This is a genomic window from Rhizobium atlanticum, from assembly GCF_030182485.1.
Lineage (GTDB): Bacteria > Pseudomonadota > Alphaproteobacteria > Rhizobiales > Rhizobiaceae > Rhizobium.
The window spans coordinates 56312-113982 of the sequence record NZ_JAQJCJ010000007.1; the positions used below are offsets into that span (position 1 = coordinate 56312).

General features: G+C 61.3%; 47 protein-coding genes and 1 riboswitch (2 of these 48 running past the window's edge). Of the genes, 31 read left to right on the plus strand and 16 right to left on the minus strand.

Annotated elements, in window-relative coordinates:
* From PH551_RS12190 to PH551_RS12200, 3 genes are all read left to right on the plus strand, one after another.
* Positions 1-59, plus strand: partial view of a hypothetical protein gene (locus PH551_RS12190; RefSeq protein WP_020922541.1) — the 3' portion only. The gene continues 106 nt to the left of window position 1, outside the view; the window shows 59 of its 165 coding nt (coding positions 107-165); its start codon lies off the left edge, out of view; its stop codon occupies positions 57-59.
* Between the two features lie 452 nt (positions 60-511).
* Complete coding sequence (locus tag PH551_RS12195) at positions 512-9031, plus strand: glycoside hydrolase family 94 protein (RefSeq protein WP_285193184.1); 8520 nt, start codon at positions 512-514, stop codon at positions 9029-9031.
* 102 nt (positions 9032-9133) lie between these two features.
* Positions 9134-10387 (plus strand): OpgC family protein, encoded by a 1254-nt coding sequence (locus PH551_RS12200; protein WP_285193185.1) that lies wholly within the window; start codon positions 9134-9136, stop codon positions 10385-10387.
* 53 nt (positions 10388-10440) lie between these two features.
* Here PH551_RS12200 and PH551_RS12205 read toward each other — a convergent pair whose 3' ends face one another.
* Both PH551_RS12205 and PH551_RS12210 read right to left on the minus strand, forming a co-directional pair.
* Positions 10441-10794 carry a VOC family protein gene (locus PH551_RS12205; protein WP_285193186.1) on the minus strand — a complete coding sequence of 118 codons (354 nt, stop codon included), beginning with the start codon at positions 10792-10794 and terminating at the stop codon, positions 10441-10443.
* Positions 10795-11038: 244 nt separating this feature from the next.
* Positions 11039-12802 (minus strand): glucan ABC transporter ATP-binding protein/ permease, encoded by a 1764-nt coding sequence (locus PH551_RS12210; RefSeq protein ID WP_085779801.1) that lies wholly within the window; start codon positions 12800-12802, stop codon positions 11039-11041.
* Positions 12803-13184: 382 nt separating this feature from the next.
* On the opposite strand from PH551_RS12210, the gene PH551_RS12215 reads away from it, so the two are divergent.
* The 3 genes from PH551_RS12215 (at position 13185) to PH551_RS12225 (ending at position 18341) form a co-directional block, all read left to right on the plus strand.
* On the plus strand, positions 13185-13940 hold the full coding sequence (locus PH551_RS12215) for a LuxR family transcriptional regulator (protein ID WP_285193187.1): 756 nt from the start codon (positions 13185-13187) through the stop codon (positions 13938-13940).
* 174 nt (positions 13941-14114) lie between these two features.
* Complete coding sequence (gene pyc / locus PH551_RS12220; RefSeq protein ID WP_285193188.1) at positions 14115-17579, plus strand: pyruvate carboxylase; 3465 nt, start codon at positions 14115-14117, stop codon at positions 17577-17579.
* Between the two features lie 189 nt (positions 17580-17768).
* Positions 17769-18341 carry an NADPH-dependent FMN reductase gene (locus PH551_RS12225; protein ID WP_085779804.1) on the plus strand — a complete coding sequence of 191 codons (573 nt, stop codon included), beginning with the start codon at positions 17769-17771 and terminating at the stop codon, positions 18339-18341.
* Positions 18342-18397: 56 nt separating this feature from the next.
* Here the strand turns inward: PH551_RS12225 and PH551_RS12230 are convergent, their stop codons facing one another.
* From PH551_RS12230 to PH551_RS12245, 4 genes are all read right to left on the minus strand, one after another.
* A complete protein-coding gene (locus PH551_RS12230) occupies positions 18398-19159 on the minus strand; it encodes an amino acid ABC transporter ATP-binding protein (protein ID WP_285193189.1) in 762 nt (253 codons plus the stop codon).
* Positions 19156-19836: an amino acid ABC transporter permease gene (locus PH551_RS12235; protein ID WP_285193190.1), complete on the minus strand. Its 681-nt coding sequence runs from the start codon at positions 19834-19836 to the stop codon at positions 19156-19158. The genes PH551_RS12230 and PH551_RS12235 overlap by 4 nt, the downstream gene beginning before the upstream one ends.
* Positions 19837-20044: 208 nt before the next feature.
* Positions 20045-20818 (minus strand): amino acid ABC transporter substrate-binding protein, encoded by a 774-nt coding sequence (locus PH551_RS12240; RefSeq protein ID WP_285193191.1) that lies wholly within the window; start codon positions 20816-20818, stop codon positions 20045-20047.
* Between the two features lie 153 nt (positions 20819-20971).
* Complete coding sequence (locus tag PH551_RS12245) at positions 20972-21919, minus strand: DMT family transporter (RefSeq protein WP_483315417.1); 948 nt, start codon at positions 21917-21919, stop codon at positions 20972-20974.
* A gap of 128 nt (positions 21920-22047) precedes the next feature.
* Between PH551_RS12245 and PH551_RS12250 the strand changes: the two genes are divergently transcribed.
* From PH551_RS12250 to hisC, 4 genes are all read left to right on the plus strand, one after another.
* Positions 22048-22824, plus strand: coding sequence for a DeoR/GlpR family DNA-binding transcription regulator (locus PH551_RS12250; RefSeq protein ID WP_285193193.1), 777 nt, complete (start codon positions 22048-22050; stop codon positions 22822-22824).
* Between the two features lie 64 nt (positions 22825-22888).
* A complete protein-coding gene (locus tag PH551_RS12255; RefSeq protein ID WP_285193194.1) occupies positions 22889-24082 on the plus strand; it encodes an MFS transporter in 1194 nt (397 codons plus the stop codon).
* Between the two features lie 95 nt (positions 24083-24177).
* Entirely contained in the window at positions 24178-25428 is a 1251-nt protein-coding gene (gene ispG / locus PH551_RS12260) for a flavodoxin-dependent (E)-4-hydroxy-3-methylbut-2-enyl-diphosphate synthase (RefSeq protein WP_285193195.1), read from the plus strand.
* A gap of 16 nt (positions 25429-25444) precedes the next feature.
* Positions 25445-26506 (plus strand): histidinol-phosphate transaminase, encoded by a 1062-nt coding sequence (hisC, locus tag PH551_RS12265; RefSeq protein WP_285193196.1) that lies wholly within the window; start codon positions 25445-25447, stop codon positions 26504-26506.
* Between the two features lie 8 nt (positions 26507-26514).
* Here the strand turns inward: hisC and PH551_RS12270 are convergent, their stop codons facing one another.
* A complete protein-coding gene (locus PH551_RS12270; protein ID WP_085779812.1) occupies positions 26515-27429 on the minus strand; it encodes a polyprenyl synthetase family protein in 915 nt (304 codons plus the stop codon).
* Between the two features lie 134 nt (positions 27430-27563).
* On the opposite strand from PH551_RS12270, the gene mtgA reads away from it, so the two are divergent.
* The 5 genes from mtgA to PH551_RS12295 all read left to right on the plus strand — a co-directional run bounded on the left by mtgA (position 27564) and on the right by PH551_RS12295 (position 30671).
* The gene (gene mtgA / locus PH551_RS12275; protein ID WP_183703922.1) at positions 27564-28301 is read left to right on the plus strand and encodes a monofunctional biosynthetic peptidoglycan transglycosylase; all 738 of its coding nucleotides are present in this window, start codon (positions 27564-27566) and stop codon (positions 28299-28301) included.
* Positions 28302-28397: 96 nt separating this feature from the next.
* Positions 28398-29120: a DUF1868 domain-containing protein gene (locus PH551_RS12280; protein ID WP_285193197.1), complete on the plus strand. Its 723-nt coding sequence runs from the start codon at positions 28398-28400 to the stop codon at positions 29118-29120.
* Between the two features lie 13 nt (positions 29121-29133).
* The gene (locus PH551_RS12285) at positions 29134-29781 is read left to right on the plus strand and encodes a glutathione S-transferase family protein (RefSeq protein ID WP_285193199.1); all 648 of its coding nucleotides are present in this window, start codon (positions 29134-29136) and stop codon (positions 29779-29781) included.
* 156 nt (positions 29782-29937) lie between these two features.
* Positions 29938-30123 carry a 50S ribosomal protein L32 gene (gene rpmF, locus PH551_RS12290; RefSeq protein ID WP_085779815.1) on the plus strand — a complete coding sequence of 62 codons (186 nt, stop codon included), beginning with the start codon at positions 29938-29940 and terminating at the stop codon, positions 30121-30123.
* Positions 30124-30263: 140 nt separating this feature from the next.
* Positions 30264-30671 (plus strand): hypothetical protein, encoded by a 408-nt coding sequence (locus PH551_RS12295; protein ID WP_085779816.1) that lies wholly within the window; start codon positions 30264-30266, stop codon positions 30669-30671.
* Here PH551_RS12295 and phaR read toward each other — a convergent pair.
* Positions 30666-31241, minus strand: coding sequence for a polyhydroxyalkanoate synthesis repressor PhaR (phaR, locus tag PH551_RS12300; protein ID WP_085779817.1), 576 nt, complete (start codon positions 31239-31241; stop codon positions 30666-30668). The two genes, PH551_RS12295 and phaR, sit on opposite strands and share 6 nt — an antisense overlap.
* A 237-nt stretch (positions 31242-31478) precedes the next feature.
* Here phaR and PH551_RS12305 point away from each other — a divergent pair, with 237 nt between their 5' ends.
* Together PH551_RS12305 and phbB are read left to right on the plus strand one after the other, a co-directional pair.
* Positions 31479-32660, plus strand: a complete 1182-nt coding sequence (locus tag PH551_RS12305) for an acetyl-CoA C-acetyltransferase (protein WP_285193200.1) — start codon at positions 31479-31481, stop codon at positions 32658-32660.
* 67 nt (positions 32661-32727) lie between these two features.
* Positions 32728-33453: a beta-ketoacyl-ACP reductase gene (phbB, locus tag PH551_RS12310; protein ID WP_064805631.1), complete on the plus strand. Its 726-nt coding sequence runs from the start codon at positions 32728-32730 to the stop codon at positions 33451-33453.
* Positions 33454-33521: 68 nt separating this feature from the next.
* Here phbB and PH551_RS12315 read toward each other — a convergent pair whose 3' ends face one another.
* The 3 genes from PH551_RS12315 to PH551_RS12325 all read right to left on the minus strand — a co-directional run bounded on the left by PH551_RS12315 (position 33522) and on the right by PH551_RS12325 (position 34309).
* Entirely contained in the window at positions 33522-33680 is a 159-nt protein-coding gene (locus PH551_RS12315; RefSeq protein ID WP_285193202.1) for a hypothetical protein, read from the minus strand.
* A gap of 187 nt (positions 33681-33867) precedes the next feature.
* Positions 33868-34128, minus strand: coding sequence for a YMGG-like glycine zipper-containing protein (locus PH551_RS12320; protein WP_009991900.1), 261 nt, complete (start codon positions 34126-34128; stop codon positions 33868-33870).
* 25 nt (positions 34129-34153) lie between these two features.
* Positions 34154-34309 (minus strand): DUF3309 family protein, encoded by a 156-nt coding sequence (locus PH551_RS12325; RefSeq protein ID WP_003543790.1) that lies wholly within the window; start codon positions 34307-34309, stop codon positions 34154-34156.
* Between the two features lie 798 nt (positions 34310-35107).
* On the opposite strand from PH551_RS12325, the gene PH551_RS12330 reads away from it, so the two are divergent.
* The 5 genes from PH551_RS12330 to PH551_RS12350 all read left to right on the plus strand — a co-directional run bounded on the left by PH551_RS12330 (position 35108) and on the right by PH551_RS12350 (position 41434).
* The gene (locus PH551_RS12330) at positions 35108-38290 is read left to right on the plus strand and encodes a helicase-related protein (RefSeq protein WP_285193204.1); all 3183 of its coding nucleotides are present in this window, start codon (positions 35108-35110) and stop codon (positions 38288-38290) included.
* A 2-nt stretch (positions 38291-38292) separates the two neighbouring features.
* Positions 38293-38697, plus strand: a complete 405-nt coding sequence (locus tag PH551_RS12335; RefSeq protein WP_285193205.1) for an RNA-binding S4 domain-containing protein — start codon at positions 38293-38295, stop codon at positions 38695-38697.
* A gap of 193 nt (positions 38698-38890) precedes the next feature.
* The gene (gene fdxA, locus PH551_RS12340) at positions 38891-39229 is read left to right on the plus strand and encodes a ferredoxin FdxA (protein ID WP_011427210.1); all 339 of its coding nucleotides are present in this window, start codon (positions 38891-38893) and stop codon (positions 39227-39229) included.
* 393 nt (positions 39230-39622) lie between these two features.
* A complete protein-coding gene (locus PH551_RS12345; protein ID WP_011427211.1) occupies positions 39623-40195 on the plus strand; it encodes a CarD family transcriptional regulator in 573 nt (190 codons plus the stop codon).
* Positions 40196-40570: 375 nt separating this feature from the next.
* The gene (locus PH551_RS12350) at positions 40571-41434 is read left to right on the plus strand and encodes an RNA polymerase factor sigma-32 (protein WP_011427212.1); all 864 of its coding nucleotides are present in this window, start codon (positions 40571-40573) and stop codon (positions 41432-41434) included.
* Between the two features lie 51 nt (positions 41435-41485).
* Here PH551_RS12350 and PH551_RS12355 read toward each other — a convergent pair whose 3' ends face one another.
* Together PH551_RS12355 and PH551_RS12360 are read right to left on the minus strand one after the other, a co-directional pair.
* The gene (locus PH551_RS12355) at positions 41486-43030 is read right to left on the minus strand and encodes a M48 family metalloprotease (RefSeq protein ID WP_285193206.1); all 1545 of its coding nucleotides are present in this window, start codon (positions 43028-43030) and stop codon (positions 41486-41488) included.
* A gap of 383 nt (positions 43031-43413) precedes the next feature.
* Positions 43414-44952 (minus strand): MDR family MFS transporter, encoded by a 1539-nt coding sequence (locus tag PH551_RS12360; RefSeq protein WP_285193207.1) that lies wholly within the window; start codon positions 44950-44952, stop codon positions 43414-43416.
* Between the two features lie 115 nt (positions 44953-45067).
* Between PH551_RS12360 and PH551_RS12365 the strand changes: the two genes are divergently transcribed.
* The 3 genes from PH551_RS12365 to PH551_RS12375 all read left to right on the plus strand — a co-directional run bounded on the left by PH551_RS12365 (position 45068) and on the right by PH551_RS12375 (position 48134).
* Positions 45068-45595 carry a MarR family winged helix-turn-helix transcriptional regulator gene (locus tag PH551_RS12365; RefSeq protein WP_085779823.1) on the plus strand — a complete coding sequence of 176 codons (528 nt, stop codon included), beginning with the start codon at positions 45068-45070 and terminating at the stop codon, positions 45593-45595.
* 65 nt (positions 45596-45660) lie between these two features.
* Positions 45661-46311, plus strand: a complete 651-nt coding sequence (locus PH551_RS12370) for a thiamine diphosphokinase (protein WP_285193208.1) — start codon at positions 45661-45663, stop codon at positions 46309-46311.
* 2 nt (positions 46312-46313) lie between these two features.
* Positions 46314-48134 (plus strand): ABC-F family ATP-binding cassette domain-containing protein, encoded by a 1821-nt coding sequence (locus tag PH551_RS12375; RefSeq protein ID WP_285193209.1) that lies wholly within the window; start codon positions 46314-46316, stop codon positions 48132-48134.
* Positions 48135-48195: 61 nt separating this feature from the next.
* Here PH551_RS12375 and PH551_RS12380 read toward each other — a convergent pair whose 3' ends face one another.
* Positions 48196-50055 carry an ABC transporter ATP-binding protein/permease gene (locus tag PH551_RS12380; protein ID WP_097598265.1) on the minus strand — a complete coding sequence of 620 codons (1860 nt, stop codon included), beginning with the start codon at positions 50053-50055 and terminating at the stop codon, positions 48196-48198.
* 151 nt (positions 50056-50206) lie between these two features.
* Positions 50207-50284, plus strand: a riboswitch (SAM riboswitch).
* 49 nt (positions 50285-50333) lie between these two features.
* Here PH551_RS12380 and metA point away from each other — a divergent pair.
* The 6 genes from metA (at position 50334) to PH551_RS12410 (ending at position 56226) form a co-directional block, all read left to right on the plus strand.
* Positions 50334-51257, plus strand: a complete 924-nt coding sequence (gene metA / locus PH551_RS12385) for a homoserine O-acetyltransferase MetA (RefSeq protein WP_085779827.1) — start codon at positions 50334-50336, stop codon at positions 51255-51257.
* 118 nt (positions 51258-51375) lie between these two features.
* Positions 51376-52398, plus strand: coding sequence for an aldose epimerase family protein (locus PH551_RS12390; protein ID WP_285193210.1), 1023 nt, complete (start codon positions 51376-51378; stop codon positions 52396-52398).
* Positions 52399-52528: 130 nt separating this feature from the next.
* The gene (locus tag PH551_RS12395) at positions 52529-53305 is read left to right on the plus strand and encodes a GntR family transcriptional regulator (RefSeq protein ID WP_097598267.1); all 777 of its coding nucleotides are present in this window, start codon (positions 52529-52531) and stop codon (positions 53303-53305) included.
* On the plus strand, positions 53298-54329 hold the full coding sequence (locus PH551_RS12400) for an SIS domain-containing protein (RefSeq protein WP_285193211.1): 1032 nt from the start codon (positions 53298-53300) through the stop codon (positions 54327-54329). The genes PH551_RS12395 and PH551_RS12400 overlap by 8 nt, the downstream gene beginning before the upstream one ends.
* The gene (gene nagA / locus PH551_RS12405; protein ID WP_285193212.1) at positions 54329-55480 is read left to right on the plus strand and encodes an N-acetylglucosamine-6-phosphate deacetylase; all 1152 of its coding nucleotides are present in this window, start codon (positions 54329-54331) and stop codon (positions 55478-55480) included. Before PH551_RS12400 ends, nagA begins: the two co-directional genes overlap by 1 nt.
* A gap of 17 nt (positions 55481-55497) precedes the next feature.
* Positions 55498-56226 carry an SIS domain-containing protein gene (locus PH551_RS12410; RefSeq protein WP_285193213.1) on the plus strand — a complete coding sequence of 243 codons (729 nt, stop codon included), beginning with the start codon at positions 55498-55500 and terminating at the stop codon, positions 56224-56226.
* A gap of 49 nt (positions 56227-56275) precedes the next feature.
* Here PH551_RS12410 and PH551_RS12415 read toward each other — a convergent pair whose 3' ends face one another.
* Positions 56276-57472 (minus strand): NAD(P)/FAD-dependent oxidoreductase, encoded by a 1197-nt coding sequence (locus PH551_RS12415; RefSeq protein ID WP_285193214.1) that lies wholly within the window; start codon positions 57470-57472, stop codon positions 56276-56278.
* A 57-nt stretch (positions 57473-57529) separates the two neighbouring features.
* On the minus strand, positions 57530-57671 hold the final stretch of the coding sequence (locus PH551_RS12420; protein ID WP_285193215.1) for an amino acid ABC transporter ATP-binding protein. Its footprint extends 659 nt past the window's final position; only the last 142 of its 801 coding nucleotides appear in the window; the start codon falls outside the window, past its right edge — the gene reads right to left on this strand; its stop codon occupies positions 57530-57532.

The following is a 57671-nucleotide window of genomic DNA, read 5'->3' on the forward strand; positions in this document are numbered from 1 at the left end:
CGATCTTCACCGCGGCATTCCTGTTCGTGGTGGCAATGGTCTGCGGCGTCCTCGGATAGTCGGCAGATGATAGGCCTCGGCACGTGCCGGGGCCGCCTGCGCCTCATGCGGCGCGTTTCCTCGCTCGGGGCAAGCCCGATCAAAGCGCAGCCAGACCATGATCTGGCGAACCATCCTCCTATCGACAAGCCGCGGCCGGGCCGCAAAGGTTGCGACATGCACGGCGCTCTGTTGCGCAGCAAGCGCGCCGGCCCGCTCGGCTCACCATTCTTGACTTGAATTATCGCGATAGTGTCCAACTTTTCGCCATGGTTTTGCGGAGAGGGTATTGATCGACCTTCAGGCCGCGCTGGACCAAGGCTAGGCCCGATTACATCGCTTGCCCAGACGTCATTCACCCGGCTTCATCGATCTTCGAAGAATCGGGCCCCGTTCATGTAGCAGTCATGATAAGCAGTGCAAAAGGCTGAGCAAAACAGCCATAACTTTGTTTGGATCCAGAACCGAACCCATGTCTATTGCCAATCTTTCTCCGAGCCTTCCGCGCGAATCCGATACGAAGCAGATCGATCACAATGATTCGATCCGCTCGACCTATCTTTCCATCGAGGACATCAAGGCGATGGGCGAAGCGGTCGTCGTCAACGGCGTCGACAAGCTGCCGGCTTTCGCACCCTTTGATTTCTTCGCGCGCCACAAGGAAAACGAGAAGGAAATTCTGCGCGTCTACCGCACCACGGCAACCGACGTCGAGGCCGGAGAGACGATCACGCCGGCGGCTGAATGGCTGCTGGACAATCACTACATCGTCGAAGAGGCGATCCAGGAGGTGCGGCGCGACTTTCCCCGCCGCTTCTACCGCGAACTGCCGACGATGCGTGTCGGCGGCGTCGACATTCCGCGCACACTGGTGCTTGCCTGGCTCTACGTCGCCCATACCCACAGCACGATCTCGCAGGAAAGCCTGACGGCGCTGGTCGACGGCTTCCAGAGCAGGGAGACGCTGAGGATCGGCGAACTCTGGGCCCTGCCCTCGCTGGTGCGCTATGTGCTGGTGGAAAACCTTCGCCGCATTTCGAGCCGTGTCGAAGCCAGCCGCCGCCTGCGCCGCCGCGCCAATGAGGCGGCCGACGAATTGGTGCGCCTGACCGATCCGGCCAAGGCGGCCGCCTATCTGAAGACGCTGGAACCGCTTGCCGAAGACAATACCTTCTCGACGCAGTTCCTCTATCGCCTGCGTGACGGCTCACAGACGTCGAGTCTGGCGATCACCTGGCTCGATGAACGCCTGGAAGAGCTCGGTCGCAACACCGAAGAGGCGACGACGGCCGAACACAGCCGTCTCTCTTCCGGCAACGTGACGATGGGCAACATCATCCGTAGCCTGCGCGAGATCGACGATACCGAATGGTCGGTCTGGGTCGAACAGGTCAGCCATGTCGACAAGCTGCTCTGGGAGCATTCGGATTACGGCATCCTCGATTCCGGTTCGCGAAACAAATACCGCAAGCAGATCGAGAAACTGGCCAAGCGCTCGCCGCTGACCGAAATGCAAATCGCCCAACTGGCGCTCGACATGACCGAGGCTGCCAAGGCCTCCGACGAGCCGCAGCCACATGAGCCGAATGTCGGTGGCTTCTTGTCCGGCGCGCAACGGCCGAAGCTCGAGGCGCGGGCGAATTATCGCCCGACGATCACCCAGCACTTCGTGCGCGCCGTGCGCCGCTTCAACTGGCTGTCGATCGCGCTGCCCGTCATGCTGCTGACGATCATCGCCATGGCGATCGTCGGCAGGTTCATGGCAAGTGCCGGAATGGGCGCCATCGAAATCGCAATACTGCTGATCATGTTCTCATTGCCGGCCTCGGAGGGCGCAACGGGTCTCTTTAATACCCTGCTGTCCTTCTTCGTCACCCCGGCCCGCCTCGTCGGCTACGAGTTCAAGGAAGGCATTCCGGAGGATGCGCGCACGCTGCTCGTGGTGCCCTGCCTGATCTCGAACCGCGACAGCGTCGACGATCAGGTGCGCAATCTCGAAGTTCATTATCTCGCCAATCCGCGTGGAGAGATTTATTTCGCGATGCTCAGCGATTGGCCCGACAGCGATGCCGAGGAAACGCCTGCCGATCTCGAGGTTCTTGACTATGCAAGGCGCGAGATCGCTAATCTTTCCGCCCGCTATGCCTATGACGGCAAGACGCGTTTCTACCTGCTGCATCGCCGCCGCCTCTACAATCCCTCGGAAGGTGTGTGGATGGGCTGGGAGCGCAAGCGCGGCAAGCTGCATGAGCTGAACATGCTGCTGCGCGGCGACCGCGATACGACCTATCTGCCCGGCGCCAACACCGTGCCCGCCAATGTGCAATATGTCATGACGCTCGATGCCGACACACGCCTGATGCGCGATGCCGTCACCAAGCTCGTCGGCAAGCTCTATCATCCGATCAACCGACCGGTCATCAATCCGAAGACCGGACGCGTCGAGAGCGGCTATGGCGTGCTGCAGCCGCGTGTGACGCCATCGCTGACCACGGGCAAGGATGCCTCGGTCTTCCAACGCGTCTTCTCGATCAATCGCGGTCTCGACCCCTATGTCTTCACCGTGTCCGACGTCTATCAGGATCTCGCCGGCGAAGGCACGTTCACCGGCAAGGGCCTCTATCACGTCGATGCTTTCGAAGCCTCGCTGAAGGGCCGCATCGAGGAGAACTCGGTGCTCAGCCACGACCTTCTCGAAGGCTCGATGGCGCGCTGTGCGCTCGTCACCGATCTCGAATTGGTCGAGGATTTCCCGATCCGCTACGAGGTGGAGACCTCGCGCCAGCATCGCTGGGCGCGCGGCGACTGGCAGCTCCTGCCCTATATGTTCAATCCTAAATACGGCGTTACGGCCCTTGGCCGCTGGAAGATGTTCGATAATCTTCGCCGTTCGCTAACGCCGATCGCATGGTTCTTCGCCTCCGTGCTCGGCTGGTATTTCATGGGTCCGCTCGGCGCGCTCGTCTGGCAGATTCTCTTGATCTTCTGCCTGTTCGTGGCGCCGACGCTGTCGCTCATCAACGGCATCATCCCGCGCACCAGCGATATCGTCGCCCGCGCCCATCTCTATACGGTCTGGTCGGATATCACCGCCGCCAATGCGCAGGTCGCATTGCGGATCGTCTTCATCGCCGATTCGGCGGCGATGATGGCGGATGCGATCGGCCGGTCGCTCTACCGGCTGTTCGTCAGCCGCAAGCTGATGCTGCAGTGGCGGACCGCCGCCAGCGTCCAGGCAGGCGGCCAAGGCACACTCGCCTCTTATTACAGGCAGATGTGGCATGCGCCGGTACTGGCGCTGCTGGCGCTCGGTTTCGCAGCCCTTCCCGGCGGCAACGCTTTCCTCGTCGGCATCCCCTTCGCGCTTTTATGGATTCTCTCACCTGTCGTCGCCTGGTATGTCAGCCAGTCGGCCGAGACCGAGGACCGGCTCGAGGTCGCCGATTCCGTCTCAAGCGAGCTGCGCAAGATCGCCCGGCGCACCTGGCGTTATTTCGAGACCTTCACCACCCCCGAGCAGAATTATCTGCCGCCGGACAATATCCAGGAAACGCCGCACGTCATCGTGGCGGCGCGCACCTCGCCGACCAATATCGGCGTCTATCTGCTCTCCGTCGTTTCTGGCCGGCATTTCGGCTGGTTCTCCTTTGAGGAGACGCTCGAGCGACTGGAGCAGACGATCGCGACGATCGATAAGATGGAGAAGTTCCGCGGCCACCTGTTTAACTGGTATCACACCGATACGCTGCAGACGCTCGGGCCGCGTTACGTCTCTGCCGTCGACAGCGGCAATCTCGCCGGCCACCTCATTGCGATTTCCTCGGCCTGCCGCAACTGGGCTGAGGCGCCGTCGGCCCACATGCAGGGCAATCTCGACGGCGTCGGCGACACCGCCGGCATCCTCGGCGAAGTGCTGGCGGACCTGCCCGACGACCGCAAGACCGTGCGCCCGCTGCGCCGGCGCCTGGAAGAACGCATCGTCGGCTTCCAGAATGCGCTTGCCGCCGTCAAGCGCGAGCACGAGTTCGCCTCGATCCGCATCATCAACCTCGCCGTTCTCGCACGCGACATCGAAAAGCTCGCCGCCAATCTCGACCATGAGGTCAAGTCGAAGCAGAGCGAAGAGGTCACCCAATGGGCGGCGTCGCTGGTCAAGGTCTGCGAGGCGCATATATCAGACAGCACCTTCGATCTCTCCAAGGTCGATGCCCTCAGGCCGCGCCTGGTGGCGTTGCGCGACAAGGCCCGCGATCTCGCCTTCTCGATGGATTTCGGCTTCCTGTTCCGGCCGGAACGGCGCCTGCTGTCGATCGGCTACCGCGTCGAAAGCGGCGAGCTCGACCAGGCCTGCTATGACCTTCTCGCCTCGGAATGCCGCCTGACCAGCCTCTTCGGCATCGCCAAGGGCGACCTGCCGACAGAACACTGGTATCGTCTGGGCCGCCAGGTCGTGCCGGTGGGTTCACGCGGCGCGCTGGTCTCCTGGTCCGGCTCGATGTTCGAATATCTGATGCCGCCGCTCGTCATGCAGGAGCGTGGCGGGGGTATTCTCAATCAGACGAACAATCTGGTCGTCATCGAGCAGATGAATTATGCCCGCAAGCTCGGTATCCCGTGGGGCATTTCGGAAGCGGCCTTCAATGCCCGCGACCATAACCTCAATTACCAGTACACGAATTTCGGCGTGCCGACGCTCGGTCTCAAGCGCGGCCTCGGCCACAATGCCGTCATCGCCCCCTATGCTTCGCTGCTGGCCAGCCAGTACGACCCGCCGGGCGCGCTCGAAAACCTGCAGAGGCTGCGCAAGGTCGGCGCACTCGGCAAGTTCGGCTTCCACGACGCGGTCGATTTCACGCCGACGCGCGTGCCGGAAGGCAAGAAATGCGCTGTGGTCTACAATTATTATGCCCACCATCACGGCATGTCGATCGCAGCCGTCGCCAACGTTGCCTTCAACGGACATCTGCGCGAACTCTTCCACTCCGACCCGGTGATCGAGGCGGCGGAGCTTCTGCTGCAGGAAAAGGCGCCGCGCGACATTCCCGTCATGAGCGGCAAACATGAATCCGATACGCCGGCCAGCATCCAGGACGATCTCATGCGGCCGGAAATCAGGAAGATCAGCGATCCCCTTTCGCGCGACCGCGAGCTCGTGTTCCTGTCGAACGGCCATTATTCCATGATGCTGACGGCGACGGGCGCCGGTTATTCCCGCTGGAACGGCCTTTCCGTTTCCCGCTGGAAAGCCGATCCGACCGAAGACCGCTGGGGCACCTTCATCTTCCTGCGCGATACCGCCACCAACGAATGGTGGTCGGCGACGGCGGAGCCGAAGGGTGTCGAGGGCGAAAAGATCAAGGTCGAATTCGCCGACGAAAAGGCGCAGTTCACCAAGACGGTCGGCGACCTGACGAGCGAGGTGGAGTGCATCATCGCCACCGAGCACGATGCCGAAGCCCGTCGTGTCACCCTTCTCAACATGGGAACGGAAGATCGTTTCATCGAAGTCACGTCCTATCTCGAACCAGTGATCACCTCGGATGATACCGACAGCGCGCATCCGGCATTCGCCCGCATGTTCGTCAAGACCGAGATCGGCAAGCGCGGCGACGTCATCCGCGCCGAACGCAACAAGCGTGATCCGAACGAGCCGAACATCAGCCTCGCACATCTGATCGTCGACAATGCCGGCGACACCCGTCACACCGAATTCGAAACCGATCGGCGCAAGTTCATCGGTCGCGGCCGCAGCCTCGCTGACGCGGCGGCGTTCGATCCGGGTGCGACACTTTCCGGTAGCGACGGCTTCACGCTTGATCCCGTGATGTCGTTGCGCCGCACCGTGCGGGTGCCCGCCGGCAAGAAGGTCAGCGTGTTCTTCTGGACGATTGCCGCGCCAAGCCGCGACGAGGTCGACAAGGCGGTCAACCGCTATCGTCATCCCGACGCCTTCAACCACGAGCTCGTCCAAGCCTGGACGCGCACGCAAGTGCAGATGCGCCATGTCGGCGTCACCTCGCAGCAGGCGGCAGCGTTCCAGCATCTCGGGCGCTACCTCGTCTATCCCGACATGCAGTTGCGCAAGGATGAGGCGACGGTCGAGGCCGGCCTGCAATCGCAATCGGCCCTCTGGCCGCTGGCGATCTCCGGCGACTTCCCGATCTTCACGTTGCGCGTCGACGACGACATGGATCTCGACATCGCCCGCGAGGCCCTGCTGGCGCAGGAATACCTGCGCTCGCGTGGCGTCACCGCAGATCTCGTCATCATGAACGAACGCGCTTCTTCCTATGCGCAGGACATGCAACACGCGCTCGACGCCATGTGCGAGAACGTACGCCGCATGGGTCAGGCCGACGGCTTGCGCCAGCATATTTTCGCGGTGCGCAAGGACCTGATGGAGGAAAACACCTACAAGGCATTGATCGCGGCTTCCCGCGTCACCCTGCATGCGAAGAACGGCAAGGTGGTCGACCAGATCAACCGCGCTGTCGCCCTCTTTGCGCCGTCAAAGGATGAACTGCAGGAGATGGAGCGCGCCGAGCGCAACAGGGCGCCGGTCAAGCGCATCGCGCCGGTGCCGCCGCCTGTGGTGCCGGCCGTTGCCATCGAGGAGGAAGGTGACCTCGACTTCTGGAATGGCATTGGAGGCTTTGCGCGCGACGGCCGCGAATATGTCGTTCGCCTGCCCGGCGGTCATGCGACGCCGCAGCCTTGGATCAACGTCATTTCCAACGACAGCTTCGGTTTCCACGTGTCGGCTGAAGGCGCAGGTTTCACCTGGAGCGTCAACTCGCGCGATTATCAGCTGACGTCCTGGTCGAACGATGCGGTGATCAACCGGTCGGGCGAGGCCTTCTATCTCGCCGATCTCGAAAGCGGCGCCGTCATGACACCGTTCGCAGCGCTTTCGCGTCGGCCGGATATCCGCTTCGAAGCCCGCCACGGACTCGGCTATTCGGTCTTCTCCACCGTTCAGCACGAGATTGCGCTCGAGCTGACGCAGACGATCGACCGCGAGAAGCCGGTGAAACTGCAGCGCCTGCGCCTGCGCAACACCGGTTCGACCGGCCGCAAGCTGCGTCTCTACGGTTACGTCGAATGGGTTCTTGGCAGCAACCCGGGACGCACTGCGCCCTTCATTCTGTCGAGCCATGACGAGGAGACGGGGGCACTGTTTGCCACCAATCCTTACAGCATCGATTTTTCCAACCGAATCGCCTTCTTCGCAGCGAGCGAGAAGCTTTCAAGCTTCTCGGCAAGCCGGCGCGAATTTATCGGCAAGGCTGGCACGATCCAGATGCCTCAGGCCGTCACCTCCGCAGCCCCGCTTTCGGGCATCACCGAGCTCGATGGCGATCCGGCCGCGGCTCTGGCGATCGACATCGAACTCGGGGCCGGCGACGAGCGCGACGTCACCTTCTTGCTCGGCGATACGCCGACGGAGGAAGAAGCGCGCGCCTTGATCGCCGAGATCCGCAAGTCTTCGTTCGACGATGCGGTCGAGGCAAACCGCGCCTTCTGGCGGGATTTCACCGGCAGGCTGCAGATCTCCACGCCAGATCGCGGGATGAACAATCTCGTCAACACCTGGCTGCCCTATCAGAGCCTCGGCTGCCGCATCATGGCCCGCACCGCCTTTTACCAGGCAAGCGGCGCCTTCGGTTTCCGCGACCAGTTGCAGGATACGCTGGCCTTCCTGATGCACGAACCCTCGATCGCCCGGCGTCAGATTCTGAATGCCGCCTCACGGCAGTTCCGCGAAGGTGATGTTCAGCATTGGTGGCTGCCGGGAACGGGTGCGGGCGTTCGCACCTTGATTTCGGACGACGTCGTCTGGCTGAGCTACGCGATCCACCATTATTGCAGCGTCACCGGCGACAAGACCGTGCTCGACGAGGAGCTTGCCTTTCTGGAAGGACCCGCTCTCCTCGAAGGTCAGCACGACTCGTTCTACAAGCCGGAGATTTCGGAGGACAAGGCGAGCGTCTACGAACATGCGGCCCTGGCGCTCGATCTCGCCATCGCCCGCAAGGGCGCAAACGGTCTGCCGCTGTTCCTCGGCGGCGACTGGAACGACGGCATGAACCGCGTCGGCATCGGCGGGCGCGGCACCAGCGTCTGGCTTGGCTGGTTCCTTGCGGGTGCATTGCGCGCCTTCATTCCCTATGCCGAAGAGCGCGGCGATTCGGCCCGAGTGGAGCGCTGGTCGGCCCATCTCGCCGAATTGAAGAAGGCGCTCGAAACTGCGGCGTGGGACGGCAGCTACTATCGCCGCGGCACATTCGACGACGGCGCGCTGCTCGGCTCCAAGGAGAGCCCGGAATGCCGGATCGACTCGATCGCACAATCCTGGAGCGTTCTGTCCGGCGAAGGCGACCCGGCTCGTGCCGGAAAGGCGATGGATGCCGTGCTCGACCAACTGGTCGATGAGGAGGCGCGCATCATCCGACTCTTCACGCCGCCTTTCGTCAATTCCGCCAGGGATCCCGGTTACATCAAGGCCTATCCGCCGGGCGTGCGTGAAAACGGCGGGCAATATACCCATGCCGCGACCTGGGTGGTGATGGCGCTTGCGGAGCTGAAGCGGGGCGACGACGCGCTGCGCTGCTTCCAGATCCTCAATCCGATCACGCATGCGCTCGACAAGGCTTCGGCCGAACAATACCGGGTCGAACCCTATGTCGTGGCAGCTGACGTCTATGGGCATGAGCCTTATACGTCGCGCGGCGGCTGGACCTGGTATACCGGATCGGCCGGCTGGCTCTACCGAGCCGCCGTCGAGGGCATTCTGGGGATCCGGTTGAAGGACGGCCGGCTCCATGTGCGTCCGTCGCTTCCGTCGGAATGGGACGGTTTTGCGGCGGAGGTGGAGCGGGGCGGCGTCAAATACCGCATTTCGGTCTCAAAAGCGTCCAATGCCAGCGGCTACACTCTGTCGATCAACGGCAGCGAAGTCACCGATCCCGAAGAGGGATATCCGCTCGGATAACAGCGTTCTCCACGCTGAAGAACACGGCGATTCGCGACGGCCAAAAGGGAACCCTTTTGGCCGTCGTCGCGTTTGCAAAACCGGACAACAGGAGAAATCCATATGGCAAGCACGCTGACCGAAGCCATCGGCACCGAGCGCAGTTCCTCATCCGCAGCTGCGACGGGGCGCGATACAAGGCTTGACGTGCTGCGTGGCCTGGCCCTGATCATGATCTTCATCAATCATGTGCCCGGACAGATCTTCGAATATGTGACGACGAAGAATTTTGGTTTTTCCGACGCCGCCGAGGCCTTCGTCCTGATCTCCGGCATCGCCGTCGGTCTCGCCTATGGTTCCCGCTTCAAGCCGGGCGGCCGCATCAAGACGGCGATCAAGGCGGCGCGGCGTGCCTTCACGCTCTACCTTGCGCATATGATCACCACCTTCATGACGCTGGCGCTCTTCATCTGTGGTGCCTGGCTGTTCCACCGGCCGGGGCTGCTGGTCGAGATCAACATCCTGGCGGTTCTGATGAACCTGAAGGAAGGCGTTCCGGCGCTGCTGCTGCTCGGTCACCAGATCGGCTACAACAATATCCTGCCGATGTATGGCGCATTGTTGCTGATGGTGCCGATCATCCTTCTCCTCAACGAGCGAAGCCCGCTTCTGGCGCTCGCGGTTTCCGGCACGGTCTGGCTGCTGGCCGGCATTTACGAAGTGGCGCCGCACAATTTGCTGATAGAGGGCTACTGGTTCCTCAATCCGCTCTCCTGGCAGTTCCTGTTTTCAATTGGCATTGTTTCGATCCTGCATATCAAGCGCGGCGGCACGATCCCGCGGCATCCGTTGTTGTTTGCGGCTGCCGCCGGCTATGTCCTGCTGTCCTTCGTCTGGGTAACCGGCCATCTCTGGATTTTGGGTAATTCGCTGGCAGCGCTTGGCCTGCCCACCGTCATCACCGGTTTCGACAAGACTTTCCTGTCGCTGCCGCGGCTGCTGCATGTGCTGGCGCTAACCTATCTCATCATCAGCATCCCGGCGCTCTCCCGCATCCTGCGGCGCCCCGCCGACCACCCGCTGACGATCCTCGGCCGCCATTCGCTGAACATCTTCGTCGCCGGCACGATCCTCGCCATGATCGGCCAGGTCGTGCTCTATATCACCAACAAGGATCCGCTAGTCGGCCCGTTCTTCGTCATCGCGGGCATCGCGACGCAATTCGCCTATGCCTATTATCTCGAGCACAAGCGCCAGCTGGGCAAAATCAAGCACAAGCTCGTGACGGAGATTGCCGCCGTCCCTGTGCCTGTGCGGGTCGGCGGAGCGGCAAATACCTATCGCCGCACCAATCGGAAATATAGTCCACCGCTCTGATTGAACGGCCGCGGGCTTAGCGGCGTCCCGAAATCGCATTCAATGCCGCCGGCTCAACTTTTATGAACGAGAATATTCACCAGCCGGTCGAAAGGATCGCGCACGTAGAAGCGCCTGACGCCCCAGGGCTCGTCGGCCGGACCGTATTTGATCGGAATGCCGGCGCCAGACATCGCCTCGAAAGCAGCATCGAGATCATCCACCTCGATGGAGAGATCGGGCACCGGAGTCCCGGAACCGCCTTGGCTGGCGACACTGAGCTGAACCTTCATGGAAGTATTCGCGCCGAGCGTGACGATCCAGCCGAGATCCATCATCAGATCGAGCCCGAGAATATCCTGATAGAAGCGTTTGGCGGCCATGAGGTCGGGCGCCTGGATATTGGCAACGATGCGCAGGACTTTCATGCCGCTCTCCTGAGTATCGGGTAAGGACAAGAATTTAGAGGGGATCGGCGGCGCGATCAATCAGTCCCGCCGCCAGACATGTAGTGCCTCTGACGACTCCCCCTGCGCCGCCTTCTGTCTCTACCATTGCCTGGTAGGGGTGGCCGGCGGGATAGAGGGAGCTACGCGGCCTTCCGCTCCCCAAGAAAAACAAAAGGCCGGAAGAGCGCCTGCCCTTCCGGCCTTATCCTGTAACCCGAAGCGCTCAGGCGGCTTCGGTGGTGTGGGCCTTGCGGACTTCCTCGTCCGTCAGGATGCCGCTGGCGCGCAGCAGCGCGGCGAAGCGGCCGTTGCTGTGGCTGAGCTCATCGAAGCCGCCCTGCTCGACGACACGTCCATCATCGAGGAAGAGCACCATATCGGCTTCACGGACCGTCGAGAGGCGGTGGGCGATGATGAAGGTGGTGCGGTTCTGCCGCAGATTGTCGATCGCGGCCTTGACGCGCGCTTCGGTCTCGACGTCGAGCGCCGAGGTCGCTTCATCGAGCACCAGGATCGGCGCATCCTTGAGGATGGCGCGGGCGATCGCAATGCGCTGGCGTTCACCACCGGAGAGCTTGTTGCCGCGTTCGCCGACATGGGTATCGTAACGATCTTCACGGGTCTCGATGAAATCGGCGGCGGCGGCGGCTTCGGCAGCACGGCGCATGTCCTCCTCGCTCGCACCTTCGCGGCCGAGGCGGATATTGTCGCTGATCGAACGATTCAGCAGGCCCGCATCCTGGAAGACGGTAGCGATATGGCGACGGAGCGACTTTCGGGTCACCTTGGTGATATCGGTGCCGTCGACGAGGATCTGGCCGCCCTGCGGGTCGTAGACGCGCTGCAGCAGGTTGACCAGTGTCGTCTTGCCGGCGCCGGTCGGGCCGACGATGGCGACCGTCTGGCCTGCCTTCACCGAGAAGGAGACATTGTGCAGGCCCTGCGAGCTGTTGCCGAAGCCGAAGGAGACGTCGCGGAATTCAACCGCACCCTTGACGTTCTTGATCTCACCATTGCCGGCCGGCTCTTCACGATCGCGCACCGAATCCTCAAGCGTATAGAAATCCTGCAGCTTGGAGCGGGCCTCGAAGATCTGCGTAGCGAACTGACGCATCAGGTCGAGACGGGCAATCAGCAGGTTGGCAAAGCCAATGAAGGCAATGACGTCACCGACGCGCAGCTGGCCGGACTGGACGAGCATCGTGCCGATGATCAGAACCACCATCATTGCGATGGTCGAGGCCATGCGGTTCAGCGCGCTGGCGAGCGCCCACCAGTCGAGCACCGGATATTGCGCTTCGAGCAGGCGGTTGGCGAAGGACTTCAACGCCTTGGTTTCCGCTTCGATGCGGTTGTAGCTATGCAGAACGGAGACGTTGCTGATCGAGTCGCTGACATGCGAGAAGACGGTATGGTAGTGGTTTTCGACCGAAGCCTGGCCATCCTTGGTGCGGCTCATGACCACGCGGCCGATCAGCCAATAGGCGATGCCAAGCACGATCAGCACGGCAGAGAGGCGCAAGTCCATCGATATTGCGGTCGGCACCAGCAGGGCCAGCGCAATAACCGTCGACAGGTGGTTGCGCATGAACTCAAGCCAGAGGCCGAACAGCGTCTCGCAGGCCCGCAGCAGCGTATGCAGCGCGTTGGAGGTGCCGCGCTGATGGTGCCAGGCAAGCGGCATGGAAATGATGCGCCCGAAGGCTTCCGTCAGCAGCGTTGCCCGCCGGCCATGGGCAAGCCGGTCGGCCTCGCGGGATACCAGAACGAAGGCGACAGTATTGAACACGGCGAAACCAGCCCACATGAAGAGGATGGGTTTGACTTCGCCCTTGCCCGATATCGCATCGATGATGCGACCGAACAGGATCGGTTCCGCAATGGTGATGGTCGCCAGAACAATGTTGGCGATAACGACCAGGGATACGCGGAGCTTGTAAGCGCCAAGATAGCGCAGAGCTCTTGCATAGACCTTGAATAGCGACACGTCTAACCTCTTGTGCATCTGCGAAAACGGGAATGGTGGGATGCTACAAAAGGCTACCTGAACCGGCGATTAACGGAGTATTCGGGAATCCGCCCGCCGGGTTGTTAACTTGATCGCGCGATCGCATCTGCGATGAAATTGAAGCTGCCTCAATAGGATAGAACAGAGAGACGTTCTCGGGCTCATAGGATTTTTCGGCAGCGGGGTCTGGCGCCGGAATTCCACCATGATTATATCTCGCAACAATTTGCGCTTGCATTTTAATCAATGTTTAGCGCAGCATTAAATTAGAGACTGCATTTTCTGCAGAAGACCGTTACGCGACCAATCTGAACAGCCGCCAACGGCCTGCGGGCATCTAGTCCGGACAAAGGCGCTATTTGTGAATATTAATTCTTTAATTCAATTGCTTGTAATTCTGGAAGAGTGCCCAGATCCGGACGCCGTCGTCACCGAACTCGAGCAGGCCCTCCACGGTTCCGGTTTCGAATATTACGGTCTGCTGCGACATTTGCAGCAAGGCCCGGCGCAGCAGAATATCGAATTGCGCGCCGCCCCGCTTGCCGGCCGCTGGCCGGAACAATGGCTACAGATATATGCCGCAAAAAAATATGTCCGGATCGATCCGATGGTGCGTTATCTCGCGCATGCGCAACGGCCTTTCCGCTGGCGGGAGAGTATGGCAGCCTTCGACGGTGACGTGCATCAGCGCCGCATGGAGCAGATGATGGTCGATGCCTTCGGCCACGGATTGGAGGACGGCTATCTCTTTCCGATTCACGGGCGCAACGGCATTCTCGGCAGCCTCAGCCTCGGCGGCAAGCCGATCGATCTGTCGCCGGTGGAAATCGCGCTGCTTGAGGCCGTGGCGCGCAAGACCTTCTGGCGATTACTCGACCTGAAAGGCGAGGCCGAGGCGCTGGAAACGGTGCTGCCGACCGAGACGCCGCTGACGCGGCGCGAGATGGAAATCCTCCACTATCTCGCCGAAGGCATGACGTCGATGGAGATCAGCAAAATGCTGAAGATCTCAAACCATACCGTTGACTGGTATATGAACGGTCTGCAGGCCAAGCTGAAGGCAAAGAACAGGCAGCAGGCAGTGGCGCTTGCCTTCCGCCACGGTCTGATAAGCTAGGCTTTTCCTTATCCACTCCGTCGAAATCGCTGCATACTGACGGCCGACATCCGCTGGCATGGCGAGAAAGTGCGTTTCGCAGTCGCAAGAGAAATTGAACTTCCCGTGACAAGAAGTTAAGAATTTTCTTCGCGGGTGCAGCATGCCCGTGTCTGAACGACGGAGGAGACCGTTTTGCCCATATCCAAGATACTCGTTGCCAACCGCTCCGAAATAGCCATTCGCGTGTTCCGCGCGGCCAACGAGCTTGGAATAAAAACGGTGGCGATCTGGGCGGAAGAGGACAAGCTGGCGCTGCACCGCTTCAAGGCGGACGAGAGCTATCAGGTCGGCCGCGGCCCGCATCTTGCCCGCGATCTCGGGCCGATCGAAAGCTATCTGTCGATTGACGAGGTGATCCGCGTCGCCAAGCTTTCCGGTGCCGACGCCATCCATCCGGGCTACGGCCTCTTGTCGGAAAGCCCGGAATTCGTCGATGCCTGCAACAAGGCCGGCATCATCTTCATCGGCCCGAAGGCCGATACGATGCGCCAGCTCGGCAACAAGGTGGCGGCGCGTAATCTGGCGATCTCCGTCGGCGTGCCGGTCGTGCCGGCGACCGAACCGCTGCCGGACGATATGCAGGAAGTCGCCAGAATGGCCGCCGAGATCGGCTATCCCGTCATGCTGAAGGCCTCCTGGGGCGGCGGCGGCCGCGGCATGCGCGTCATACGTTCCGAGGCCGATCTCGCCAAGGAAGTGACGGAAGCCAAGCGCGAGGCAATGGCCGCCTTCGGCAAGGATGAGGTCTATCTGGAAAAGCTCGTCGAGCGCGCTCGCCACGTCGAAAGCCAGGTCCTCGGCGACACCCACGGCAATGTCGTGCATCTCTTCGAGCGCGACTGTTCCGTTCAGCGCCGCAATCAGAAGGTCGTCGAGCGCGCGCCGGCACCCTATCTTTCGGAAGCCCAGCGCCAGGAACTCGCCGCCTATTCGCTGAAGATCGCAGAGGCGACGAACTATATCGGCGCCGGTACCGTCGAATATCTGATGGATGCCGATACCGGCAAATTCTACTTCATCGAAGTCAATCCGCGCATCCAGGTTGAGCACACGGTGACCGAAGTCGTCACCGGCATCGATATCGTCAAGGCGCAAATCCACATCCTCGACGGCTATGCGATCGGCACGCCGCAATCCGGCGTGCCGAAGCAGGAAGAGATCCGTCTCAACGGTCACGCCCTGCAGTGCCGCGTGACGACGGAAGATCCGGAGCATAATTTCATTCCGGATTACGGCCGCATCACCGCCTATCGCTCGGCCTCCGGCTTCGGTATCCGCCTCGACGGCGGTACCTCCTATTCCGGCGCCATCATCACCCGCTATTACGATCCGCTGCTCGTCAAGGTCACAGCCTGGGCGCCGAACCCGCTGGAAGCCATTTCCCGCATGGACCGGGCGCTGCGCGAATTCCGCATCCGAGGTGTGGCCACCAATCTGACCTTCCTCGAAGCGATCATCGGCCATCCGAAATTCCGCGACAACAGCTACACCACCCGCTTCATCGACACGACGCCGGAACTCTTCCAGCAGGTCAAGCGCCAGGACCGCGCGACGAAACTCCTGACCTATCTCGCCGACGTCACCGTCAACGGCCATCCCGAGGCCAAGGACAGGCCGAAGCCGCAGGAAAACGCCGCCAAGCCGGTGGTGCCCTATGCCAATGGCAACGGGGTGAAGGACGGCACGAAGCAGCTTCTCGACACGCTTGGGCCGAAGAAGTTCGGCGAGTGGATGCGCAATGAGAAGCGGGTGCTTCTGACCGACACGACGATGCGCGACGGCCACCAGTCGCTGCTCGCCACCCGCATGCGCACCTATGACATTGCCCGCATTGCCGGCACCTATGCGCATGCGCTGCCGAACCTGCTCTCGCTCGAATGCTGGGGCGGCGCCACCTTCGACGTCTCGATGCGATTCCTCACGGAAGATCCGTGGGAGCGGTTGGCGCTGATCCGCGAGGGGGCGCCGAACCTGCTCCTGCAGATGCTGCTGCGCGGCGCCAACGGTGTGGGCTACACCAACTATCCCGACAATGTCGTCAAATACTTCGTCCGCCAGGCCGCCAAGGGCGGCATCGATCTCTTCCGCGTCTTCGACTGCCTTAACTGGGTGGAGAATATGCGGGTATCGATGGATGCCATTGGCGAGGAGAACAAGCTCTGCGAAGCGGCGATCTGCTATACTGGCGACATCCTGAATTCGGCGCGGCCGAAATACGACCTGAAGTACTATACCGGCCTTGCCGTCGAGCTCGAAAAGGCCGGCGCCCATATCATCGCTGTGAAGGACATGGCGGGCTTGTTGAAGCCTGCGGCTGCGAAGGTTCTGTTCAAGGCGCTGCGCGAGGTGACCGGTCTGCCGATCCACTTCCACACGCATGATACCTCAGGCATTGCGGCGGCGACCGTTCTTGCCGCGGTCGAAGCCGGCGTCGATGCCGTCGATGCGGCGATGGATGCGCTGTCCGGCAATACCTCGCAGCCCTGTCTCGGCTCGATCGTCGAGGCGCTCTCCGGCTCCGAGCGCGACCCCGGTCTCGATCCGGAATGGATTCGCCGCATCTCCTTCTATTGGGAAGCGGTGCGCAACCAATATGCCGCCTTCGAAAGCGATCTCAAAGGGCCAGCCTCCGAAGTCTATCTCCACGAGATGCCGGGCGGCCAGTTCACCAACCTGAAGGAGCAGGCCCGCTCGCTGGGACTGGAAACCCGCTGGCACCAAGTGGCGCAGGCCTATGCCGACGCCAACCAGATGTTCGGCGACATCGTCAAGGTGACGCCCTCCTCGAAGGTGGTCGGCGACATGGCGCTGATGATGGTCTCCCAGGACCTGACCGTTGCCGATGTCGTCAGCCCCGACCGCGAGGTTTCCTTCCCGGAATCGGTGGTGTCGATGCTGAAGGGCGATCTCGGCCAGCCACCGTCTGGATGGCCGGAAGCGCTGCAGAAGAAGGCATTGAAGGGCGAAAAACCCTATACGGTGCGTCCGGGCTCACTGCTGAAGGAAGCCAATCTCGATGCGGAACGCAAGGTCATCGAGAAGAAGCTGGAGCGCGAGGTCAGCGACTTCGAATTCGCTTCCTATCTGATGTATCCGAAGGTCTTCACCGACTTTGCGCTTGCCTCCGATACCTACGGCCCGGTTTCGGTACTGCCGACGCCCGCCTATTTCTACGGGTTGGCGGACGGCGAGGAACTGTTCGCCGATATCGAGAAGGGCAAGACGCTCGTTATCGTCAACCAGGCGATGAGCGCAACCGACAGTCAGGGCATGGTCACCGTCTTCTTCGAGCTCAACGGCCAGCCGCGCCGCATCAAGGTGCCCGATCGGGCCCATGGGGCGACCGGGGCGGCCGTGCGCCGCAAGGCCGAGGTCGGCAACGCCGCCCATGTCGGCGCGCCGATGCCCGGCGTCATTAGCCGCGTCTTCGCCTCGCCGGGCCAGGCCATCAGCGCCGGCGACGTGCTTGTCTCCATCGAGGCGATGAAGATGGAAACCGCGATCCATGCCGAAAAGGACGGCACCATTGCCGAAGTGCTGGTCAAAGCCGGCGACCAGATCGACGCGAAGGATCTGCTGGTGGTTTACGGCGGATGAGCAAACGGCACGAAAGGTTTCGTCCGCCCGTCCTTGCCAAGTCGGGCTGATCACCCGATTGTGTAGAGCCAGGCTGTTAAAAGGCCGGCTTTTTCGAAAAGCGAATGGCCTCCTCGCCTTGCCCGGCGGGGAGGCTTTTTCGTAGACTTGCCTGCCTGCCTCTCCCAAGATCAATCAGGAAACAATTTCATGAGCAAATTGAAGATCGCTGTCATTGTCGGAAGCACTCGTATTGGCCGTTTCGCCGAACATCCAGCAAAATGGATTGCCGGGCTCGTCGGCCAACGCTCCGATCTGGAAGTCGAGGTTCTCGATCTTCTCGACTATCCCATGCATTTCTTCGGCGAAGAGCGCGCCACCACGGCGGAAAGCGACACCGCCGAGCGCTGGAAGAAGAAGCTGCGCGAATTTGACGGCTACATATTCACCGTTGCCGAGTACAATCATGCGCCGACGGCGGTTCTGAAGAACGCCATTGACCTCGGCGAATTCATTCAGAAGCCAGTCGCCTTCGTCGGTTACGGCGGCGTTGGCGGTGCACGCGCCGTCGAGCAGCTTCGGCTGATCTTCGTGGAAATGGGCGCCGCTTCGGTGAAAACGGGCGTGCACATCGCTTTCAGCGAATATCTGAGCGTGCTCAAGGAAGGCAAGAGCCTTGGCGATTACCCGCACCTCAACGAGGCGGCCAAGAACCAGCTCGATCAGCTCGTCTGGTGGGGCAATGCGTTGAAGGCGGCGCGTTCGGTCGTCACCTCGGCCTGAGGCAGGCCGCTTAAATCAAAAGCGTCTCACGTGAATCACGATTCACGTGAGACAGTTCAGATGTCGTATGTATGGGCGGCGTTGATCGTCGAGATGAAGCGCTTGGTGCGCTCGCGCTTAGGCGCGCTGAAAATAGCTTTCGCACTGCCGGTTTCGACCACGCTCCCGTCTTCCAGGAAGACGACGTCGTTGGCGATTTTCGAGGCGAGCCGGAGATCATGGGTGGCCATGACCATCGTCGTGCCTTCGCGGGCAAGCTGGCCCAGCACATCGACCACTTCCGCCGAAAGTTCCGGATCGAGCGCCGAGGTCGGCTCATCGCAGAGAAGCACCCGCGGCGACGGCGCGAGTGCCCGGGCGATTGCCACGCGTTGCTGCTGACCACCCGATAAGGTCGAGGGCCAGGCATCGGTTTTGTGCGCCATGCCGACCTTGGTCAGCAGTTCCATGGCGCGTTCGCGCGATTTCGCCTTCGGCCATTTTAGCACCGTGACCAGACCTTCCATGACGTTTTCGATCGCGGTCTGATGCGGGAAGAGCTGGAAGTTCTGGAAGACCATGCCGGTCTGACGGCGGATTTTCTGGATCGCCTGCCATCCCAAGCGTTTGCCGGGCGCGAAGGAAAGCTCTTCCTCACCAAGGCGGATCGCGCCTGATGTCGGGATTTCGAGCAGGTTGATGCAGCGCAGTAGCGTGCTCTTGCCACCACCGGACGGCCCGACGAGCGCGGTGACGCTGCCCTCGGGAATGCGGATGCTGATATCCTTCAGAATGACGGCATCGCCGAAGCGCTTTTCGATGTTGGAAAGCTCGATCATGCGTTTGCCTCCAGCATGCCGCCATAACGCGCGAAACGGCGTTCCAGCCGCACCTGCAGCTGCGAGAGAACGGAGCTGAGGACGAGATAGATCAGCGCCGCCTCGATATAAAGGATCAGCGGCTCGTAAGTGGTGGCGACGATGCGTTGTGCCGCCTGGAAGAGCTCCGGCACGGTGATGGCGGCGGCAAGCGAGGTATCCTTGACCAGCGAGATGAAGGTGTTCGACAGAGGCGGCACGGCGACGCGGCCTGCCTGCGGCAGGATCGTCCGGCTCATCGCCTGGCGCCAGCTCATGCCGATCGAATAGGCTGCTTCCCACTGGCCCTTCGGCACGGAGGAGATGACCGCGCGGATGATTTCGGAGCTGTAGGCGCCGATATTCAGGGTAAAGCCGATCAGGGCGGCAGGAAAGGCGTCGAGCAGGATGCCGATGCTCGGCAGCCCGTAAAAGATCACGAAGAGCTGGACGAGCAGCGGCGTGCCGCGAATGACCCAGACATAGAAACGGGCAATCGCCGCGACGGGCGTCGGGCCGAAAAGGCGGGCGATCGCCGTGATCAGGCCGAGGATCAGACCAAAGATGAAGGAGAGCAGCGTCAGTGGAATGGTGAAGATCAATCCCGCCCAGAGGAGCGAGGGAAGCGATTCCACCATCAGTTGGAGCCAGTGCGGCAAGGGATATTCCCTCTCGTCGGTTGAGCAGCAATACTTCGAAATACCCCTCCCCAACCGCTTCCCACAAGGGGCAGGGACTTAATCTGCCTCCCACGCTGCATGAAATGACCACCGAGCTGCAAGTCGGGACGTCTATTTTGAGGTGAGGCGGTCTCCCGGCCAAAGCCCCTCCCCCTGTGGGGAGGGAGGGGAGTTTTTTAGACGAAGCTTACTTCGAGACGTCCTGGCCGAAATATTTGTCGGCGATCTTCTTGTAAGTGCCGTCGGCCTTGATATCGGCGAGCGCGTTGTTGATCGCTTCCAGCAGTTCCGGCTCGTTCTTGCGGATGATGATGCCGGAGTAATCGGCATTTTCCTGCTCGGCGGCGATCTTTACCGGCGCGTCCGGCTTGTGCTTCTTGAAGTCGAGGAAGGAGAGGCTGTCGTTGATCGTCGCATCGGCGCGTTTGGTCAGCACAAGCTGGATCGACTGGTCGAAACCATCGGTGCCCACGAGTTCGGCGCCGGATTCGGTAGCGATCTTGCCGAAGTTGCTGGTCAGCGACTGCGCTGATTTCTTGCCCTTCAGGTCGGCGAAGGTCTTGATGCTGTCGTCGCCGTCGCGGACGATCAGCACGGCCTTGGAAGCGATATAGGGCTCGGAGAAATCATATTTCTGCTTGCGAGCTTCGGTGATGCCGACCTGATTGATGACAGTGTCGTAACGCTTGGCGTCGAGGCCGGCGATGAGGCCGTCCCACTTGCCTTCGACGAACTCGGCCTTGACGCCGAGCTTGGCGGCGATGGCTTCGCCGATCTCCACGTCGAAGCCGACGAGCTTGCCGCTTTCGTCATGATAGGTGAAGGGCGCATAGGTGCCCTCGGTGCCGATCTTGAAGACGCCGGCCGATTTGATGGCGGCGAGGTTTTCGCCCGCATGGGCGGGCAGGAGGGCTGCGGCCTGAATAAGGGCAGCGGCGGCGACGGTTTTCAACCAGTTCATTGTTCTATCCATCCTTGGGAGGTTGCGATCGGATGAGCGATACTTTGCAGAAAACTAGGGCGCCGGAAGCGTAGAAAACTGCGAATAAAAGCGGCAACTGCGAATATTTTTCTCAAGCCGTCTTCTGAAGCATCAATTCCATGGAAACGGGCATCACACCGCGGCCCGGCGGCGCAGCCTTTCGCTGACGATGGTGATCAAACCGGCGCCGAGGATCATCGCCGCGCCGCCGACGACATTCGGCGGTGGGATATCGCCCCAGATCAGATAGCCGAGGATGAAGGACCAGACGAGGGACGTATATTCGAACGGCGCAAGCACGGAGACGGGTGCTTGTCGCATTCCCTCGAAGATGGCGAACTGCGCACAGCCTGCGACTACGCCGGTTGCGGTGAGAAGCGCCAACTGCGTCATGTCGGGTGTCTGCCAAGTGTAAAGAGCGGCAATGCCCGTCATGGCGAGGAAAAAGACGTTCGAGACCGCAAGCTGGACGATGGTCTTTTCGTGCAGCGAGGTCTTGCGCAGCAGCACCATGGCCGCCGCCCAGAGGACCGCCGCCTGTAGCGCCAGATACACGGGCCAGGAAACAGTGAGACTGATCGGGTCGCAGGCGATGAGCACGCCGACGAAACCGACGCCAACGGCCAGCCATCGCGCTGGCATGACGTCCTCTTTCAGAACGAAGCATGCAAGCAAGGTGCCGACGACGGGTGCGGCGTAATAAAGCGTGGTGACTTCGGCCAGTTGCAGGCGGCTTGCGGCGGAGTAGTAGGAAAGCCAGGCGCAAAGGAGAAGGATACTGCGGGCAATCATTGGTTTGATGATCGGCGATGTCATTGTCTGACGGATGAGCCTGACGCGACCATAGGCGACACAACCGAGCAGGATCGTAAGGCTGCGAAAAAACAGGATCTGCCAGACGGGAATGCTTGAAGTCAGGATCTTGATGATCGCATCATGGAACGTGAACGCCATATAGGCGAGGCTCGTGAGCAGAATGCCCAGGCTGACGGAATTTTTCATGGGGACGCACCAGGGGGCAGGATTGCCGGCGGGGATCGGGGATAGTGAATCGATAATCCTGCCTTCTGGGCCGGTCAATAGTTAGTTCGCCCGGTGGTGGCGCTTTGTATCACTGCGTCAGAAAACGTGTGATCGCGCATATTGCCTGCACGGTCGTAAACGGTTATGCACGTTTTCCGTACTTCACGCGCAGATTCGGTAGGAACATGCAGGATTTTCTGTTACGAGAGCGCCAAGGCGTCATTTCCGAACGGCTGCGGCTGAATGGCCGCGTGCTGGCGGCGGAACTTGCGCTCGAATTCGGCGTCTCCGAGGATACGGTGCGGCGCGACCTGCGTGAGATGGCGGCGGCGGGCCTCTGCGAGCGGGTCTATGGGGGCGCGCTGCCGGTTTCGCCGGCGTATGGAAGCCTGACGCAGCGCACGGGATTTGCCGCCGACCGCAAGCAGGCCTTGGCGCGGGCTGCCGCGAAGCAGATCACTGCCGGTTCGTGCGTGTTCTTCGATGCCGGCAGCACCAATCTGGCGATTGCCAACGCCCTGCCTGCCGAACTCGCACTGACGGCTGCGACCAATGCGCCGGTGATTGCCGCAGCGCTGATCGACAAGCCCGCCGTCAACGTCATCCTGATCGGCGGCATGGTGGACCGGCAGACAGGTGGAGCGCTCGGCGCCAAGGCCTTGCGGGATATGGAGCAGATTTCGCCCGATCTCTGCATTCTCGGCGCCTGCGGCATCGATCTCGAGGCCGGCATCACCACCTTCGGATTCGAGGATGCGGAATTCAAGCGGTTTGCAACATCGAGAAGCAAAAGGGTTATGGCGGCGGTAACCTCGGAGAAATTCGGCACGGCTGCGCCCCACAGCATCCTTCCGGTTGCGCATTGCGAATGCCTGGTCGTCGAGCACGATGCCGATCCCGCCATTCTTGCGGGTTATCGCGAGCGCGGCTGCCGGACCGTCATCGCCGAAAAAACGAACTGAGCCGTCGTCACGGAGTTTAGAAAAAGCGGGCGCTCCCAAGCCCGATAGCGAGGAAAGACCGAAAATGGACAGTCATGTGAATGCGCCGTCGGGGGTCCGCAGCGGCTTCATTACCAGAAGCAGGGCAGCGGTTTCCCTGCTCTTTCTCATGAACGGCTTTGTCGTCGGCTGCTGGGCACCGAAGATTCCGGATTTTGCCGAGCGTCTCGGGCTAAGCAAGTTCGAGCTTGGGCTGATGATCATCGTCTTCGGTGTCGGCTCGCTGGTCATGATGCCGATCGCCGGCGCGCAGATCGCCAGGCACGGCTCTCGCGTCGTTGTTCGGGCAACCGCCGTCTGCGTGCTGCCGCTGCTCCTGGCGCTGACGCTCGCGCCGAATGTGATTACCGCGGCAATCTCGCTCTTCCTGTTCGGCGGCTTCATCGGCGCCATGGATGTGGCGATGAACGCCAATGCGGTGTCCGTCGAAAAATCCATGCGGCGGGCCATCATGTCGTCCTGCCATGCTTTCTGGAGCCTCGGCGGCTTGATCGGCTCGGGCCTCGGCGGCATCGTGATTGCCAAACTCGGCGTTCTCGGCCATGCCCAGCTCGCGACTGCGCTGGCGGCGATCTTCCTCGCTGTCGCCTGGCCGATGATCCTTGCGGATCCGCCCCATCCCGATGCCAAAAAGGAGAAGACGAGGCTGCCGATGGTGCCGCTGCCGTGGCTGCTCGGCTTGATGGCGCTGTTCTCCATGGTGCCGGAAGGCGCGGTTCTGGATTGGGGTGCGCTCTATCTCCGGCAGGACATGGATGCGTCGGTGGCGCTTTCCGGTCTCGGTTTCGCAGCCTTTTCGGCGACCATGGCGACCATGCGCTTTGCCGGCGACCTGGTGCGCGACCGCCTCGGAGGGGTCAAGACACTGCGCATCTGCACGCTCTTTGCCATCGTCGGCATGTTGCTTGCGAGCCTTGCGCCGGACGCTGAGATCGCCATTCTGGGCTTTGCGCTTTGCGGCATCGGCATTTCAAACATGGTGCCGATCGCTTTCTCGGCCGCGGGCAATATACCCGGTCTCAAACCCGGCATCGGCATCTCGGTGGTTACGACGATGGGCTATTCCGGCATGCTGGTCGCGCCGTCGGTGATCGGCTTCGTTGCCGAACATATCGGCTTTGCCGTCGTCTTCATGGCGCTGCCGGTGCTGCTGCTGTTCGTTCTCATGTTCTCCAAGCTGGCCCATTATGCCGATGGGGTCTCCGGAGGCGGCCACTGAGCGCCTCCAAACAAAAGTGATATAGTCGGCGGTTGACAAGGAGCCGGGCTTGATCCACCTGAAAGGCACTGTTTCTAGGGGTGCAAGAACTCTGCATGTTGTCAGCCGCCGATTTTGATCCGAAACCGCGCCGCGCTTCCGTCGCCGTCAATGTCGGCGGCGTCATCGTCGGCGGTGGTGCGCCGATTGTCGTGCAATCGATGACGAATACGGATACCGCCGATATCGATTCGACCGTTGCGCAAGTCGCAGCCCTGCACCGGGCGGGCTCGGAACTGGTGCGTATCACCGTCGACCGCGACGAGAGTGCCGCCGCCGTGCCGAAGATCCGCGAGCGGCTGTTGCGGCTCGGCATGGACGTGCCGCTGATCGGCGACTTCCACTATATCGGCCACAAGCTGCTTGCCGATCATCCTGCCTGCGCCGAGGCGCTGGCGAAATACCGCATCAATCCCGGCAATGTCGGCTTCAAGGACAAGAAGGACAAACAGTTCGCCGAGATCATCGAGATGGCGATCCGCTACGACAAGCCGGTACGCATCGGCGTCAACTGGGGCTCGCTCGATCAGGACCTGTTGACGGCGCTGATGGATCAGAATGCCGAGGCCGGCTCGCCGCTTTCGGCACGGCAGGTGACGCGCGAGGCGATCGTGCAGTCGGCGCTGCTGTCGGCCGCCCTTGCCGAGGAGATCGGCTTGCCGCGCAACCGCATCATCCTGTCGGCCAAGGTCAGCCAGGTGCAGGACCTGATCGCCGTCAATTCCATGCTCGCCGAACGTTCCGATCACGCGCTGCATCTCGGCCTCACCGAAGCAGGCATGGGCAGCAAGGGCATCGTCGCTTCGTCGGCTGCCATGGGCTTCGTGCTGCAGCACGGCATCGGTGATACGATCCGCGTCTCGCTGACGCCCGAGCCGAACGGCGACCGCACCCGCGAGGTCCAGGTGGCGCAGGAAATCCTGCAGGTCATGGGCTTCCGCCAGTTCGTGCCGGTCGTCGCCGCCTGTCCCGGCTGCGGGCGCACGACCTCGACGGTCTTCCAGGAACTGGCCCAGAACATCCAGAACGACATCCGCAAGAACATGCCGGTTTGGCGCGAAAAATATCCCGGCGTCGAGGCGCTGAACGTCGCCGTCATGGGCTGCATTGTCAACGGACCGGGCGAAAGCAAACATGCCGATATCGGCATCTCGCTTCCCGGTACAGGCGAGATGCCGGCCGCTCCCGTTTTTATCGACGGCAAAAAGGCGCTGACACTGCGCGGCCCCAATATCGCCGCCGACTTCGAGGCGCTTGTCGTCGACTATATCGAGAAGCGCTTCGGCCGGCGGACGGCTGCGGAATGAAGGCCCGCGCGTTCGAATGAGCCGGTATTGGTCTGATATTGTCAGCAAGCTTCGGCCCTACGTCGCGGGGGAGCAGCCGCGTATTCCCGGCCTGGTTAAGCTCAATACCAATGAGAATCCCTATGGGCCGTCCCCAAAGGCGATCGAGGCGATCAGGCAAGCGACAGACGACCGTCTGCGGCTCTATCCCGATCCGGTCGCCACCGAGTTGCGCGAGGCGATCGCCGCCCGTTTGGGGCTGACGAGCGAACAAGTGTTCGTCGGCAACGGCTCCGACGAGGTTCTCGCGCATACGTTCCAGGCGCTGCTGAACCACGATCTGCCGCTTCTCTATCCCGATGTGACTTACAGCTTCTATCCGACCTATAGCCTGCTATATGGCGTCGAGACTATCGAGATACCGCTCGACGATCGCTTCCGGATCCGGCTGTCCGATTACGACAGACCGTGCGGCGCGATCATCATCCCCAATCCGAACGCGCCGACGGGTATCGGCCTGCCGCGGACCGGGATCGAGACGCTTCTTGCTGCTCATCCGGATGCGGTAGTCGTGATCGACGAGGCCTATGTCGATTTCGGCGGCGAAAGCGCAGTGCCGCTCATTTCTCGCTATCCCAACCTTTTGGTCATCCAGACTTTGTCGAAATCTCGTTCGTTCGCAGGCCTGCGCGTTGGCTTCGCACTGGGGCACCGGGACCTGATCGATGCGCTGGTGCGCGTCAAGGACAGCTTCAATTCTTATCCGCTCGATCGCCTGGCACAGGTCGGGGCGACGGCGGCGATCAGAGACGAGGCTTGGTTCGAGACATGCCGGCGGAAAATCATCGCCAGCCGGCAACGCCTCGTCCGGGAGCTTGAGGCGCTGGATTTCGAGGTGCTGCCGTCGCAGGCGAATTTCATTTTTGCGAGGCACGCAAGCCGGCCGGGCGTTGCACTTCTGACCGAGCTGCGGGAGCGTGGCGTCCTCGTCCGGCGTTTCGCCGAGCCGCGCATTTCGGAATTCCTGCGCATCAGCATCGGCACCGACGAGGAATGCGCCCGCCTGGTTTCCGCCCTCAAAGAGATATTGGCGGCCTGACCTTCGCCTCAGCTCTTGCGGTCGGCGATGAAATGCGCAGCGGCGGTGAGGGTGGAGGCGCGCGCCCCGTAGGGGGCGAGCAGGTCCTCGGCATCGCGCACATGGCGGCGGAGCTCGGTCTCGGCCCATTCCATGCCGTGAAGCGCCACCAGCGTTCCCTTGCCGCGGGCCGCATCCTTGCCGGTCGCCTTGCCCATGGTCTCAGCATCCGAGGTCAGGTCGAGGATGTCGTCGGCGAGTTGGAAGGCGAGGCCGATCTTTTCGCCAAAGGCACGCAGGCGGCGGCGATCTTCGGGCGGGCTTGCCGCGATAATGGCGCCCGCCTCGCAGGCGAAGCGGATCAGCGCGCCTGTTTTCATCGCCTGCAGACGGATGATGCCGGCTTCGTCGGGAGCCTGCTTTTCCGCCGCCAGATCGAGCGCCTGGCCGCCGGCCATGCCGCCGAGACCGGCTGCGCGGGCGAGCGCCAGCACTAACGCCGCTTTGCTCGTATCGGGAAGGGCGGTTTCCGGCGCGGCAACGATGTCGAAAGCATAGGTAAGCAGGCTGTCGCCGGCGAGGATCGCGGTGGCTTCATCGAACTTGACGTGCACTGTCGGTTTGCCGCGGCGCAGGTCGTCATCGTCCATGGCCGGCAGGTCGTCATGCACGAGAGAATAGCAGTGAACGCATTCGAGTGCGGCGCCGACCCGAAGGGCCGCCTGCACATCGCCGCCGAGAAGGGCCGCACTTTCGGCCACAAGGAATGGGCGCAATCGCTTGCCGCCATTCAGCACGGCATAATGCATGGCGCTGCGCAGGGTGTCAGGCCTGACGATTTCATCGGAAAGAGGGCTCGGCGAAAGCAATGTATCGAGCAGCGCCTCGATTTCGCGGGCGTTGTCGCTAAGCCTCGTCTCGAAAGTGTTCCGGTTCGCGTCCATGGGCGCTGTTTGGCATGGGGCATCGGGGCTTGCAACGGAATTGTCGATGACTGCCGCAAGATTTCCCTTGTCCTCTGGCATAAGCGGCTCGCAGGCGTTATGAGAACGAAAGGGAGCGAAATGGGCTGGGGACATTGGATATAGCGACGGAGAGAGAGGATATCGCCGACATGCCGGCCCGTCGGCGATGGTTCGAAGATCGGCCTGTGCTGAGACGCGTCGGTCTTGCCGTTCTGGCCGTGCTGATCCTTCCTTACGCGCTGATCTTCCTCTACCTGCTGCCCTTCATCCATCCCGTCTCGACGCTGATGCTGCGCGATCTGGTGCTGCTGCGCGGCTATGACCGCAGATGGGTGTCGCTGGATGAGATCTCTCCGGTCCTGGTGCAATCGGTGATGATGTCGGAAGACGGTCAATATTGCTTCCACGGCGGCGTCGACTGGGCAGAGATGCGGATGCTGGTCGAGGACACGCTGAAAGGTCAGGCGACACGCGGCGGCAGCACGATCCCGATGCAGACGGCCAAGAACCTCTTCCTCTGGAACAGCCGCTCCTTCGTGCGGAAGGCGATGGAGCTTCCCCTCGCCGTCACCACGGATTTCGTCCTGTCGAAACGGCGGCTGATGGAAATCTACCTCAATATCGCCGAATGGGGTCCGGGCATTTACGGTATCGAGGCGGCGGCCCAGCATCATTTCAAGGTGCCAGCTTCGAAGCTGACGCGACGCCAGGCATCGTTGCTTGCCGTCTCGCTGCCGAACCCGATCGACCGCAATGCGGGCAAGCCTGGAAGGGGCCTTCGCCGGCTTGCCGGCGTCATCGAGAGGCGTGCGCAGGGTTCGGGCGACTACATCAAGTGCATCTATGAATAAGATCAGAACTTGTCATTAGAAGCGGTGGCCGTCATCTGACATTCTTGGTTCTGCCGTATGGGCGAATGCAATCCAACCAGAGCCCCCGAGTCGCCCATGACCGCCCCGACCTTTTCTCCCGAACTTCTCCTTTACTCGAAGACGCACAATCAAAACCCACCTGCCCATCTCGGCAGCCGCTATCGCAGGATCGGCGGTTTCCTGCCCGAAGCCGGCAACACCATCGTCTGTCATCCCGAGAAAGGTTCAACGACGCTCACGGCACTGATCGAAGCGCGTGAAAAATATCTGGCGATGCCCGAGGCGTCGCAATTTCTCTTCACGCCGATCTCGAGCCTTCACATGACGCTTTTCGAAGGCGTCATTGAGACCAGGCGCCGGCAGGACTGCTGGCCTGAGGACCTCCCTCTCGACACGCCGGTCGACGACATGACCGCGCTGCTGGCCGCGCGTCTCGACAGTTTTTCGATGGCCGAGCCCTTCAATGTCGGGGTCATCGGTGCTCGTCCCTCGGGTCTGCTTGTCGATGGGGCGACGGAGAAGGACCGCAGGATCATGCGCGCCTGGCGCGACGCCTTTGCCGATCTTCTCGGCTATCGGCAGCCGAACCATGCGGACTACAAGTTCCACGTCACTTTCGCCTATCCTATCGACTGGCTGGAGGACGAAGCCCTGCCGCGCTGGCAGGCGATGCTCGACGACGTGGTCGAGGACGTCAGCCGCAAAGTCCCCGTTTTCGAGCTGACGCCACCGGCATTCTGCGTGTACGAGGACATGAACCATTTTCACGAACTGCTGATCTTCGATTTCGATGCCTGAACGGGAGAGGCCTATGGACAGACCGACGCTCTACATCGCCAACAAGAATTATTCTTCCTGGTCGTTCCGGCCGTGGATGGCGCTGACGAGCGCCGGCGTCGATTTCGAAGAAATCCTGATCCCTTTCGATGATGCGGGCGGCAATCCCAAGATCAAGGCGATATCGCCGAGTGGCCGGGTGCCGGTCCTGCAGCATGGCGCGTTGAAGATCTGGGAATCGCTGGCGATCATCGAATATGCCGCCGAGCTTTATCCGGACGCCGGCCTTTGGCCGCGCGCCCGTGCCGAACGGGCACTCGCCCGTTCTGTTTCGATGGAAATGCTCTCGAGCTTCCGAGCCCTGCGCAATGCCTGCCCGATGAATATTCGCCGGCCGAAGGGGACGATCGCATTGCCTGACGACGTCGACGCCGATGTCAGCCGTATCGAGACGATCTGGCGAGACCTTCTGCAGAAATCCGGCGGGCCGTTTCTCTTTGGGCGCTTCAGTCGCGCGGATGCGATGTTTGCGCCTGTGGTCAACCGGTTCGACATCTATGATCTCGTCAACCGAAAGGATACACTCACCTATATGGAGACGATGAAGGCGCATCCGGCCTGGCGGAAATGGGAAGAGGCCGCCCGGGCCGAGCCTTGGATCGTGGCGGAAGACGAGGTCTGAGGCTCGAATCATCGGCCTCGCAAAAAATACGAATGGGGACTGGTCAAGGCCGCCCCTTGCATGTATAAGCGCGCAAAATTTCCGAAATCGCGACATGTCCGTTTCGGCCGCCAGTCTGGCCGTGGGAATGTTTTGCCCGCAAGTGGAGTAAGAAAAATGGCTGTACCGAAGAGAAAAACGAGCCCGTCCAAGCGCGGCATGCGCCGTTCGGCTGATGCGCTGAAAGCTCCGACCTACGTCGAAGACAAGAATTCCGGCGAACTGCGCCGCCCGCATCATATCGACCTGAAGACCGGCATGTATCGCGGCCGTCAGGTTCTGACGCCGAAGGAAGGCGCGTAATTTCCGACCGGCTCGTCCGATCGCAAGTTTCAAGGCCGGCTTCATGCCGGCCTTTTGCTTTTCGGCAACATAATATTTGCAACGACTTGCAGTAGGACAGCGGTTTGCGGCAGTATTCTTGCTGCGCAAGGAGATTGCCGATGGTAGCCGCAATGCCGCTGATGATTATTCCGTTTATTCTTTACAATCTGGCGATGCTCGGCCTGATGGGCGGCGGCGGCATCGCCGCCTTGCAGCATGACATCATCGTGCTGTCGATGCTCTCGGGCGCGATCTGGAGCATGGCGCTCGGCGATCTCTTCATTGTCGTCGCCCTCGTCGTGTTGTTCTTCGAAATCCTGAAAGCAACGCGAACCGGGCCCGGCAACCTGCTCAATCACATATTGTCGATGCTGGTCTTCATCGCCTTCCTGGTCGAGTTTCTGCTCGTCCAGGACGCTGCGACGCAGGTGTTCTTCATTTTGATGACGATCGCTCTGATCGATGTGATCGGCGGTTTTGCCGTTTCGATCCGGAGCGCCGGGCGGGATGTTTCGATCGGACTATAGGTTGTCGAGTTTATTCTGGAGAGCGCGGAGCTGCTCCTTCAACTCGTCGATGTCCTTGGCCTCGGCCTTGCGGCTTTCCTTGGCCGCTGGCGGCGCCATGAATGGCGAAAACATCTGCATTGCCTGCTGAAACAGCTCGGTATTGCGGCGAACCTGGTCCTCGACCATCTGCATCGGCAATTGCAGGTTCTTGCCGAGCGGTGTCTCGCCAAAGGCGCGGTTTACCTGTTCGCGCATCTGGGCCTGCTGTTCGCTGAAGGCGCGCATCGAATGTTCGAGGAAGCTCGGCACGACCATCTGCATCTGGTCACCGTAATAGGTAATGAGCTGGCGCAGGAAGGAGATCGGAAGCAGCGTATTGCCGGTTTTCGATTCCTGCTCGAAGATGATCTGCGTCAGCACTGAATGGGTGATGTCGTCCCCGCTTTTTGCGTCCTGGACGGTAAAGTCTTCGCCCTTCTTCACCATCTCCGCCAGATCTTCCAGCGTCACATAGGTGCTGGTGCCTGTATTGTACAGGCGGCGATTGGCGTATTTCTTGATGACAATCTGACCCTCATTCTTCGCCATATCAGTCTCCTGAACCCCCGTCTGATTTTGGATGTTCCTCCACTTCAGACTGTAAACGCAAAAGAAGGCCGGTGACAATCTCTTTGTGCGTTGCGGCAAACCTTTAGCAGATCAAACGAATCGGCCTTGACGGCTGCCGCCGAAAAATGGCGGCGACCGGTCTTCCCGTTTGACTTGTGCTCAAAGCTTTGCCAGTTTCCCCTTATGTAAGTAAGACGAAAAACGAGGAGCCACCCCATGAGCAATTCATCCATCGTCATCGCCAGCGCAGGTCGGACAGCAGTCGGCTCGTTCAACGGCGCTTTTGCAACGGTCCCCGCGCATGAACTTGGCGCGGCCGTCATCAAGGGCGCGCTCGCGCGTGCCGGTGTCGATGCCGGCGAGGTGGATGAGGTGATCCTCGGCCAGGTGCTGGCCGCGGGTGAAGGCCAGAACCCGGCCCGCCAGGCGGCGATCAAGGCCGGTATTCCCAAGGAGGCAACGGCCTGGGGCGTCAACCAGCTTTGCGGCTCGGGTCTGCGCGCCGTCGCGCTCGGAATGCAGCAGATTGCCACCGGCGATGCCAGCATCATCGTTGCCGGCGGCCAGGAATCCATGTCGATGGCGCCGCATGCTGCGCATTTGCGCAGCGGCACGAAGATGGGCGACATGAAGATGGTCGACACGATGATCAAGGACGGCCTGACCGACGCTTTTCACGGTTACCATATGGGCATCACCGCCGAGAATATCGCACGGCAGTGGCAGCTGTCGCGCGATGACCAGGATCAGTTCGCCGTCGCCTCGCAGAACAAGGCTGAGGCCGCGCAGAAGGCCGGCCGCTTCACCGACGAGATCATTCCCTACGTTATCCAGACGCGTAAGGGCGACGTGACCGTCGATTCCGACGAATATATCCGCCACGGCGCGACGCTTGAGGCGATGGGCAAGCTTCGTCCGGCCTTCGACAAGGAAGGCACGGTTACCGCCGCCAATGCCTCCGGCCTCAACGACGGCGCTGCCGCCGCCGTGCTGATGAGCGAGGCGGAAGCGGCGCGGCGCGGCATTCAGCCGCTTGCCCGCATCGTTTCCTGGGCAACGGCGGGCGTCGATCCGTCCATCATGGGCACCGGCCCGATCCCGGCGTCGCGCAAGGCGCTCGAAAAGGCCGGCTGGTCTGTGAACGATCTCGATCTCGTCGAGGCCAACGAAGCCTTCGCCGCACAGGCTTGCGCTGTCACTAAGGATCTCGGCTGGGATCCGTCGATCGTCAACGTCAATGGCGGGGCGATTGCGATCGGCCATCCGATCGGCGCCTCCGGCGCGCGCATTCTCAACACCCTGCTGTTCGAGATGAAGCGCCGCGGCGCGAAGAAGGGCCTCGCCACGCTTTGCATCGGCGGCGGCATGGGCGTCGCCATGTGCTTTGAAGCACTTTAGACAGCATACGATCCGTCATTGATTAAATGCCGCCACGAGCAGGCGAAAACACAGAGGGGAGCGGAACATGAGCAGAGTGGCTCTGGTCACCGGAGGTACACGCGGCATCGGCGCAGCGATATCCATGGCGCTGAAAAATGCCGGCTACAGGGTTGCGGCCACTTATGCCGGTAATGACGAGAAGGCTCATGCCTTTCATGACGTCACCGGCGTTGCGGTATTCAAATGGGATGTTTCGGACTACGCTGCCTGCGGTGAAGGGATTACCAAGGTCGAACGCGAGATCGGGCCGGTCGAAATCCTCGTCAACAATGCCGGCATCACCCGCGACGCGATGTTCCACAAGATGACGCCGCAGCAGTGGCACGAGGTGATCAACACCAATCTGACCGGCCTGTTCAACATGACGCATCAGGTCTGGAGCGGCATGCGCGACCGCAGCTTCGGCCGCATCGTCAATATCTCGTCGATCAACGGCCAGAAGGGCCAGATGGGCCAGGCGAACTATTCTGCGGCCAAGGCGGGCGATCTCGGCTTTACCAAGGCGCTTGCTCAGGAAGGGGCGGCGAAAAACATCACCGTCAATGCCATCTGCCCCGGTTATATCGGAACGGAAATGGTGCTTGCCGTGCCGGAGAAGGTACTGAATGAACGCATCATTCCGCAGATCCCGGTCGGCCGGCTCGGCGAGCCCGAAGAAATTGCCCGCTGCGTCACCTTCCTCGTCTCCGACGATGCTGGTTTCATCACCGGTTCGACGCTGACGGCCAATGGTGGGCAATTCTTCGTTTAAGACAGGACGAACGTTTGTTGATTTGCAAAGGCGCGTTGCAGGACGCGCCTTTGCTTTTGTTCGGGAGGTCAGAAGCGCTTGCCGGTGTTCCGGTCTCGCTGAACCCGAATCTTGACAGGCACTCGCTGCGGCGAGCGATCTCCGCTGCGAAGAGCTGAGACCGCGGATCTCAGGAAAGCCGCGGCAACGAGAATGGCGACGGTGGAATTCAGGACAATCTGGTCCATGCAAATATTCCTTTCAGCGCCTCGGGCGATGGTACCTGCCCTGCGCTCACGAAGGAAATATGCGCCAAGCTGGTGGGCGCCAGTAGATTTGACTTTCACGACCGTTCGTCAACGTCACATTGACGAACGCGCCGGCAAAGAAAACGGGCGCCGAAGCGCCCGTTGGGAGTCCGATATGACTTGTCGGTCAGTAGCGGCAACGAGCCTCGTAGCGGCGGCCGTAGCGGTCGCGATAGATGCAGTAACCGCGGCGTTCGACCGACTGGCCGATGAGGGCGCCGGTCAGACCGCCGGCAACCGCGCCGACAGCGGCACCACCCCAGCTGTTGGTGACCGCGCCGCCGATGACCGCACCGGTGCCGGCGCCGATCGCCGTGCCCTGTTCGGTCGCCGTGCAGGATGCGAGAGCGCCCACGAGCGCGCCGATAAGAACAATCTTCTTCATCATGTCGTAACTCCCCAAGTTGTCGGGCTTAAATGCGGCCCATTAGTACAAGGATAATGATAATGACGAGAACTAGCCCCAAACCGCCGGAAGGTCCATAGCCCCAGCCACGGCTATAACCCCAGTTTGGCAGAGCTCCGATCAAGAGCAGAATGAGGATAACGAGAAGTATCGTGCCAAGCATGGTGTTTTTCCTTCATTTCATCCGCAATCTGGATGGACAAGAAACACGCATTGGCGATTTTTGTTCCCGGTTGGGCGCGTAAATTAGCACGCAAGGCGATTCATGGTTTGTGATCCGTCACCCCTCACAAACCGTCCGTATGGTTAAAAAAGCATTTAAATACAATATGTTGCGGTGAACAAAGCAGGAAGGTCTCGATGTCTCCGATTCGTCGGTGATTCGTTCCGTTTTTGATCGACCCCACTGGGCAAGCGGGTCCGGCTTAACGCTGTGTGAATTTGCTCGCCGGAAGATTAACACCGACGTGACGAGACCTCGCCGCCTGCCCCGCATCTAGCGGCAGAACATGGCGACGCCACCAGATATGGCCGTGAACGAAAGGGGAAAGCCGAGCAGTCGGCGATTCGTCGCTGATTTGTTCCGGATTTGATCGAGACGTTAATTTCGACGCATTTTTCACTTGGCAGAAAGCGTATGCCAGACCTCCGGCACGGTCACAAAATACCAACAGGAGAGAGTTCCGCGATTCAGCATTTAGTAGGAAAAAGTGATTCAAAATCAATACTTAGCCGTGAACAAAAGCTGAATCAATAGGAGTCAGCGATTCGTCTCTGATTCGTTCTCACGCTGTTCCGAATTGGAAATACGCACCGTCGAGACGACTCGCAAAGGTCGCAATCCCCGACGCATTTTGAAATCTGCCCTTGCGTTTGCGGCGGTAGCTGTCCATGTGTTCTGTGCCTCCATCGAGATGGCAAAATTTTTCCCGGGGCGCGCCTTGCCTCACTTGCATGGACCATGACTCTGACTTCGCAGCCGATGATTCTGAGCGGGCGCGGTGTGACCGCGGTGCTTGGACCAACCAATACCGGCAAGACCCATTATGCCATCGAGCGCATGGTCGCACACGGGACCGGCGTGATCGGCCTGCCGCTCAGGCTCCTGGCCCGCGAGGTCTATACGCGGGTGGTGGAGAAGGTTGGCTTGCAGAACGTGGCGCTGGTCACCGGCGAAGAAAAGATTTCGCCTCCCAATGCGCGTTTTTCCGTCTGCACTGTCGAGGCGATGCCGCGGGAGACCAAAGCCGCCTTTGTCGCGATCGACGAGGTACAGCTCGCGGGCGATCTCGAGCGTGGCCATATCTTTACCGACCGCATCCTGCATCTTCGCGGCCGCGATGAAACGCTGTTACTGGGTGCAGGGACGATGCGGCCGATCCTACAGCATATCCTGCCGGGTATCACCATCGTCGAGCGGCCGCGGCTTTCGCATCTCCTTTACGCCGGGCAGAAGAAGATCACCCGGCTGCCGCAGCGCTCCGCCATCGTCGCCTTTTCCGCCGACGAGGTCTATGCCATCGCCGAACTAATCCGCCGGCAGCGCGGCGGTGCGGCAGTCGTGCTGGGGGCGCTGAGCCCCCGCACCCGCAATGCGCAGGTCGCGCTCTATCAGGCGGGCGACGTCGAATATCTGGTGGCGACCGATGCGATCGGCATGGGCCTCAACCTCGACGTCGATCACGTCGCCTTCGCCCAGGACCGGAAATTCGACGGCTATCAGTTCCGCAACCTCAATCCGGCCGAACTCGGCCAGATCGCCGGCCGCGCCGGGCGGCACGTGCGGGACGGCACCTTCGGCGTCACGGGACAGGTCTCGCCTTTCGACGAGGAACTGGTGCAGCGCATCGAGGGACATGAATTCGACAACGTCAAGGTTCTGCAGTGGCGCACGACGGAGATGGACTTCTCCTCAATTCAGTCGCTGCGCGCCAGCCTGGAGGCCGGGCCGCGCGTGCCCGGGCTGACGCGGGCGCTGCCGGCGGTCGACCAGCAGGCGCTCGAGCAGCTTTCGCGCTACCCCGAGGTAATGGACCTCGCCGACAGGCCGGCCCGCGTCGAAAAACTCTGGGAGGCTTGCGCGCTGCCCGATTACCGGCGTATCACTCCGGCCCAACATGCCGATCTTATTTCGACCCTCTTTTCCGATCTCGTGCGCTATGGCACGGTGAACGAGCAGTTTCTTGCGGAGCAGGTTCATCGCTCGGATCGAACTGATGGGGAAATTGACACGCTTTCGGCGCGAATCGCGCAGATAAGGACCTGGACCTACGTTTCGAATCGGCCCGGCTGGCTTGCCGATCCGACACATTGGCAGGAAAAGACGCGGGAAATCGAAGATCGATTGTCCGATGCGTTACATGAAAGGTTGACGAAACGCTTTGTTGATCGCAGGACATCTGTGCTCATGAAGCGCCTGAGAGAGAATGCGATGCTGGAAGCTGAAATCAGTGTGAATGGCGATGTCTTCGTTGAAGGACATCATGTAGGGCAGTTGAGCGGATTCCGTTTCACGCCGGTGGCGGGAACGGATGGGCCGGATGCCAAGGCGGTTCAGGCTGCGTCGCAGAAGGCGCTGGCGCTCGAGTTCGAGGCCCGTGCAGCCCGGCTGCATGCCGCGGGTAACAGCGATCTGGCGATCGGTTCGGATGGATTGATCCGTTGGCTCGGCGACCCGGTGGCGCGGCTTTCCGGCAGCGATCACGTCATGCGGCCGCGCGTGATCCTGCTCGCCGACGAGCAGTTGACGGGCAATGCCCGCGATCACGTCGCCGCCCGCATCGAACGTTTCGTCAATCATCACATCAGCACGGTATTGAAGCCTCTGGACGATCTGTCGCGCGCCGAAGACCTGCAGGGTCTTGCCAAGGGTCTTGCCTTCCAGCTGGTCGAAAATCTCGGCGTGCTCTTCCGCCGCGACGTCACCGAAGAAGTGAAGTCGCTGGATCAGGAGGCTCGCGCCTCCATGCGCCGCTACGGCGTGCGTTTCGGGGCCTATCATATCTTCGTTCCGGCCCTTCTGAAGCCGGCACCGGCCGAACTGATCACGCTGCTCTGGGCGTTGAAGAACGACGGTCTCGACAAGCCGGGCTACGGCGATCTCATTCCCGTGCTTGCCGCTGGCCGCACCTCCGTTGTCACCGATCCGAGCTTCGAGCGGATGTTCTACAAGCTCGCCGGCTTCCGTTTCCTCGGCAAGCGCGCCGTGCGCATCGACATTCTGGAGCGGCTTGCCGATATCATCCGTCCGCTGCTGCAATGGAAGCCCGGTCAGAACAATCGTCCGGAAGGCGCCTATGACGGTCGCCGTTTCACGACGACGACGGCGATGCTGTCGATTCTCGGGGCAACGCTCGAGGACATGGAAGAGATCCTCAAGGGCCTCGGCTATCGCGCCGATGCCGTGAAGGCGGAAGAGGCGTCGGCCCATCTTGCGGCGCAGGACGCAGCTTCAGCCCCTGCCGCCTCCGCGGAAATGTCCGGGGAAGAAGCGGTAGAAAAAGCCGATCACGACGATGCCGACGCGGCGACGGAAGAGGCTGCTTCCGAGCCATCAGCAGCCGAGGCGGCGTCGACGGCAGCCGAGACCCCCGCGCCAGAAGCGACCGACAACGACGCTGCGGCCGAAGTGACCGAGACAGCCGCGTCGGCAGAGACTGCCGCTTCCGGGGAAGCTGGCGAGCCGGCGGAACCAAAGCCGGTTCTTTTGTGGCGTCTCGGCGGTCGCAATGACAATCACCGCCAGGCACGCGGCGGCCACGGCGAACGCAGGGGCGGCCAGAACCAGGAGCGCGGCGAGCGCAATCGTCGTCCGAACGGCGGTGAAGGCGGCGAGGGCAATCGCAGCGGCGACGGGCGCGACAACCGTCACGGCCGCGGCAAGGATGGTGGCGGCCGCGACGGCGGCAGGCCGCAGCAGGCAAGGGGCGAGCGCAAGGACCAGCCGCGCGGTGATCGTCAGGACCGTGGCGATCGGAAGGACCGCGGCGAGCGTAATGATCGCAATGACCGTAACGACCGGAACAACAATCGCGGCGCCCAGCCGCTGCGCTTCGAGGCCAAGCCGCCGCGCAAGGAGAAGCCGATCGATCCGGATTCGCCCTTCGCCAAGCTCGCAGCCCTCAAGGAACAAATGAAGAAGTAGTCATGGGTGGGGAGACACAGCCGGCAAGCGGTTCGCGCCAGCGCATCGACAAGTGGCTGTTCTTCACGCGCGTGGTGAAGTCGCGCTCGCTGGCCCAGAGCCACGTCCAGTCAGGGCATGTGCGCATCAATGGCGAGCGCTGCAGTCACCCGAGCCAGACGGTCAAGCCGGGCGACCGCGTCGAACTGACGCTGGAGCGGCGCGACGTCATTCTCATCGTGCGTCTCGCCGGGGAACGGCGGGGTCCCTATGAAGAGGCTCGCCTGCTCTATGATGACCAGTCCCTGCCGCCGGATGAGACAAAACGTCTCACGCCGTTTGAGCAAGCGACCCGTGCGACCGGTACCGGCCGTCCGACCAAAAAGGACAGACGTGCAATCGACAGGTTGATGTCGGACGAGGATTAGAAAACTCTGTCTGTGGTGGCGGCTTTTGCAGATCGTTTATCCTTGAAATCCGCCGCTAAAGCCGATAGGTCACTGAAAACCTGCCGGAAGCGTGCTTGCCTGCCAAGCCTGTCCACGCTTTTCGCCCGGCACGGGGATAGGCGCGACGTTCCAGGTTGCCCGGTCCCATCCGCATGAAATCCTGGAGTTCTTCATGACCTATGTCGTGACCGACAATTGCATCAAGTGCAAATACACCGATTGCGTGGAAGTCTGCCCTGTCGACTGCTTTTATGAAGGCGAGAATTTTCTCGTCATCCACCCCGACGAATGCATCGATTGCGGCGTCTGCGAACCGGAATGTCCCGCCGAGGCGATCAAGCCGGATACCGAGCCGGGCCTCGACAAGTGGCTGAAGATCAATACTGAGTATGCCAGCATCTGGCCGAATATCACGGTCAAGAAGGACCCGTTGCCGGAGGCCAAGGAAATGGACGGCCAGACGGGAAAATTCGAGAAATACTTCTCCGAAAAACCCGGTTCCGGCGACTAAGACCCTGCGCGATTCGGCCGCTGCATTTGAGCGGCCATGCGGTGAAACGTTTTAAATCCTGCGTCTGGCATATGGGTGATCTGTGTTGCTCGCATGACTCAGGCGAAGCAAATTATTGATTTCCTCATATTTTTGTGATAGGTTTCCTGCACTGTTCCATTTGTGGCATGACGCATGCCCAAAACCATCACGAAAGCAAAACCAATCCGTCCCACGGTTTCCGTGACATATCAACGCCTTGAGCGTCGCATCCCAAGATGGCGCGCAAGACACATTTGCTTTTGCCTGATGGGACCAGAGTGAAGTCACCCGACGGATCTACCCGTCTCATCCGGGCCTGACTGACCCGGCTCCGGCCGCCGCCGGAAGCGTAACAGGGAGTTTTTGAATAGAATGACGACTCAGCAGAAAAAGCCTTCTACAGCACGTCACGGCTTCAAGACCGGTGAATCGATCGTCTACCCCGCTCATGGCGTCGGTACCATCACCGCTATCGAAGAGCAAGAAGTTGCCGGCATGAAGCTCGAACTTTTCGTTATCGATTTCGAGAAGGACAAGATGCGCCTGAAGGTTCCGGTCGCCAAGGCGATGAGCATCGGAATGCGCAAGCTTTCGGAAACGGACTTCGTCGATCGTGCGTTGAAGGTTGTGCAGGGCAAGGCGCGCGTCAAGCGCACCATGTGGTCCCGCCGCGCCCAGGAATATGATGCCAAGATCAATTCCGGCGATCTGATTTCCATTGCTGAAGTCGTGCGTGATCTCTATCGTGCAGAGAACCAGCCCGAACAGTCCTATTCCGAGCGCCAGCTCTACGAAGCAGCACTCGATCGCATGGCGCGCGAAATTGCCGCCGTTAACAAGATGTCGGAAACCGAAGCCGTCCGTCTCGTCGAGACCAACCTTAATAAGGGTCCGAAGCGCGGCAAGGCGATCGAAGAAGACGATTCGCAGGACGAAGCCGCTTAAGGCAAGCCTGTCTCTCCCATGAAAAAACCCGGCCTTTGCGCCGGGTTTTTTATTGGAACTTTTTCCCGACTGACGCGTTTATCACACGTAATTGCGGACTGCTCGTCGGGCGCTGGCTCGTCGGGCGAACTGCTATTCCGTCAATATTCGGTGAGGAGCGGCTCATGCCTTTTCAATATTGCCCGTACGGCAACATGAAGAAACAGGTCCGACCCAGCCGTCTTAGCGGCACATGATAAGAAATAGGGCCTTTCCCTGAGAAGTCTAGGGTGAGGCCCTTTTGCATTCGGAACCCATTCAGTCCGGACAGCGATGTTCCGGAAGGTGAGTTTTATTGTTCATTTTGAGGGCGAAGGCCTGTTTCGGGAGATCGAAATGAAGAACATGTCTGCAGATCGGCGCATGATCAAAATCGCGATGGCCGCCCCATATCTCGCCCGCCAGGAAGAGCATGATCTCGCCACTCGCTGGAAAGATCACGACGATCGCGGTGCGCGCAACCAAATCGCCATGGCGCATATGCGCTTGGTTATCTCCATGGCCGGCAAGTTCCGCAATTTCGGTCTGCCGATGAGCGACCTCGTGCAAGAGGGCTATGTCGGCCTGCTGGAAGCCGCCGCACGTTTCGAACCCGAACGTGACGTGCGTTTTTCGACCTATGCCAGCTGGTGGATCAGGGCGTCGATCCAGGATTATATCCTGCGCAACTGGTCGATCGTGCGCGGCGGCACCAGTTCGGCCCAGAAGGCGCTATTCTTCAATCTGCGCCGCCTGCGCGCTAAGCTTGCTAGGGGCGATACGCAACTGACACTGCAATCCATTCATCAGGAAATCGCGGCGGCTCTCGGCGTCAGCCTCGCCGATGTGCAGACCATGGATGCCAGGCTTTCCGGCAACGACGCCTCACTGCAGGCGCCGTCCGTCTCCGGCGACGCCGAGAGCGCGGAGAAGATGGATTTCCTCGTCAGCGACGATCCGCTGCCGGACGAGCAGGTTTCCAATATGATCGACGGCGAGCGGCGCCGCGTCTGGCTCGCCTCGGCGCTCAAACATCTCAACGAACGCGAGATGAAGATCATCAGCGCCCGGCGCCTGGCGGAAGACGGCGCCACGCTCGAAGAACTCGGCGCCGATCTCGGCATTTCCAAGGAGCGCGTGCGCCAGATCGAAAGCCGGGCGATGGAAAAGCTTCGCAGCGCGCTAGTCAGCGCCGATCCGCATATGGCGGCCTACGCTTGAAACGTCTTTCCGCTCCAGCAGCACCGACTGCCCGGCGCCAGCCGGGCTTTTTTATTCGGCAATGATTTTGACGCGGTCGCCGGGGGAAACGGCCGCACCCGTCGGCAGGGCATTGATGAGCTTGAAGAGATCGAGCTTGCGGTCGGTGCCCATCATGCGGGCGGCAAGCGTCGAGATGTTCTCGCCGGGCCGCACGGTAACGACGCGAATGCGCAGCGGCTTCAGCGAGGCAGCTTCCGCCGGTGTCATGCGCCGGAAGCTGGCGCGCAGAACATTGGCCGTCGGTTCGAGGGCATCGCTGCCCTTCGGCACGGCGGTCAGGAAACGGAAGATCTGCGCATTGTTGCGGATGACGGTGACATCGAAATCCCAGCGGTCGGCACTTGCGCGCGCAGTGGCTGCTTCCATGCCATTGACCGTAATCTGCTGAATGGTCGATGGGTCGAGACCGGTCACCCAGCCGCTGGAGATATAGTTTGTGAGGCTCTGGTTCTGGTTGTCGGCGACGCCATCGAAGCGGACGGCGATGTCGTTGGGGCCGGTGGCCATCACGGCTTCGACCTTGTTGTCGATCTTGAAGTCCGCCGGCACGTCGAAGCGGATCCCGAGGCCGCCATGCAGGAAAGTCTGACCGCGCACGTAGCCCTCTTCCGGGCTGTCGCCGTAGAGCAGGCCGTCAATGCCGTCAAGATAATAATCGCGGCCCTTGTCGCCGACCGTCCCCTCCTGGCCAAAGGCGCGCGCATGGGTGCGGGCAAGCTCGATGCGTTGGGCGGAGTTCGGATGGCTCGAAAGGAAGTCGAGGCTTTGGTCGGCTTCCGGGTCGACCGCCATGAAGCGGCTGTAGGCCGCCATGGAATCGAGGAAGCGGGCGGCGGCATAGGGGTCGTAACCGGTTTCGCCAAGCATGCGCACGCCGATGACATCGGCCTGCAGCTCCTGCTGGCGGGAGAAGGCGGCAAGCCTGAGCTTGCCCCGGGCCAGCGCCTGCTTGCCGGCAATGTCGCTCGAGAGGACCTCGGCGACGACGCGGCTGGCGATGACTTCGGCTTCTTCGCGCTTCTGCCGCTCGATACCGTGGTTCGCTGTCACGTGGCCCATTTCGTGCGACAGCACAGCGGCGACTTCCGAGGCGTCGTTGGCAAGCGCGAGCAGGCCGCGGGTGACGTAGAGATACCCGCCCGGCAGCGCAAAGGCGTTGATCGCAGGCGAGTTCAGGATGGTAATCCGGTAGGACTGGCTCGGATTTTCCGACACTGCCGTCAGTGCGCCGGCAATGCGCGCGACGAGGCGCTCGGTCCTGGCATCCTTATACTCGCCGCCGTAGCTTGCCACGATACGCGGATGCTCGCGGGCGCCCATCGCCGCCCGCGGATCGTTCTTCTGCACCTCGTCGACGATCTGGGGATTGGAAGAAGGCGAGATGCTCGGCTGGTAGGATTGTTCGATCAGCGGCTGACACCCGTTCAGCGCCATTGCGACGGCTGAAAGCAGCATCAGGCGATGGACGAAGCGCCGCGTCGCAGAGATGGCATCACTGGAAAGCGCGGGCGATTTCCACGTCGACAAGCTGTCCAGTCTGGTTCTCCGCATCATGTCGCTGTTTTGCCGGTTTGCCGCAGATGGGGACCGGCCTTGGCAAGGGGAACTCAACGGGTGCGCACCCCTGATCTCGCGCCGCATGCTAAGCCGATACACGTCGTTGCTGTAACTGATTTACGCATCGGTTGCATAGCGAGACTCTGTTTAATTGTGGCGCCGTTGCATTTTAGCAAGCCTCAGGCATCGAGGTTCCCTTCGCTCGGATGAAATTATGGCGAAAGTTCCGTCACCAGGCATAGATTTGTCGCCGGCACGGAAAAAGAACGGCCCGATTGAAGTAACAGGCTGGCAAATGGCAGTCCTGCCAGAAAATCGCAACTTCTAATTTATTTACGGGATAATGGAACGTCTGCCGGTGAATATTCCCGTTATGCCCGTTACTCCGCCGCTTCCGCCGCCGCCGATTGCGGTCGCTTCATTTCCCCGGTGCGGGGCAGCTGCACGGGCTTCAGCATCATTGCGGCAGCAAGGCCGATCAGGGCAATGGCGCAGGAAGTCATGAAAAGGGGCGAGAAGGCGGCGGCATAGACATCTGCGACGGCCTGGCGGCTTGCTTCGGGAAGGGCGGCCATCATCTTCGGCGTCAGCTGTTCGATATCGGCGACACCGGGAATGGGATTGCCGACCTTGCCGAGCCCAGAGGCGATGATCGCGCCATAGATCGAAATGGCAATTGAGGCGCCGCCCATGCGCGAGAGCGTCACCGAGCCGGTCGCGGCGCCGACGTCGCGAGCGGGGGCGGCATTCTGCACGCCGATGACGGGGACCTGCTGCGAAAGGCCGATGCCGATGCCATGCAGCATCATGATCGCGCCGATGAAGGCGATTGGCGTTCCGGCATGGACCTGTGACATCAGCGCAAAGGCAATGGCGCTGCAGGTGAGGCTCGCGATGGCGAAGGGTTTGTAGCGGCCGGTCATCGAGATAATACGCCCGGCGGACAGTGATCCGCAGACGAGACCACCGGTCAGCAGAATGAATAGAAGGCCGGCGGCCGATGGGGAAAGGCCGGTCGTCGTCTGTAGGAAGAGAGCGAGATAATTGACCATGCCGATGGCAATCGCGCCGCCCATCACCGATATTAGCAGCAGGAGGCTGAAGGTCGAATTGCGGAAGAGCTGCAGGGGAACGATCGGCTCCGGCGCGCGGCGCTCGACGAACGCCCAGGTGACGGCGCAGACTGCGCCGAAGGCGACGATGCCGATACTCTGTGGTGAGATCAACGCCCCGAACAATTCGCTGCTGTCTGTGGCAAGCACGATGCTCGTCGTCGTCAGCGCGATCAGGAGTGCGCCGGCATAATCGATCTTCGGGCGCCGATGCGGCTTGCGGTAGGGCAGCATGAAGGCAAGGCCGGTGAGCACGATGAAACCGATCGGCACGTTGACGAGGAAGATCGAGCGCCAGCCGAAGAGATCGCTCATCGTTCCCCCGAGCACCGGGCCGATCGCGCCTGAAGCCATCAGCACGAGGCTGGAATAGCTTTGATAGCGCGCCCGCTCGCGCGGCTCGAACAGATCGGCGTTGACGGCAAAGATCGATACCATGATGCCGCCACCGCCGAGGCCCTGCAGCACACGGGCGGTGATCAGCGTGTTCATCGAGACGGCGAGGCCGCAGACCGCGGAGCCGGTGGTGAAGATTGCGATCGCCGTCATCATCACATATTTGCGGCCGAAGAGATCACCAAGCTTGCCGTAGAGTGGCATGACAGCGCTGAGCGCCAGCAGGTAGGCCGAGCCGATCCAGCCGAAACGCTCGAGATGGCCGAACTCACCGACGATCGTCGGCAGGGCCGTGGAGACGATCTGATTATCGAGCGTGGCCATGAACATGGCGGTCATCAGAAAGAAGAAGAGGATAAGCCGGCGACGAGAATCCGTCACGAGCGGCGCAGGCGCGGGCTGCATGTCCATGGGGGCATATTTCCGAGTTTGATCTATTTTATGTGCTATTAGCATGGAATTGTCAACGGCATATGAGTGACTCCGGCATATTCAATTTTAACCTCCGATCTGCTATGGTGCCGTCATGAATGAGACGCTGACGAAGATCCTGTCCAACGGTCGGGCCGAGCCGGACGATGAGAACCTGCCTCGCATCGGCAAGAGCATGGCACGCATGCGCCTGATGACCGGCCGACGGCTGATCGGCAGGCTGGCGATCCAGAGTGCCGCACCGGGCCTTGAGCTTTCCCATCTCGACGTGCTGGACGCCGTGCGGCGGGCTGAGTCGCCCGGCGAGGTTACCGTCGGCTTGATCGCGGAGATGCTGCGCATCGACCCGTCGCGTGCCAGCCGGGTCGTGGCCGAGATGGTCGGGCGCAACGTGCTGCGCCGCGAAGCCTCCCAGGCCGATGCGCGGCGGATCGTCGTCGTCATCACCGAGGCCGGCCAGGCGCTGCTTGCCGAGATCCACGCGCAGAAAATGGCCATCATTTCCGAGATCGTCTCCGATTGGCCGCGCGAAGATATAGAGCGCTTCGCGACGCTGTTCGAACGTTTCATTGGCGGCTACGAGGCGATCTTTCTCTCGCGCGACAAGGACACGCCCGGTTGAGGCGAAAGCGCCGTCCGTCGGTGCCCCTTCCCCTCGCCCCCCCGTTTGCGCTAAGGGCAGTGCCCATGAGCCAATCCACCTTCACCATTCTGCTCGGCGGCGAACTCAGCCTGACGGAACGCCTGCGCCACGCGATCGGCGGCAGCCGTTTCATCGCGGCCGATGGCGGCATGCGGCATGCGGGGGCGCTTGGTGTCATGCCTGAGCTCTGGGTCGGCGATTTCGATTCGACGCCCCCCGAGCTCGAAGCGGGCTTTCTCGATGTGGCAAAGCAACCCTATCCCGCAGCAAAGGCGGCAACGGACGGAGAGATCGCGGTATCGGAAGCGGTCGCCCGAGGCGCCCGGCGGCTGATCCTCGCCGGCGCGCTCGGCGGCGAACGCTCCGACCATGCGCTTCAGCACCTGCTGTCGGCCGTCGGCCTTGCTGAGCAGGGTTTCGACGTCCTGCTGACCTCGGGCAAGGAAGAGGCCGTTCCGCTGCTCCCCGGCACGATCGAACTGGACCTTCCCAAGGGCTCCCTGTTTTCCGTCCCCGCGTTCAGCGAGCTGAAGGGGCTCTCCATCGAGAATGCGCGCTATCCGCTCACGGATTTCCATCTGCCTTTCGGCTCATCGCGCACCATTTCAAATGTCGCGGAAGGCAAGGTTCGCTTTTCGCTCGAGAGCGGCCGGGCGATCGTGCTTGCCCGACCCTATGATCTTTCCGGAGTCTGATTTTGGCCCCTCCCATTCTGAAACTCGACGACATCTTCCTGAGCTTCGGCGGCGCACCGCTGCTGGCGGGCGCTTCGCTGCAGGTCGAGCCCGGCGACAAGATCTGTCTCGTTGGGCGTAACGGCTCTGGCAAATCGACACTCCTGAAGATTGCCGCCGGCCTGGTCGAGGCGCAGTCCGGCGAGGTCTTCCGTCATCCGTCTTCGACGGTGCGCTATCTCGAACAAGCCCCGGACTTTGCCGGCTTCCGCACCGTTCAGGCCTATGCCGAGGCCGGGCTGGGACCGGGCGACGACCACTATCGCGTCACCTATCTTCTGTCGCATCTCGGCCTGACCGGCGAAGAAGATCCGAACACCCTTTCCGGCGGTGAAGCGCGCCGGGCCGCGCTTGCCCGCGTGCTGGCCCCGGAACCGGATATTCTCCTGCTCGACGAGCCGACCAACCATCTCGACCTTCCCACAATCGAATGGCTGGAAGGCGAGCTGCAGAAGACCCGCAGCGCCCTGGTGCTGATTTCGCACGACCGTCGTTTCCTTGAAAAAGTCTCGACGGCAACCGTCTGGCTCGACCGCGGCGCCTCGCGCCGGCTCGACAGGGGATTCGCGCATTTCGAGGCATGGCGCGACCAGGTGCTGGAGGCCGAAGAACTGGAGCAGCACAAGCTCGGCAAGGCGATCGAGCGCGAAGAACACTGGCTGCGCTACGGCGTCACGGCCCGGCGCAAACGCAACATGCGCCGCCTCGGCGAGCTGCAGACGATGCGTTCGCAATATCGCGGCCATAAGGGACCGCAAGGAACGGTGCAGGCGACGGTTTCGGACGCGCAGGAATCCGGCAAGCTGGTGATCGAGGCCGAGAAGATCACCAAGAGCTTCGGCGACCGGGCCATCGTCACGCCGTTCTCGATCCGCGTACATCGCGGCGATTGCATCGGTCTCGTCGGGCCGAACGGTGCCGGCAAGACGACGCTCCTGAAAATGCTGACCGGCCAGCTTTCGCCGGATAGCGGCACAGTGAAACTCGGCACCAACCTGGAGATCGCCACCCTCGACCAGAAACGCGAGGACCTGAACCCCGAGGATACGCTTGCAAACTACCTGACGGACGGGCGTGGCGAAAACCTGCTCGTAAACGGCGAACAGCGCCATGTCACCGGCTACATGAAGGAATTCCTGTTCCAGCCGGAACAGGCGCGCACGCCGATCAAAAGCCTCTCCGGCGGCGAACGCGCCCGGCTGATGCTGGCGCGCATCCTGGCGCGCCCGGCAAACCTCCTGATCCTCGACGAACCAACCAACGATCTCGACATCGAGACGCTCGACCTCCTGCAGGAAATCGTCGCCGGCTTTCCCGGCACCGTCATTCTCGTCAGCCACGATCGCGATTTCCTCGACCGCACCGTGACCTCGACGATCGCGCCCGCCGTAGCGGATGCGCCCGACGGCCGATGGATCGAATATGCCGGCGGTTACACGGACATGCTGGCGCAGCGCAAAGGCGCGATCGAAGAGCGCCGGAAGGCCGAGAAGGCGGCGGAGAAGCCGAAGACGCAGGAGATAACAGCTTCCGGCGGAGGCTCGAAGGGCAAGCTTTCCTTCAAGCAGAAATTCGCGCTGGAAAATCTGCCGAAGGAGATGGCCAAAGCCGAGGCCGAGCTCGCCAAGCGCGAACTTGTCATGGCCGATCCCGGTCTCTTCACGCGTGACCCCGCCGCCTTCAATCAGCTTGCGAGCGATATGGAAAAGCTGCGCGCCGGCCTGTCCAAGATGGAAGAGGAATGGTTGGAGCTCGAAATGCTGCGCGAAGAGCTCGAAGGCTGAGACTCTCGCGCTCAGCCGCTCGCGTCACGCTGCAGGTAAAACTCCTGCTGATGGGGAGGTCTTAAAGCGCCGGCGCGGGGACGACGGCTGCGCCCGCACTGGCGCTGGCGCCGGTGGTCTGGGCGACCTGCTGCTGCGGCTCTTCAGATCTCGAAGGCAGAGCCTGCAGATGCAGCACCCGCGGCTGCAGCGCCTCCAGATAGGTTTCAGAGCGGCCGATATAGATCATGCCCGTTTCGGGTATCGAAGTCAGCACGCTGCACATCGTCTCCTGCCATTCCGGCTCCATGCCCTCGAGCACTTCGTCGAAGATGATCCAACGCGGGCGCACCAGCAGCAGGCGCGCGAAGCCGATCGCCTTCTGCTCATCGCTGTCGAGCAGCTTGTCCCAGCGGGCGCGGGTATCGAGCCTTGCGATCAGAGAGTGCAGGCCGGCCTTTTCAAGGGCCGCCTCGACGGCAGCCTGCTCGTAGGCATCCGGGCTTTCGGGGAAGGCAAGCGCCTCGCGCAAAGTGCCGCCCGGAATATAGGCAATCTGCGGAACGAACAGCATGTCGTCGATCGGCGGCAGACCCATCGTGCCGCTGCCGCACGGCCAGAGCCCGGCCAAGGCCTGGAACAGCAGTTTGCGGTTGACGCTATGATCGCCGTTGATCATGATCTTTTCGCCGGCCTTGATCACGATATCGGTTTCACGCAGGCGAAAACCGCCGCATTCCTCGATGTCTTCGCCGATTTTGGCATTGATCACCACATCCTTCAGCGTCAGCCTGTCGGGGGTGGTGTTTTCATAGGCGATGCTGCCCTTCACACCAAAGTCCTCGTCCATGTCGAGCAGCGCCTGGCGGAAGTCGGTGACGCGCATCAGCGTGGCACGCCATTCGGCGATCGGACCGAAATTGGCGACATACCAGCGCAACGCCGTATTGACTTGGTTGAAGGCGCCGACCGACATCATCAGCTGCCCGAGGGTGAGGCCGCCGGAAAAATAAGCGGGTGCGGCAACGATAATCGGGATAACGATCACGAGCCAGCCGTAGCCGGCCGAAACCCAGGTGAGATTGGTATTGGCCATGGCGAGCCGCTTGACCACCCTCAGCACCGAACTGATGTCGGTGTTGATCCGCCGGCGTTCATTCTCTTCGCCGCGAGCGACGGTGATTGCCGGCATGTTCTCATTGGCATGCATCAGCGTGAAACGAAGCTCGGCCTCCTTCGAGAACCGGTCGGCATTGAGCTTGACCAGCTTGCGGCCGACGACCTGACTCAGCACCGAGGCGGAGGCGGCATAAAAAATCGCTGCCCAGACCATGTAGCCTGGAATGGAGAAGCTGTGGCCGCTGATGTGGAAGACGAAGCCGCTCGACAGCTCCCAGAGCACGCCGATGAAGCTCACCAGAAGAATGGTTGACTGTAAGAGGCCGAGAACGAGCCCTGTCGTGCTTTCGGCGAGGTTACGGGAATCCTCGTGCAGGCGCTGGTCGGGATTGACGCCGATCAGGCCGCTCGAGGCGAGCCGCAGCGCTCGCTTGCGCTTCAGCCATTGATTGACGAGATCGCGCGACAGGCCCTCGCGCATATAGAGCGCGGTCATCTGGTTCAGCCAGGCCTGCAGCACGTTGAGCAGCAGCAGCGTGCCGGCGATCATCGCAAAGATTTCGAGCTGATGGAAGAATTCGCCGAGATCGCGGCGCTCGAGCGAATCATAGAAGGGGGCGTTCCACTCGTTCAGAATGACCTGGCCGTAAGCTGTCAGAAGGATGACAAGGATCAGCACGGTTGCCAGAAACAGCACCTTGCCGCGCACTTCAGAATTCCAGAATGCCGAGAACATTACTCCGAGGCGATATGTCAGGCTGAAGTCGTAACCAACCTTATCCTGCCTCCTGGTGCCCGGCCTCCCCTCGATCTTATCTGCCATCATGCTTTTCCAACCGCCCATACTGTCATTATTAACATGGTGGCGTTACCGGTCTATCAACAGATTTTATCAGTCATTAAACTGTGATGATTCTTGGCGCTCCGCTCCTGCATGCATTCGGAGTTGATTCGCGGCTCAACTGGGACTAATTAAGGCACTCCGTGGTGATTTGGCCGGCCGGCTTGCAGCCACGTTAAAAAAGTCGCTAAAGGGCCGCGTGCGGACCGGTAGCGATTTTTTCGCCGCCGGTTTTTTATTTTCGATCGAGTTGACCGCAAATGCCCATCAAGATCCCCGATACGCTGCCCGCTTTCGAAACCCTGGTTCAGGAAGGTGTGCGGGTGATGACCGAGACGATGGCGATCCGTCAGGATATAAGACCGTTGCAGATCGGCCTGCTCAACCTGATGCCCAACAAGATCAAGACCGAACTGCAGATGGCCCGTCTCGTCGGCGCTTCGCCGCTGCAGGTGGAGCTGTCGCTCATCCGCATCGGCGGCCACAAGGCGAAGAACACATCCGAAGATCACCTGCTCGCCTTCTACCAGACCTGGGAAGAGGTGAAGCAGCGCAAGTTCGACGGCTTCATCATCACCGGAGCGCCGATCGAGCTTCTGCCCTATGAGGACGTTACCTATTGGGCAGAGATGCAGGAGATCTTTAATTGGACCGAGACCAACGTCCATTCGACGATGAACGTCTGCTGGGGCGCGATGGCGGCGATCTATCACTTCCACGGCGTTCCGAAATATCAGCTGAAGGAAAAGGCCTTCGGCGTCTACCGGCACCGAAACCTGAAGCCTTCGTCCATCTATCTGAACGGCTTTTCCGACAATTTCGAGGTTCCGGTGTCGCGGTGGACCGAGGTGCGCCGCGAAGATATCGAGAAATCCGCAAGCCTGGAAATCCTGATGGAATCCAGCGAGATGGGCGTATGCCTCGTGCACGAGAAGAGGGGCCGGCGGCTCTACATGTTCAACCACGTCGAATATGATTCCACCTCGCTTTCGGATGAGTATTTCCGCGATGTGGATGCCGGCGTGCCGATCAAGATGCCGCATAATTACTTCCCGCATAATGATCCGACGCTTGCCCCGCAGAACCGCTGGCGCAGCCATGCGCACCTCTTGTTCGGTAACTGGATCAATGAGATTTACCAGACGACGCCCTATGACGTCGAAGAGATCGGCATGGATCTTTGACCGGCATTTCTTTCTGACCTGCCCGGTTGCGGTTTGGAGCAAATGCGGGCAGGTTCCGGTCCGGAACTCTATAGCGCCGCGCGTCTTATCGGACGCGCAAAGGAACGGACGGTCGATTATGTCGGATAAGTTGGAGCGGGATGTTTTCGGGCAGACGAAGGAGGGCGAAACCGTCTATCGCGTCGTCATCAATGGCGGCGGCCTGACGGCCAAGATCATCACCTGGGGCGCGGTCATCCAGGATCTGCGCCTTGCGGGACATGACGCGCCGCTGCAGCTTGGCTTCGAGGAGTTCGACAACTACCCGCTCTACTCGGCCTATTTCGGCGCGACGCCCGGCCGCTGCGCCAATCGCATCGGCGGCGGCAGGTTCACGCTCGACGGCAAGGATTATCAGCTCGAGCGGAACGAAAACGGCGTGACGCATCTGCATGGCGGCAGCGACAACATCGGCAAGCGCAACTGGACGATCGTCGAGCATGACGTCGACCGGCTGGTGATGAAGATCGTCGATCCCGACGGCCGCGCCGGCTACCCCGGCAATTGCACCATCCAGGCGACGTTCCGGGTGCATGGCAACGGCGAGCTGTCGATCACCTACGAATCAACAAGCGACCAGCCGACGCTCGCCAATGTCTGCCAGCACGCCTATTTCAATCTCGACGGCCGCGACGATGCGCTAGGCCACGACATCATGATCGCCGCCGATCACTATTTGCCGACCGACGAAAAGCAGGTGCCGACCGGCGAAATCCGGCCCGTTGCCGGCACTGAATTCGATTTCCGCGAGATGGCTCCGATGAAGCGTTTCGTCGGCAATGAACAGGCATTGTACGACCATAATTTCTGCCTGTCTCGCGAACGCACCGCCAAGCGGACTGTGGCGCTCGCCCGCAGCCTCTATTCCGGCGTGTCGCTGGAAGTGCGCAGCACCGAGCCGGGCGTGCAGTTCTATGCCGGCTTCAAGCTCAATACAGGTGCTCCCGGCCTCGGCGGGCGCAAATACGGCCCGTTCGCCGGCTTCTGCCTGGAAACGCAGGTCTGGCCGGATGCCATTAATCACGAAGGCTTTCCGAATGCGGTCCTGCGCCCCGGCGAAGTGCTGCGCCAGGAGACGGACTACATCTTCACCAAGAGCTGAGCATTCTAGAGACGCACGGCTGTCAAATTTGAGCGTTATGAACCCTCTTCGGTTTGCCGGAGAGGGTTTTTTTATGCCTTGTCCGATTCAGACTTGCCGATTGGTTCTATATAGGTTCTATTGTCTGCCCATGGATAGAACCAGTCTAGTAGCTGAACTCAATAGACGCGGCCTGCGCGACGAAGCGTTGGCCGGGCCGCTCTACAAGCGGCTGGCGCAGGCGCTGACCAGCCTCATTCAGGAGGGCTTGCTGAAGGCCGGCACGGCGCTGCCGGGCGAGCGCGACCTTGCCGAGGCTCTCAAGCTTGGCCGCGTCACCGTGCGCACTGCCTATCGCGACCTCATGGCGGCGGGCGCACTGGAATCGCGCCACGGAAGCGGTACTTTCGTATCGGGTAAGGTGGAGCGCATGGAACAGTCGCTCTGGCGGCTTTCCTCCTTCTCCGCCGACATGCGCTCGCGCGGGCGTCTGCCGGCCGCGCGCATCTTGTCACGCGAGGTCAACACGCCGTCTCCGGAGGAATCCTTTCTGCTCGGCCTCGGCGCCGGCGAACCGGTTCTGAGGCTCGACCGTCTGCGCCTCGCCGACGGCCTGCCGCTGGCGATCGAGCGCGCCGTCGTGCCGGTCAAGTTTCTGGGGGAGAACGCCGGCGGCGAGGGATCGCTCTACGATGCGCTGGCGGCGAATGGCCACCGACCGGTGCGTGCGCTGCAGCGGCTGACCGCCGTCACGCTCGATGCGTCCTATGCCGCGATGCTGAACGTCAAGGCAGGCGCGCCGGCGCTTCTGATCGAACGTGTCTCGCGCCTGGAAGACCAGCGCGTCGTCGAATATACCCGCTCGCACTACCGCGGCGATGCCTATGATTTCGTTGCCGAATTGAGAATTGGAGATGACCATGAGTGAGAACCAGTCGTTGATGCTGCAGGAAGCCGGCCAGTCGCCGGAGGTGGTGGCCACGCTTCTCGAAAAGGAAAAACCGGTCTTTGCGGAAATCGCCCGGCTGTTTTCGTCCGCCCGCCCGAGCGTGGTGACCACGGCGGCGCGCGGCTCCTCGGACCACGCCGCCACCTTCTTCAAATATCTTTTCGAGATCACCTGCGGCGTACCGGTCGCATCGGTGGGACCGTCAATCGCTTCCGTCTACGGCGCTGCCCTCCATCTGAAGGGCGGTGTGCATTTCACCGTTTCGCAGTCGGGGGCCAGCCCTGACATCGTGGCTTTGCAGGAGGCGGCGAAGAAGGGTGGGGCGACGACCATCGCCGTCGTCAACGTCACCGACAGCCCGCTTGCCAAACAGGCCGATATCGTTCTCGGTCTCAACGCCGGTGCCGAAAAGAGTGTGGCGGCGACCAAATCCTTCATTGCCTCCGTCGCCGCCCTTTCCGGCGTGACGGCCGCGATCGGCGGCGCGTCCGGCCTGCAGGCAGCGCTTGAAAAACTGCCGGAGGCGCTTTCGGCGACCGCAGGTATCGAAACGGCGGCGGTCGAGGAGGTGCTGTTCCATGCGACCTCGCTCTATACGGCCGGCCGCGGCCCGGCCTTTGCGATCGCGCTCGAAGCGGCCCTGAAGGCCAAAGAAACCTCCGGCCTGCATGCCGAGGCCTTTTCGCTGGCGGAACTGATGCATGGCCCTATGCGCCTGGTGCAGCCGGGCTTTCCGATCGTCGCCTTCGCGCCTGATGACGCGGCCTTCGTCAATAACGCTCAGGCGCTGGAGCGCCTGCAGAAGCTCGGCGCCACCACCGTCGGTTTTTCGGCACAGCCGCTTCCCGGCATCAATCTGCGCGTGCCGACGACGGGCAATGGTCTGATCGATCCGCTGGTGTCGCTGCTCGTCTACTACCGGCTGATCGAATCGGTGACGCGCCGCAAGGGCTTCGATCCCGACCGGCCGGCGAACCTGCTCAAGGTGACGGAGACGATCTGATGGTCCGCAAGATCTTCGTCGGCGCCCGCATCTTTGACGGCGAGCGCTTCCATGACGACAAGGCGCTCATCGTTGCCGACGGCCGCGTCGAAGCGATCATCGCGGTAAACGACCTGCCCGATGGCGAGACGGTCGCTCTTGCGGGCGGCATCCTGTCGGCCGGCTTCATCGATGCGCAGGTCAATGGCGGCGGCGGCCGAATGCTGAATGATGAGCCGTCCTCAGCGTCGATGAATATCATCGCCGGCGGGCATCGGCCTTACGGCACGACGTCGCTGCTGCCGACCTTGATCACCGACACATCCGAGGCGACCAGTGCCGCTATCGAAGCGGCGAAGGAGGCTGTGAAAGAAAACCGCGGCGTCGCCGGCCTGCATCTCGAAGGCCCGCATCTGGCGCCAGCCCGCAAGGGCGCTCATTTGGCCGAGCTGATGCGGCCGGTGGAGGATAGCGACATCAAGGCCTTCATCCGGGCACGTGAGTCGATCGGCACGCTGCTCGTCACCATCGCCGCCGAGCAGGTGACGGTCGCCCAGGTGCGCGAGCTTGCCGAAGCCGGCGTCACCGTCAGCATCGGCCATTCCGATTGTTCCAGCGAGGCGGCGGAGGAACGGTTCGATGCCGGAGCGCGCGGGGTCACGCATCTCTTCAACGCGATGAGCCAGATGGGCCACCGTGCTCCGGGCCTGGTCGGCGCGGCCATCGATCATCCCGCATCCTGGTGCGGCATCATTGCCGACGGCCATCACGTCGATCCGAAGGCCCTGCGCACGGCGCTGCGCGCCAAGCGCGGCGAAGGCAAGCTGTTCTTCGTCACCGACGCGATGTCGCTTGTCGGCTCGCAACAGGACTCGTTCACGCTGAACGGACGCACCGTTCGGCGCGAAAGGGGCGGCTTCTGCTCGAAGCTCGTGCTTTCCGACGGGACGCTCGCCGGCTCCGACGTCGATATGATCTCGGCGATCCGCTACGGCGTCACCTATCTCGACCTGACGCTCGCCGAGGCCTTGCGCATGGCGACCCTCTATCCCGCGCGTTTCCTGAGGCTTGCCGATCGTGGCCATCTCTCGCCGGGCGCGCGCGCCGATCTCGTACATCTGACAGATGCGCTTACTGTCACCGCCACCTGGCTTGCCGGCGAGGCAGCCTGAACGCAAGGAGAAGCGGGATGACCGACATTACCGATGCCTATTTCTCCAACCTGATCGGCCGGCTGGAGACGTTGAGGCAGGCGCTCACCGAACCGATGGCGCAGGCCGCGGCGGTCATCCTCGATGCCGCCCGCGACGACAAGCGCGTCTATGTGTTCGGCACCGGCCATTCGCACATGCTGGCGGAAGAGGTGCACTACCGCGCCGGCGGGCTCGCCTTCACCGTGCCGGTGCTTGTCGGCTCCGCCATGCTGCATGAGGGCGCCGTCATCAGTTCGGTCTATGAGCGCACACAGGGCCTTGTGCGGCCGATGCTGGAGCGTTACGGCATGCAGCCGGGCGACGTTATCATCATCGCCTCCAATTCGGGTGTGAACGCCGCGCCGATCGAGACGGCCGACTATGCGCGCGACATCGGCGCAAAGGTCATCGCCATCACGTCGATCGCCTATTCCTCGGCGATCGCCAATGGTCGCCGCCGGCTCGCCGACGTCGCCGACGTGGTGCTCGACAACGGATTGCCGCCGGGTGACGCCGTTGTCGATCTCGAAGGAACAGGACTTCGGGTCGGACCGGTCTCGACGGCGGTCGGGGTGACCATCATCAATGCGATCTTTGCCGAAGTTGCCTCGGAGCTTTCGAAAGCCGGCGATGCGCCGGTTTATCTCAGCGCCAACATGCCGGGTGCAGCCGAGATCAACCAGAAGCTCGTCAAGAAATACCGGCCGCGCAACCCGCATCTGTGAGATCGAGGATAACGGCCTGCTGATGTCGCAGGCACGATTCGTGACGCGATCAAGCGGCAAGAATAGAGCTGACCATGCGGGCTGTCCGCGGTGCCAGCGTAAAGCCGATATGCCCGTGTCCAAAAGCAAACACGACGTCCCTTCCACCTCTTGAAGGCCGGATGACGGGAACGGAATCGGGCATGGAAGGGCGAAAGCCCATCCAGCTCCGGCTTGGTTCACCAAGCGTCGGGAAAATCCTGCGGGCGTTTGCCAATAACACTTCGAGGCGCCTCGGGTTCGAAGGCGCGGTGAGGCCTCCGAGTTCCACGGTGCCAGCGACGCGCAGCCGGCCACGCATCGGGCAAAAGTAAAATCCATGATGCGTCGGACACACCGGTCGTTCCACCGGCGGTGTTTCCATATCGAATTCCAGATGATAGCCACGCTCGGTGTCCAGGGGTATGCGCTCTCCGAGCTGCAGAGCCAGACCGCGGGAATGAGCGCCGGCGGCGATCACCGCGGCTCGGGCGCGAATGCTTTGGGCTGAAGCCATCATCCTCACCCCGTTCCGCTCCCGCGAAATCGATATCACGGAGTCCCGGACGAATTCGACGCCCGCTTGTCTGGCGGCGGCTTCCATCACGCTCATGACCTCGCCAGGATCGGCGAAGTTTATCGCTTTCGGAAAGAAAAGCCCCCCGCCATCGACCCGCGGCAACCGGGGTTCCAGGCTTTGCACCTCGTCGGGGGTGAGAAGCTGCTGCGCTATTCCGTAGTTTCGGCGAAGCTCCACATCCGAAGCCGCCGCCGTGAAAGCCTCGGGCGTCTGGTACAGGTAGAGGCATCCTTTCGCGCTCAAGAGATCGGACCCGCCGATTTCCGCTGCGAGTTCGAGCCATTCCGATGACGCGTCGGACAGAAGGTCGGCGATGCGGCTCGCATTGTCTCTGTATCTGTGAGGAAGGGATTCGTAGGCAAAACGCATCAGCCATGGAAACAATGTCGGCAATGCCGCCTTGCGGATGGACAGCGGGCTGTCGGCATTGAGCAGCAGCGAGGCCAGGTTCTTCAGAACAGCAGGCGTGCCGACGGGAATGATTGCATAATCGGCGATCGTTCCGGCATTGCCGTAAGATGCGCCCGAACCGGGTTTGTTGGGTTCGATCAGGACGACATCGCGACCGTCGGCACGCAGCCGCAGAGCGGTTGCCACGCCGATCACGCCGCCGCCGATTACGGCGATATCTGTTGGTAGCTTGTTCATGAGATGTGGATTTATCTTTTAGTGAAACGAGGCTTGGATGCCTTATCAGACCAAGAGCTAACCTGGCGAAGCGTAGCGCGCGACATAGGCGGCCGTGCGTGCTTCCGTTGGGCGGTCAAGCACATCTGCGGCGGTTCCCTGCTCGATGATAAGGCCGCCGTCGATGAAAACGACCCAATCCGACACTTCCTTCGCAAAG

What these genes read in the sequence shown, in the direction of transcription:
- PH551_RS12410 (WP_285193213.1), top strand. Translation starts at nt 55,498, where the DNA reads ATGACCGACATTACCGATGCCTATTTCTCCAACCTGATCGGCCGGCTG.
- PH551_RS12360 (WP_285193207.1), bottom strand. Translation starts at nt 44,952, where the DNA reads ATGGACATGCAGCCCGCGCCTGCGCCGCTCGTGACGGATTCTCGTCGC.
- PH551_RS12280 (WP_285193197.1), top strand. Translation starts at nt 28,398, where the DNA reads ATGACCGCCCCGACCTTTTCTCCCGAACTTCTCCTTTACTCGAAGACG.
- phbB (WP_064805631.1), top strand. Translation starts at nt 32,728, where the DNA reads ATGAGCAGAGTGGCTCTGGTCACCGGAGGTACACGCGGCATCGGCGCA.
- PH551_RS12205 (WP_285193186.1), bottom strand. Translation starts at nt 10,794, where the DNA reads ATGAAAGTCCTGCGCATCGTTGCCAATATCCAGGCGCCCGACCTCATG.
- PH551_RS12255 (WP_285193194.1), top strand. Translation starts at nt 22,889, where the DNA reads ATGGACAGTCATGTGAATGCGCCGTCGGGGGTCCGCAGCGGCTTCATT.
- phaR (WP_085779817.1), bottom strand. Translation starts at nt 31,241, where the DNA reads ATGGCGAAGAATGAGGGTCAGATTGTCATCAAGAAATACGCCAATCGC.
- nagA (WP_285193212.1), top strand. Translation starts at nt 54,329, where the DNA reads ATGGTCCGCAAGATCTTCGTCGGCGCCCGCATCTTTGACGGCGAGCGC.
- PH551_RS12390 (WP_285193210.1), top strand. Translation starts at nt 51,376, where the DNA reads ATGTCGGATAAGTTGGAGCGGGATGTTTTCGGGCAGACGAAGGAGGGC.
- PH551_RS12345 (WP_011427211.1), top strand. Translation starts at nt 39,623, where the DNA reads ATGACGACTCAGCAGAAAAAGCCTTCTACAGCACGTCACGGCTTCAAG.
- PH551_RS12335 (WP_285193205.1), top strand. Translation starts at nt 38,293, where the DNA reads ATGGGTGGGGAGACACAGCCGGCAAGCGGTTCGCGCCAGCGCATCGAC.
- PH551_RS12285 (WP_285193199.1), top strand. Translation starts at nt 29,134, where the DNA reads ATGGACAGACCGACGCTCTACATCGCCAACAAGAATTATTCTTCCTGG.
- rpmF (WP_085779815.1), top strand. Translation starts at nt 29,938, where the DNA reads ATGGCTGTACCGAAGAGAAAAACGAGCCCGTCCAAGCGCGGCATGCGC.
- PH551_RS12400 (WP_285193211.1), top strand. Translation starts at nt 53,298, where the DNA reads ATGAGTGAGAACCAGTCGTTGATGCTGCAGGAAGCCGGCCAGTCGCCG.
- PH551_RS12365 (WP_085779823.1), top strand. Translation starts at nt 45,068, where the DNA reads ATGAATGAGACGCTGACGAAGATCCTGTCCAACGGTCGGGCCGAGCCG.
- fdxA (WP_011427210.1), top strand. Translation starts at nt 38,891, where the DNA reads ATGACCTATGTCGTGACCGACAATTGCATCAAGTGCAAATACACCGAT.
- PH551_RS12195 (WP_285193184.1), top strand. Translation starts at nt 512, where the DNA reads ATGTCTATTGCCAATCTTTCTCCGAGCCTTCCGCGCGAATCCGATACG.
- PH551_RS12305 (WP_285193200.1), top strand. Translation starts at nt 31,479, where the DNA reads ATGAGCAATTCATCCATCGTCATCGCCAGCGCAGGTCGGACAGCAGTC.
- PH551_RS12415 (WP_285193214.1), bottom strand. Translation starts at nt 57,472, where the DNA reads ATGAACAAGCTACCAACAGATATCGCCGTAATCGGCGGCGGCGTGATC.
- PH551_RS12250 (WP_285193193.1), top strand. Translation starts at nt 22,048, where the DNA reads ATGCAGGATTTTCTGTTACGAGAGCGCCAAGGCGTCATTTCCGAACGG.
- PH551_RS12240 (WP_285193191.1), bottom strand. Translation starts at nt 20,818, where the DNA reads ATGAACTGGTTGAAAACCGTCGCCGCCGCTGCCCTTATTCAGGCCGCA.
- PH551_RS12380 (WP_097598265.1), bottom strand. Translation starts at nt 50,055, where the DNA reads ATGGCAGATAAGATCGAGGGGAGGCCGGGCACCAGGAGGCAGGATAAG.
- PH551_RS12395 (WP_097598267.1), top strand. Translation starts at nt 52,529, where the DNA reads ATGGATAGAACCAGTCTAGTAGCTGAACTCAATAGACGCGGCCTGCGC.
- PH551_RS12225 (WP_085779804.1), top strand. Translation starts at nt 17,769, where the DNA reads ATGAGCAAATTGAAGATCGCTGTCATTGTCGGAAGCACTCGTATTGGC.
- PH551_RS12230 (WP_285193189.1), bottom strand. Translation starts at nt 19,159, where the DNA reads ATGATCGAGCTTTCCAACATCGAAAAGCGCTTCGGCGATGCCGTCATT.
- hisC (WP_285193196.1), top strand. Translation starts at nt 25,445, where the DNA reads ATGAGCCGGTATTGGTCTGATATTGTCAGCAAGCTTCGGCCCTACGTC.
- PH551_RS12270 (WP_085779812.1), bottom strand. Translation starts at nt 27,429, where the DNA reads ATGGACGCGAACCGGAACACTTTCGAGACGAGGCTTAGCGACAACGCC.
- PH551_RS12350 (WP_011427212.1), top strand. Translation starts at nt 40,571, where the DNA reads ATGAAGAACATGTCTGCAGATCGGCGCATGATCAAAATCGCGATGGCC.
- metA (WP_085779827.1), top strand. Translation starts at nt 50,334, where the DNA reads ATGCCCATCAAGATCCCCGATACGCTGCCCGCTTTCGAAACCCTGGTT.
- PH551_RS12295 (WP_085779816.1), top strand. Translation starts at nt 30,264, where the DNA reads ATGGTAGCCGCAATGCCGCTGATGATTATTCCGTTTATTCTTTACAAT.
- PH551_RS12315 (WP_285193202.1), bottom strand. Translation starts at nt 33,680, where the DNA reads ATGGACCAGATTGTCCTGAATTCCACCGTCGCCATTCTCGTTGCCGCG.
- ispG (WP_285193195.1), top strand. Translation starts at nt 24,178, where the DNA reads ATGTTGTCAGCCGCCGATTTTGATCCGAAACCGCGCCGCGCTTCCGTC.
- PH551_RS12320 (WP_009991900.1), bottom strand. Translation starts at nt 34,128, where the DNA reads ATGATGAAGAAGATTGTTCTTATCGGCGCGCTCGTGGGCGCTCTCGCA.
- PH551_RS12370 (WP_285193208.1), top strand. Translation starts at nt 45,661, where the DNA reads ATGAGCCAATCCACCTTCACCATTCTGCTCGGCGGCGAACTCAGCCTG.
- PH551_RS12325 (WP_003543790.1), bottom strand. Translation starts at nt 34,309, where the DNA reads ATGCTTGGCACGATACTTCTCGTTATCCTCATTCTGCTCTTGATCGGA.
- PH551_RS12355 (WP_285193206.1), bottom strand. Translation starts at nt 43,030, where the DNA reads ATGATGCGGAGAACCAGACTGGACAGCTTGTCGACGTGGAAATCGCCC.
- PH551_RS12200 (WP_285193185.1), top strand. Translation starts at nt 9,134, where the DNA reads ATGGCAAGCACGCTGACCGAAGCCATCGGCACCGAGCGCAGTTCCTCA.
- PH551_RS12330 (WP_285193204.1), top strand. Translation starts at nt 35,108, where the DNA reads ATGACTCTGACTTCGCAGCCGATGATTCTGAGCGGGCGCGGTGTGACC.